The sequence below is a fragment of the Delftia sp. PX-1 genome (genome assembly GCF_055797465.1).
On record NZ_CP184763.1, the window covers coordinates 5,932,859 to 5,989,154 of the forward strand.

At 68.4% G+C, this 56,296-nt stretch carries 49 protein-coding genes (2 of these 49 cut by a window edge); 34 read left to right on the forward strand and 15 right to left on the reverse strand.

The annotated features are described in order from the left end of the window. Positions 1–110, forward strand: the end of a protein-coding gene (locus tag ACN20X_RS27100; RefSeq protein ID WP_016448719.1) for a TetR/AcrR family transcriptional regulator. It extends 493 nt beyond the left edge of the window; only the last 110 of its 603 coding nucleotides appear in the window; its start codon lies off the left edge, out of view; it ends in the stop codon at positions 108–110. A 15-nt stretch (positions 111–125) separates the two neighbouring features. On the opposite strand, the gene ACN20X_RS27105 is transcribed toward ACN20X_RS27100, so the two are convergent. From ACN20X_RS27105 to ACN20X_RS27115, 3 genes are all read right to left on the reverse strand, one after another. Continuing rightward, entirely contained in the window at positions 126–1,352 is a 1,227-nt protein-coding gene (locus tag ACN20X_RS27105) for a M20 aminoacylase family protein (protein ID WP_047472722.1), read from the reverse strand. A 134-nt stretch (positions 1,353–1,486) separates the two neighbouring features. Next, positions 1,487–2,635, reverse strand: coding sequence for a porin (locus ACN20X_RS27110; protein ID WP_016448721.1), 1,149 nt, complete (start codon positions 2,633–2,635; stop codon positions 1,487–1,489). Positions 2,636–2,817: 182 nt separating this feature from the next. Then, positions 2,818–3,873, reverse strand: a complete 1,056-nt coding sequence (locus ACN20X_RS27115; protein WP_016448722.1) for a porin — start codon at positions 3,871–3,873, stop codon at positions 2,818–2,820. A 331-nt stretch (positions 3,874–4,204) separates the two neighbouring features. Between ACN20X_RS27115 and coq7 the strand changes: the two genes are divergently transcribed. Next, the gene (coq7, locus tag ACN20X_RS27120; RefSeq protein WP_473210067.1) at positions 4,205–4,822 is read left to right on the forward strand and encodes a 2-polyprenyl-3-methyl-6-methoxy-1,4-benzoquinone monooxygenase; all 618 of its coding nucleotides are present in this window, start codon (positions 4,205–4,207) and stop codon (positions 4,820–4,822) included. A gap of 118 nt (positions 4,823–4,940) precedes the next feature. Here the strand turns inward: coq7 and ACN20X_RS27125 are convergent, their stop codons facing one another. After that, complete coding sequence (locus ACN20X_RS27125) at positions 4,941–5,393, reverse strand: OsmC family protein (protein ID WP_126310976.1); 453 nt, start codon at positions 5,391–5,393, stop codon at positions 4,941–4,943. A gap of 366 nt (positions 5,394–5,759) precedes the next feature. Between ACN20X_RS27125 and ilvA the strand changes: the two genes are divergently transcribed. From ilvA to ACN20X_RS27140, 3 genes are read left to right on the forward strand one after another with little or no spacing between them, the layout of a single operon-like run. Then, positions 5,760–7,313: a threonine ammonia-lyase, biosynthetic gene (ilvA, locus tag ACN20X_RS27130; protein WP_017404585.1), complete on the forward strand. Its 1,554-nt coding sequence runs from the start codon at positions 5,760–5,762 to the stop codon at positions 7,311–7,313. 22 nt (positions 7,314–7,335) lie between these two features. Beyond that, the gene (locus tag ACN20X_RS27135) at positions 7,336–8,148 is read left to right on the forward strand and encodes an adenosylcobinamide-GDP ribazoletransferase (protein WP_473210068.1); all 813 of its coding nucleotides are present in this window, start codon (positions 7,336–7,338) and stop codon (positions 8,146–8,148) included. Further along, positions 8,145–8,738, forward strand: coding sequence for a histidine phosphatase family protein (locus tag ACN20X_RS27140; protein WP_313279978.1), 594 nt, complete (start codon positions 8,145–8,147; stop codon positions 8,736–8,738). The genes ACN20X_RS27135 and ACN20X_RS27140 overlap by 4 nt, the downstream gene beginning before the upstream one ends. A 6-nt stretch (positions 8,739–8,744) precedes the next feature. On the opposite strand, the gene ACN20X_RS27145 is transcribed toward ACN20X_RS27140, so the two are convergent. Next, a complete protein-coding gene (locus tag ACN20X_RS27145) occupies positions 8,745–9,218 on the reverse strand; it encodes a type II secretion system protein N (protein WP_016448728.1) in 474 nt (157 codons plus the stop codon). 22 nt (positions 9,219–9,240) lie between these two features. On the opposite strand from ACN20X_RS27145, the gene gspG reads away from it, so the two are divergent. The 17 genes from gspG (at position 9,241) to ACN20X_RS27230 (ending at position 24,419) form a co-directional block, all read left to right on the forward strand. Then, positions 9,241–9,717, forward strand: a complete 477-nt coding sequence (gene gspG, locus ACN20X_RS27150; RefSeq protein WP_016448729.1) for a type II secretion system major pseudopilin GspG — start codon at positions 9,241–9,243, stop codon at positions 9,715–9,717. 82 nt (positions 9,718–9,799) lie between these two features. Then, the gene (locus tag ACN20X_RS27155; protein WP_047326421.1) at positions 9,800–10,255 is read left to right on the forward strand and encodes a GspH/FimT family pseudopilin; all 456 of its coding nucleotides are present in this window, start codon (positions 9,800–9,802) and stop codon (positions 10,253–10,255) included. Next, positions 10,252–10,650 (forward strand): type II secretion system minor pseudopilin GspI, encoded by a 399-nt coding sequence (gspI, locus tag ACN20X_RS27160; RefSeq protein ID WP_016448731.1) that lies wholly within the window; start codon positions 10,252–10,254, stop codon positions 10,648–10,650. Before ACN20X_RS27155 ends, gspI begins: the two co-directional genes overlap by 4 nt. Continuing rightward, positions 10,651–11,358: a prepilin-type N-terminal cleavage/methylation domain-containing protein gene (locus ACN20X_RS27165; protein ID WP_047218869.1), complete on the forward strand. Its 708-nt coding sequence runs from the start codon at positions 10,651–10,653 to the stop codon at positions 11,356–11,358. Beyond that, positions 11,355–12,332, forward strand: coding sequence for a type II secretion system minor pseudopilin GspK (gene gspK / locus ACN20X_RS27170; protein ID WP_016450870.1), 978 nt, complete (start codon positions 11,355–11,357; stop codon positions 12,330–12,332). Before ACN20X_RS27165 ends, gspK begins: the two co-directional genes overlap by 4 nt. A gap of 44 nt (positions 12,333–12,376) precedes the next feature. After that, a complete protein-coding gene (gene gspL, locus ACN20X_RS27175) occupies positions 12,377–13,621 on the forward strand; it encodes a type II secretion system protein GspL (protein ID WP_043790034.1) in 1,245 nt (414 codons plus the stop codon). Beyond that, positions 13,618–14,160, forward strand: a complete 543-nt coding sequence (gene gspM, locus ACN20X_RS27180) for a type II secretion system protein GspM (RefSeq protein ID WP_016448735.1) — start codon at positions 13,618–13,620, stop codon at positions 14,158–14,160. Before gspL ends, gspM begins: the two co-directional genes overlap by 4 nt. Before the next feature lie 2 nt (positions 14,161–14,162). Next, positions 14,163–14,966, forward strand: coding sequence for a type II secretion system protein N (gene gspN, locus ACN20X_RS27185; protein ID WP_016450868.1), 804 nt, complete (start codon positions 14,163–14,165; stop codon positions 14,964–14,966). A 3-nt stretch (positions 14,967–14,969) separates the two neighbouring features. Continuing rightward, positions 14,970–17,339: a type II secretion system secretin GspD gene (gene gspD / locus ACN20X_RS27190; protein WP_126310979.1), complete on the forward strand. Its 2,370-nt coding sequence runs from the start codon at positions 14,970–14,972 to the stop codon at positions 17,337–17,339. A 14-nt stretch (positions 17,340–17,353) separates the two neighbouring features. Then, the gene (locus ACN20X_RS27195) at positions 17,354–18,715 is read left to right on the forward strand and encodes a GspE/PulE family protein (protein ID WP_473210069.1); all 1,362 of its coding nucleotides are present in this window, start codon (positions 17,354–17,356) and stop codon (positions 18,713–18,715) included. Between the two features lie 63 nt (positions 18,716–18,778). Further along, positions 18,779–19,063, forward strand: a complete 285-nt coding sequence (locus ACN20X_RS27200; RefSeq protein ID WP_223275171.1) for a hypothetical protein — start codon at positions 18,779–18,781, stop codon at positions 19,061–19,063. An 85-nt stretch (positions 19,064–19,148) separates the two neighbouring features. Continuing rightward, entirely contained in the window at positions 19,149–20,150 is a 1,002-nt protein-coding gene (locus ACN20X_RS27205) for an LLM class flavin-dependent oxidoreductase (protein WP_473210070.1), read from the forward strand. A gap of 4 nt (positions 20,151–20,154) precedes the next feature. Then, the gene (locus ACN20X_RS27210; RefSeq protein ID WP_016448740.1) at positions 20,155–20,844 is read left to right on the forward strand and encodes a helix-turn-helix transcriptional regulator; all 690 of its coding nucleotides are present in this window, start codon (positions 20,155–20,157) and stop codon (positions 20,842–20,844) included. Between the two features lie 88 nt (positions 20,845–20,932). After that, on the forward strand, positions 20,933–21,577 hold the full coding sequence (locus tag ACN20X_RS27215; protein WP_016448741.1) for a glutathione S-transferase family protein: 645 nt from the start codon (positions 20,933–20,935) through the stop codon (positions 21,575–21,577). A gap of 142 nt (positions 21,578–21,719) precedes the next feature. Continuing rightward, positions 21,720–22,946, forward strand: coding sequence for a type II secretion system inner membrane protein GspF (gene gspF / locus ACN20X_RS27220; protein ID WP_016448742.1), 1,227 nt, complete (start codon positions 21,720–21,722; stop codon positions 22,944–22,946). Between the two features lie 16 nt (positions 22,947–22,962). Then, on the forward strand, positions 22,963–23,883 hold the full coding sequence (locus ACN20X_RS27225; protein WP_126310981.1) for a 5'-nucleotidase: 921 nt from the start codon (positions 22,963–22,965) through the stop codon (positions 23,881–23,883). Positions 23,884–23,945: 62 nt separating this feature from the next. Continuing rightward, positions 23,946–24,419, forward strand: a complete 474-nt coding sequence (locus tag ACN20X_RS27230; protein WP_126310982.1) for an EF-hand domain-containing protein — start codon at positions 23,946–23,948, stop codon at positions 24,417–24,419. A 24-nt stretch (positions 24,420–24,443) separates the two neighbouring features. On the opposite strand, the gene ACN20X_RS27235 is transcribed toward ACN20X_RS27230, so the two are convergent. The 3 genes from ACN20X_RS27235 to ACN20X_RS27245 form a co-directional block, all read right to left on the reverse strand. Beyond that, positions 24,444–24,878 carry a hypothetical protein gene (locus ACN20X_RS27235; RefSeq protein WP_016450864.1) on the reverse strand — a complete coding sequence of 145 codons (435 nt, stop codon included), beginning with the start codon at positions 24,876–24,878 and terminating at the stop codon, positions 24,444–24,446. Between the two features lie 155 nt (positions 24,879–25,033). After that, a complete protein-coding gene (locus tag ACN20X_RS27240; protein ID WP_016448746.1) occupies positions 25,034–25,537 on the reverse strand; it encodes a cyanophycin metabolism-associated DUF1854 family protein in 504 nt (167 codons plus the stop codon). Positions 25,538–25,540: 3 nt separating this feature from the next. Next, the gene (locus ACN20X_RS27245) at positions 25,541–27,835 is read right to left on the reverse strand and encodes a cyanophycin metabolism-associated ABC transporter (protein ID WP_473210071.1); all 2,295 of its coding nucleotides are present in this window, start codon (positions 27,833–27,835) and stop codon (positions 25,541–25,543) included. Between the two features lie 218 nt (positions 27,836–28,053). Between ACN20X_RS27245 and ACN20X_RS27250 the strand changes: the two genes are divergently transcribed. The 3 genes from ACN20X_RS27250 (at position 28,054) to ACN20X_RS27260 (ending at position 33,527) form a co-directional block, all read left to right on the forward strand. Then, positions 28,054–30,255, forward strand: coding sequence for a cyanophycin synthetase (locus ACN20X_RS27250; protein WP_016450863.1), 2,202 nt, complete (start codon positions 28,054–28,056; stop codon positions 30,253–30,255). A gap of 66 nt (positions 30,256–30,321) precedes the next feature. After that, positions 30,322–32,901 (forward strand): cyanophycin synthetase, encoded by a 2,580-nt coding sequence (cphA, locus tag ACN20X_RS27255; RefSeq protein WP_017407310.1) that lies wholly within the window; start codon positions 30,322–30,324, stop codon positions 32,899–32,901. A 116-nt stretch (positions 32,902–33,017) separates the two neighbouring features. Next, positions 33,018–33,527 (forward strand): CreA family protein, encoded by a 510-nt coding sequence (locus ACN20X_RS27260; RefSeq protein WP_227469487.1) that lies wholly within the window; start codon positions 33,018–33,020, stop codon positions 33,525–33,527. Between the two features lie 7 nt (positions 33,528–33,534). Here the strand turns inward: ACN20X_RS27260 and ACN20X_RS27265 are convergent, their stop codons facing one another. Beyond that, complete coding sequence (locus ACN20X_RS27265; RefSeq protein ID WP_473210072.1) at positions 33,535–34,440, reverse strand: LysR family transcriptional regulator; 906 nt, start codon at positions 34,438–34,440, stop codon at positions 33,535–33,537. Between the two features lie 132 nt (positions 34,441–34,572). Here ACN20X_RS27265 and ACN20X_RS27270 point away from each other — a divergent pair, with 132 nt between their 5' ends. From ACN20X_RS27270 to ACN20X_RS27285, 4 genes are all read left to right on the forward strand, one after another. Further along, complete coding sequence (locus tag ACN20X_RS27270; RefSeq protein WP_473210073.1) at positions 34,573–35,655, forward strand: YeiH family protein; 1,083 nt, start codon at positions 34,573–34,575, stop codon at positions 35,653–35,655. Between the two features lie 157 nt (positions 35,656–35,812). Further along, on the forward strand, positions 35,813–36,274 hold the full coding sequence (locus ACN20X_RS27275; RefSeq protein WP_046986550.1) for a MarR family winged helix-turn-helix transcriptional regulator: 462 nt from the start codon (positions 35,813–35,815) through the stop codon (positions 36,272–36,274). Then, the gene (locus ACN20X_RS27280) at positions 36,271–38,256 is read left to right on the forward strand and encodes an FUSC family protein (protein WP_267178091.1); all 1,986 of its coding nucleotides are present in this window, start codon (positions 36,271–36,273) and stop codon (positions 38,254–38,256) included. The genes ACN20X_RS27275 and ACN20X_RS27280 overlap by 4 nt, the downstream gene beginning before the upstream one ends. 81 nt (positions 38,257–38,337) lie before the next feature. After that, positions 38,338–38,871: a GNAT family N-acetyltransferase gene (locus ACN20X_RS27285; protein WP_046986552.1), complete on the forward strand. Its 534-nt coding sequence runs from the start codon at positions 38,338–38,340 to the stop codon at positions 38,869–38,871. A 57-nt stretch (positions 38,872–38,928) separates the two neighbouring features. Here ACN20X_RS27285 and ACN20X_RS27290 read toward each other — a convergent pair whose 3' ends face one another. Next, entirely contained in the window at positions 38,929–40,371 is a 1,443-nt protein-coding gene (locus tag ACN20X_RS27290; RefSeq protein WP_016450856.1) for an NAD-dependent succinate-semialdehyde dehydrogenase, read from the reverse strand. Between the two features lie 203 nt (positions 40,372–40,574). On the opposite strand from ACN20X_RS27290, the gene ACN20X_RS27295 reads away from it, so the two are divergent. Then, on the forward strand, positions 40,575–42,488 hold the full coding sequence (locus ACN20X_RS27295) for a trypsin-like peptidase domain-containing protein (protein WP_046986553.1): 1,914 nt from the start codon (positions 40,575–40,577) through the stop codon (positions 42,486–42,488). A gap of 77 nt (positions 42,489–42,565) precedes the next feature. Here the strand turns inward: ACN20X_RS27295 and ACN20X_RS27300 are convergent, their stop codons facing one another. Genes ACN20X_RS27300 through ACN20X_RS27310 form a run of 3 tightly spaced genes read right to left on the reverse strand, consistent with a single transcriptional unit; the run spans position 42,566 to position 48,028 of the window. Next, on the reverse strand, positions 42,566–45,418 hold the full coding sequence (locus tag ACN20X_RS27300) for an Hsp70 family protein (protein WP_473210074.1): 2,853 nt from the start codon (positions 45,416–45,418) through the stop codon (positions 42,566–42,568). Between the two features lie 58 nt (positions 45,419–45,476). Then, positions 45,477–47,342, reverse strand: coding sequence for an Hsp70 family protein (locus ACN20X_RS27305; protein ID WP_473210075.1), 1,866 nt, complete (start codon positions 47,340–47,342; stop codon positions 45,477–45,479). 2 nt (positions 47,343–47,344) lie between these two features. Further along, on the reverse strand, positions 47,345–48,028 hold the full coding sequence (locus ACN20X_RS27310) for a DUF2760 domain-containing protein (RefSeq protein WP_047326411.1): 684 nt from the start codon (positions 48,026–48,028) through the stop codon (positions 47,345–47,347). Positions 48,029–48,224: 196 nt separating this feature from the next. Here ACN20X_RS27310 and ACN20X_RS27315 point away from each other — a divergent pair, with 196 nt between their 5' ends. The 3 genes from ACN20X_RS27315 to ACN20X_RS27325 all read left to right on the forward strand — a co-directional run bounded on the left by ACN20X_RS27315 (position 48,225) and on the right by ACN20X_RS27325 (position 50,210). Further along, positions 48,225–48,374, forward strand: a complete 150-nt coding sequence (locus ACN20X_RS27315; protein WP_164474686.1) for a hypothetical protein — start codon at positions 48,225–48,227, stop codon at positions 48,372–48,374. A gap of 155 nt (positions 48,375–48,529) precedes the next feature. Next, a complete protein-coding gene (locus tag ACN20X_RS27320; protein ID WP_026062924.1) occupies positions 48,530–49,405 on the forward strand; it encodes a hypothetical protein in 876 nt (291 codons plus the stop codon). Positions 49,406–49,505: 100 nt separating this feature from the next. Next, on the forward strand, positions 49,506–50,210 hold the full coding sequence (locus tag ACN20X_RS27325; RefSeq protein ID WP_012207520.1) for a riboflavin synthase: 705 nt from the start codon (positions 49,506–49,508) through the stop codon (positions 50,208–50,210). Between the two features lie 13 nt (positions 50,211–50,223). Here ACN20X_RS27325 and ACN20X_RS27330 read toward each other — a convergent pair whose 3' ends face one another. Next, positions 50,224–52,743, reverse strand: coding sequence for a heavy metal translocating P-type ATPase (locus ACN20X_RS27330; RefSeq protein ID WP_473210076.1), 2,520 nt, complete (start codon positions 52,741–52,743; stop codon positions 50,224–50,226). A 148-nt stretch (positions 52,744–52,891) separates the two neighbouring features. Here ACN20X_RS27330 and ACN20X_RS27335 point away from each other — a divergent pair, with 148 nt between their 5' ends. Continuing rightward, positions 52,892–54,802, forward strand: coding sequence for a bifunctional metallophosphatase/5'-nucleotidase (locus ACN20X_RS27335; RefSeq protein WP_473210077.1), 1,911 nt, complete (start codon positions 52,892–52,894; stop codon positions 54,800–54,802). 760 nt (positions 54,803–55,562) lie between these two features. On the opposite strand, the gene ACN20X_RS27340 is transcribed toward ACN20X_RS27335, so the two are convergent. After that, positions 55,563–56,296 carry the 3' portion of an acetyl/propionyl/methylcrotonyl-CoA carboxylase subunit alpha gene (locus tag ACN20X_RS27340; RefSeq protein ID WP_013800623.1) on the reverse strand. 994 nt of this gene lie beyond the right edge of the window, so the window shows 734 of its 1,728 coding nt (coding positions 995–1,728); its start codon lies beyond the right edge, outside the window; it ends in the stop codon at positions 55,563–55,565.

Genomic DNA, 56,296 nt, shown 5'->3' on the forward strand with positions numbered 1-56,296 from the left:
GCGCCCTGGTCCTGGCACGTGCCACGGTCGCCGCCAATCCAGCCTTGTCCGACGAGATCCTGGAAACGGTAAAGGCCCACCTTCTTGCGATCGAGGGACAGCCCCGCTGACCGGCTCCGCCTGCGCTATACGTCCTGCGAAGGCAGCGGCATGGCCTGCTCGATCAGGCTGGCGTGCAGGGCAGCGCCCAGCGGCAGCACCTCGTCGTTGAAGTCATACCGGCTGCTGTGCAGCGGCACCCCGGGCTGGGCGCCCGTGGATTGCCCCAGGCGCAGGTAGGCGCCGGGTTTGTGCTGCAGCATGAAGGAAAAATCCTCCGCACCCATGCTGGGCTCCAGCTGCCGGTCCAGGTTCTCCACGCCCACCAGCGCCTGGGCCACGTCGGCCGCAAAGGCGGCCTCCGTGGGGGAGTTGATGGTGGCGGGATAGATGCGCTCGTAGTTGACCTTGGCCGTCGCACCCAGCCCCAGCGCCACCGCGCTGCACAACTCCTGCAGGCGCTGCTCGACACGGTCTTGCACGGCGGGATCGAAGGTCCGCACGGTTCCCACCAGCGTTGCCGTGCCCGGCATCACGCTGAAGGCGCCCAGGTCCCCGGCCTGCACGGCGCACAGGCTGATGACGGCGCTGTCGATGGCGCGCACATTGCGCGAGACGATGCTCTGCACCGCCGTGGTGATGTGCGCGGCCGCCAGCACCACGTCCACCGTCTGGTAGGGATGGGCGCCATGGCCGCCGCGCCCCGTGATCTCGATGGTGATGCGGTCGGCAGCCGCCATCATCGCGCCCATGTTGATACCGACGGTGCCGGCGCGCATGGCGGGCCAGTTGTGCATGGCGTACACGGACTGCATGGGAAAGCGGTCGAAAAGCCCGTCATTGATCATGGCCCGCGCGCCGCCCCGTCCTTCCTCGGCAGGCTGAAAGACCAGCACGGCCGAGCCGTCGAAACGCCGTGTCGCAGCCAGGTAGCGGGCGGCGCCCACCAGCATGGCCGTATGGCCGTCATGCCCGCAGCCGTGCATCAGCCCCTGCTTGCCCGATTTCCAGGGAAATTCGTTGTGCTCGACCATGGGCAGTGCATCCATGTCGGCACGCAGGCCCACCATCGCTCCCGAGCTATGCCCCTGGCCACGGATCACGGCCACCAGGCCCGTGGTGCCCAGGCCTTCGTGGATCTCGTCCACGCCGCATTGCCGCAAGGCCTCCTTGACGCGCGCAGCCGTGAAGCGCTCCTCGAACCCCAGCTCAGGATGCGCATGCAGCTCGCGGCGCAGCGCCGTCAGCTCGGGGTGGTACTGAGCGATCTGGGCAAAGACCCGACCGCCTGCCTTGTATCGAGTGGCTTCCATCGCCTTGGTTCTTTCGCTTCATTGGCCTGCGCATTACCTTAACGCAGGAAATCGCGCCCGCCCACCGTCAGCCCATCGACAGGAAACAAAAAGGCCTCCCGAAGGAGGCCATCCGTTGCGCAAACGCCGCGCGCTCAGAAGCGATGGCGCAGGCCGACGGTGAAGCCCGTGCGCTTGGTGGCGCCATTGGCGTCGAGCATCACGCCCGAGCCGCCACTGGTCTTGGTGTGGTCCAGGGCCACATAGGCATCCGTACGCTTGGAGAAGGCGTAGTCGAGCACCGCCACCAGGAAGTCTGCCTTGCCATTGAAATTGCCCGTGCCCGAGCCCGACTGCTTGGCATGGTAGTAATGCGCGCCCACATTGATCTGGGGCGTGATCTGGTAGCCGAAGCCCATCTTGTACATCTGGCGCTTGTTGGCGTCGCCGGCCACGAAGCCGCCGTTGGACGAACCCGTCCAGAAGGAGTTGAGGATGGCTTGGTCGAATCCACCGCCTGCGGTTGCCGCCGGGAATGCGTCCTTGCGCTTGTTCAGGCCGTAGCCCAGGTTGACGTACCAGGGACCCACGCGGTAGGAGCCGCCCAGAGTATAGGCATCGACCTTGGTGCCGGCCGGCAGCGTCGTGCCCAGGTAGCCGGCGCCTGCGGAAATGCCGCTTTGCGAGTAGCGCAGATAGCCGCCGGCCGTCTTGATGGCGCCACCGGGCACCACGCCAGTGCCGACCTTGTCGAAGGTGTTGTTCTCGTCGAACGAATACTGCAATGCGCCGCGCACGGGGCCGAACTCGGCCAGGTACTTGACCATGTTGCTGGCGCGCGCGCCCATGGACATGCCGATTTCAGGCTTGTAGGCCTCCATGTACGGCGAATACGGGAAGGAGGCATAGGTGGACGTCACCAGGTCGAACAGCATGTTGTACTGGCGACCCAGGGTGATCTGGCCGAAGCTCTTGCTGCGCAGGCCCACCCAGGATTGCTGGAAGTAGCTTGCCGCAGCCTGCTCGCCGGTGTCGGTGAGGAAACGGGCTTCCAGGTTGGCAATGGCTGCCAGACCGCCGCCCAGGTCCTCGGTGATGTTGATGCCCCAGCGGCTTTGCGACATGCCGCCGCCGATCATCTGGGTCTTGCCGCTCTTGGTCGGGCCTTCATTGGTGGTGTGGCGCACGCCGGCATCGACGATGCCGTACAGCTGCACGCTGCTTTGCTGGGCGAATGCTGCCAAGGGTGCCGTTGCTGCCAACACCGCCAGTGCCACGCTCTTTTTCACGAATGAAGAATTCATTGTGTTGTCTCTCTCTTGTTAACGATTGGTTGGTGGAAATTTCATTCTAGAAACGCTTTTCCCGCCTCGTCACCGTTGGCACAAGCACAACACAGGTCTTTCCCTAGCACAAAACAAAAGAGCCAGTCCGAAGACTGGCTCTTTTTTGCTTCAAATGGCAACTGGCTTACGCCAGCCGTTCATTAGAAAGCGTGGCGGATACCGACTTGCACGCCAGTCTGGCTTTCGCCAGCTTGCACGCCACCAGCGTACACGCCCTTGGCTTGCAGGCCCAGGGTCGAAGCATCCTTGTTCTTCAGGAATGCCAGGTTGCCGTACAGAGAGGTGCGCTTGGACAGGTTGTGCACGTAGCCCAGAGTGATCTGGTGAGCCTTGGAGTCGATGGCCTTCTGGTCGTACAGAGCGTACTGCAGCTTGACTTCGCCCACGCCGCCCACGGGAGCCGAAGCGCCCAGCATGTAGGAGTTGGTCTTGATGTCGCCGCCGATGTCGCGCTTGAACTTGGTCTGTTGCAGCAGGCCGCTCAGCTTGGCAACGCCGAAGTTGTACGAAGCACCCAGGGTGATTTCGTCACGGTCGGTAGCCAGGCCGCCAACGGCAGTCTTTTGCTGGGCAACGCCCAGGCTGGCGCTCAGGGGACCGTTGTCGTATGCAACGTAACCGCCGATGTAACGGCCGACGCTGTCAGCAGTACCGATGGTTTGCTTTTCGTCGAAAGCGTAGCCAAAGCCGGCGTTGAAACCGCCGAAGTTGGGGGTGTAGTACGAGATCAGGTTGTTAGCGCGGATGCCGTTGTCGTCGGCGCCTTGGCCAGCAGCCCAGTTACGGAAGCCCATGAACTGGCCGATACCGGTGGCGCTGAACAGGTCGTAGGAGGTCAGCTTTTGGAAGGTCGGAACTTGGTCACGGCCCAGGCGCACTTCACCGAAGTTGCCCGACAGGCTCACGGTGGAACGACGCTTGAAGTTGAAGCCGCTGGCGTTGCCATCGTCACCGAAGATTTCGCCTTCCAGCCAGAAGCCAGCCTTCAGACCACCACCCAGGTCTTCCGTGCCGCGCAGGCCCAGACGGCTCGTGGAAGCGCCGCTGGTGCCCAGACCATAACGGCTGTCGCCAGCTGCGTCCTTGTTCACGTAGGCAACGTTGGTGTCCACGATACCGAACAGGGTCACGGAGGATTGAGCCATTGCGGCGCCGGAAGCAGCCAGCACTGCCAGGGCAATCAGAGATTTTTTCATTACGAGTTACTCCAAGGTTTAGAAGGGCGCCGGTCGTGAGGAAGAGAGGCTTGGCCTGAGGCTCCACCGGTTTCCCGCGCCAACCTCCTGGTGGGGAAGTTAGGGCCTATTGCACCAGACCGCCGCTGCCCATGCAAAGAAATTCACCCACAAACGGGCTTGAACCCCCGTTTTTCGTTGCACTGCCGCAACAAACCTGCAGACCAACACAATCAGGCCCAACCCGAACATCGCGCCGGCCTTGTTGCGCTTGCACAAAGAGAGGGCATGTCGTCCTGGTGTACCGTTCAGACCCTGAATTTGCCAAGATTTTCCGCTCTAGGGACCGCCCATGGACAAGATACTGACTGCCGCCGATGCGGCGCTTCGCACCCTGTTTGCACAGCCTTCCGCGGCCGAGCGCTCGCCCGCCACCGGCATCGCGGAGGGTAAGCTGACCGAGGCACAGCGCCGACTGTCGGGCGCCTTGATGCGCGTCAATCATGTCGGAGAGGTCTGCGCCCAGGCGCTGTACAACGCCCAGGCCATGGTGACGCGCGACATGGTGCTGCGCGAGCATCTGCTGGAGGCGGCCCGCGAGGAAACCGATCACCTGGCATGGACCCGCGACCGGCTCAACGCCCTGGGCGACCGGCCCAGCCTGCTGAACCCGCTGTGGTTCGCCGGGGCATTCGCCATCGGCGTGGTGGCCGCCAAGATCAGTGACGCCGCCAGCCTGGGTTTCGTGGTGGAGACCGAGGAGCAGGTTTCCGCCCACCTGGAATCCCATCTGGGCCGTCTGCCTGAGGAGGACCGCCCTTCGCTGGCCGTGGTGGCCCGCATGAAGGACGATGAGGAGCGCCATGCCGCCGCTGCGCGTGAAGCCGGCGCACTGGAGCTGCCGCCGCCCGCCCGCGCCTTGATGCGCCTGGCCGCCAAGGTCATGACGACGACCGCTCACCGCATCTGAGATCCGAAGCTTCTGAAACGACGGGAGCTGCATCCAGCCAAAAAAGAAGCGGGCCCGGCCCGCTTTCTTCATTCTTGGCGAGTCCCTGCCGAGGCACGGACCCAAGCCCCCAGACACATCAGGCCTCGACGATGTCGAACCCCGTGGTGATCTCGGCCGTCTTGCCCAGCATGATGGTGGCCGAGCAGTATTTGTCGTGGCTCATGGCAATGGCCCGCTCCACCGCGCCCGCTGGCAGGCCGGTGCCGCTGACGGTGAACTGCATGTGGATCTTGGTGAACACCTTGGGGTCGTTGTCCGCGCGCTCCGAAGTGAGCTTGACGCTGCAGCCTTTGACCGCGTGCCTGCCGCGCTTGAGGATCAGCACCACGTCGTAGGCCGTGCAGCCGCCTGCGCCTGCCAGCAGCATTTCCATGGGGCGGGGTGCCTGGTTCTGGCCTCCATTGGCAGGATTGGCCGCATCCGGCGCCCCGTCCATATTGACCACATGGCCGCTGCCCGTTTCCGCCACGAAGCCCATGCCCGAGCGCATGCCGGTCGTGCCGCCTGTCCAACTCACTGTGCATTCCATTGTTGCGTCCTCAAAAAACTGTTGCTATTTTGCATCAACTACACAAAAACCCTGATTTTGTTGCAACGCAGCACCTGCCGTGCATACAATGCACCCAAGCGTTATCTGAAGGGTTAACCCGGACACCCCTCCAGATGGACTGCAGATTGTGAACCAACTTCACCCTGCATCACACCAGTTGTCTCCTCCACCTCCTCTATTGGTGGATTCAGCCCCCGGCTTTACAGCCTGGGGCTTTTTTTTGCCTTTGTCGTCCCTGGCCCAGCCTGGACGCTGCACTGCAGCATGAGTCACAAGCGCCTATGATGGCCGCCTGACACCGACGGGCCGCCTCCCGGCCTGCTGCTCTCCAGCCTTTCGCCGACGATGAACCACCCCCTGACCCCTGCCGACTACCTGACCAAGATCCTTACCGCGCGCGTGTACGACGTGGCCGTGGAGTCGGACCTGGAGCCCGCCAAGGCGCTGAGCCGCCGCCTGCACAACAAGGTGCTGCTCAAGCGCGAGGACCAGCAGCCGGTGTTCAGTTTCAAGCTGCGAGGCGCCTACAACAAGATGGCACACCTGTCCGCCGAGCAGCTGGAAAAGGGCGTGATCTGCGCCTCGGCCGGCAACCATGCGCAAGGCGTGGCGCTGGGCGCACGCAAGCTCGGTTGCCGCGCCGTGATCGTGATGCCCACCACCACGCCGCAGGTCAAGATCGATGCGGTACAGGCGCTGGGCGGCGAGGTGGAACTGGCCGGGGAAAGCTATTCCGACGCCTACAAGCACGCCGTCAGGCTGCAAAAGGAAAAGGGCCTGACCTTTGTGCACCCCTTCGACGATCCCTATGTGATCGCCGGCCAGGGCACGATTGCCATGGAAATGCTGAGCCAGCTGCAAAAGCTGGGCAGCCCGCGCCTGGATGCCGTATTTGTCGCCATTGGCGGCGGCGGCCTGATCTCGGGCGTGGCCAACTACATCAAGGCCGTGCGCCCCGACGTGAAGGTGATCGGCGTGCACACCAAGGATTCGGACGCCATGCTGCAGTCCGTGCGCGCCGGCCACCGCGTGGAGCTGGCCGATGTGGGCCTGTTCGCCGACGGCACGGCCGTCAAGCTGGTGGGCGAGGAGACCTTCCGCATCGCCCAGGGCCTGGTGGACGACTACGTGGTGGTCGATACCGATGCCGTCTGCGCCGCGATCAAGGACATCTTCGTGGACACGCGCTCCATCGTCGAGCCGTCCGGCGCCCTGGCCGTGGCGGCGATCAAGCAGTACGTCGCGAAGAACAAGACCAGGGGCGAGACCTATGCCGCCATCCTGTGCGGCGCCAACATGAACTTCGACCGGCTGCGCTTCGTGGCCGAGCGTGCCGAGGTGGGCGAGGAGCGCGAGGCGCTTTTTGCCGTGACCATCCCCGAGGAACGCGGCAGCTTCAAGCGCTTTTGCGAAGTCGTGGGCAAGCTGCCTGGCGGCCCGCGCAACGTGACCGAGTTCAACTACCGCATCAGCCACGAGAACAAGGCCCATGTCTTCGTGGGCCTGACCACGGCAGCGCGCGGCGAGTCCGAGAAGATCGCCAGGAACTTCGAGAAGCAGGGCTTCGAGGCGCTGGACCTGACCTTCGACGACATGGCCAAGGAGCATCTGCGCCACATGGTCGGCGGCCATTCGCCGCTGGCGCAGGAAGAGCGCCTGCTGCGCTTCGTCTTCCCCGAGCGCCCCGGCGCACTGTTCAAGTTCCTCAGCCTGATGGCGCCGACCTGGAACATCTCGCTGTTCCACTACCGCAACCAGGGTGCGGACTACGGCCGCATCCTGGTCGGCATGCAGGTGCCCGCCAAGGATGGCAAGAAATTCGACGCCTTCCTGAGCAATCTTGGCTACCCCTGGGTCGAGGAAACCGGCAACCCTGCCTACCAGCTCTTCCTGAAGTAAGGCCCGCCTCGGCTGTCCAGACATGCAGCCCATACGCCATTTCCTGCTGGCCCTGCAGTTCTTCAGCCGCATTCCGGTCACCGGGCGGCTTGCGGCCTGGGCCGGCTGGAGTCCGGCAATGCAGCACGCCAGCGTGGCCCATCTGCCGGGCGTGGGCTGGCTGGTCGGCGCCTGGGGCGCGGCGTGGCTGCTGGCCGCAGGCTGGCTGCTGGCACCCAGCCCCTGGATGCCTCTGGTGGCTGCCGTGCTGTCCACCATTGCCACGCTATGGATGACAGGCGGCTTGCACGAGGATGGATTGGCCGACGTGGCCGACGGCCTGGGCGGCTTTGTCCCGCCCGAGCGCGCGCTGGAAATCATGAAGGATTCGCGCCTGGGAGCCTACGGCGCCATGGCGCTGGTGATGGCGCTGATGACCAGGATCTCCCTGGTCGCGCTGCTGATCGGCATTCGCGCGGAATGGGCGGCCTTGCTGCTGTGCAGCATCCATGTGCTGTCGCGCATGGCGCCGCTGGCCCTCATGCAATGCCTGCCCTATCTGGGCCAGGCCGCCCACTCCAAGGCCTTGCATGCGGCTGGCAGGCCGTTGAGCGCCAAAGGCCTGGTCACGGCAATGCTCTGGAGTCTCCCCGCTTTGGCGCTGCCGGCGTGGCTGGCGGGCCTGCCGCTCGTCATCGGCCTGGTCCTGCCCGGCGCCCTGGTCACGGCCGCCATGGTGCGCTGGCTGCGCCGTCGCCTGGGCGGCATGACGGGCGATTGCCTGGGCGCCGCCCAGCAGGTCTGTGAACTGGCCATGCTGCTGGGCGCCGCCGCTGTGCTGATGCGCATGCAATGAACGCTCTCCCAACGCCGCGCCTTTGGCTGGTACGCCATGCCCGCCCCCTGGTGGAGCCCGGCATCTGCTATGGCCGGCTCGACATGGAGGCCGACGCCCAGGCCACGGCCGATGCGGCGCAGGCCCTGCATATCGCGCTGCCTGCGGATTGCCGGATGCTGCATTCGCCGCTGCGCCGATGCAGCCAATTGGCCCGGGCTCTGCAGGCCCTACGGCCCGGCCTGGCATCGCAGGCGGATGGCCGGCTGCTGGAGATGGATTTCGGCCACTGGGAAGGCCAGCCCTGGGATGCGCTGGACCGCAGCGCCATCGATGCCTGGGCGGCAGACCTTGCCGGGCACGCGCCGGGCCGGGGAGAGTCCCTGGCCGCCATGCTGCGCAGGGTGGATGAGGCCTTGCAGCAGGCGAGCAGGGGCTCTGTGGGCGATGGCGCCGCACGCGACATCGTCTGGATCACCCATGCCGGTGTGGCACGCTGCGTGCAATGGCTGATGCGTGAAGGCAACGCCCTGCCTCAGGCGGCCCAGTGGACGCTGCCGGCGCCTGACTTTGGCGGCTGGCTGGTATTGGAACTGCAGCCGCCGCACTGACCGGACTCAGCGCTTGTCGGGCAGGGACAGCTGCAGCGTGATGGAGGCGGGGCCATCGACGCTGGGGCCCAGGCGCGCCTCGCGGCCCGAGACCGACTGCAGCACCACGCCCTCTTCCACGGCACGCCCCACGCGAAACGGCTTGGCCGGCTGGTTGCCCACGGCGATGACCGCCGCGCCGCCGCCGCTGTCGCGACCGGCCAGCACACCCACCAGCGCATAGCGCGAGACCACAGGCGCCGCAACGGGCACAGCAACACCCTGAGCAGCGGCCACGCCCCCCAGGGCCTGCGCCAGCGCGGGCGCATCGACCTGCAGTGCCTCGGGGGGAGCCGGTGGCACGGGCGCCCCCGCGCCGCCATTGCCCAGGCGCATGGCCCAGAAAGCCACGATGCCGGCCGCCAGCAGCCAGAGCACGAATGTGGCCGCCTTGACGTGCCAGGTCCGGGCCTGGCCCCGGTTCAATGAAAGTGTCACCATCGCGCGATTATGATGGAGCGATATGTCCAATTTGCTGCACCGTTCCATGACCAGCCTTCCCCGCCGTCCGCTGCCTGCCCTGCGCACCGCCGTCCAGCGCGGCTTCACGCTGATCGAGCTGATGGTGGTCCTGGTCATCATCGGCGTGCTGGCGGCCCTGATCGTGCCCAACGTGCTGGACCGCGCCGACGATGCCCGCGTCACGGCTGCACGCACCGACATCACCAACATCTCCCAGGCGCTCAAGCTCTACCGCCTCGACAACCAGCGCTATCCCACGGCCGAGCAGGGCCTGCAGGCGCTGATCATCCGTCCCACGAGTGGACCGCTGCCCAACAACTGGAAGCCCTACCTGGAAAAGCTGCCCAACGATCCCTGGGGCCGTCCGTACCAATACCTGAATCCGGGCATCAAGGGCCCCATCGACATCATGTCCTTCGGTGCCGACGGCCAGGCCGGCGGAGAGGGCAAGGATGCCGACATCGGCAGCTGGCAGTAAGTCGATGGCCCGGGCGATGGCCCGCAAGCGCCGCGCTGCACCGCACCACAGGCCCGCACTCCCGGCGGGCCTGCCTGCTCTCATGCCCCGCCAGACGGTTGCGCCCACCCTGACCATTCCTTCGCGCGGCTTCACCCTGCTGGAACTGCTGGTGGTCATCAGCATCATGGCGATTGCCGCTGCCGGCGCAAGCCTGTCTCTGCGCGACAGCGGGCAGGCCCAGCTGGAACGCGAGGCCGAGCGCCTGGCCGCACTGCTGGAATCGGCCCGCGCACAGGCACGAGCCAACGGCGTGCCCGTGCGCTGGCGGCCCATGCCGCAGGGCTTTCGCTTCGAGGGCCTGCCGGCCAGCGCGCAATTGCCTTCGCAATGGCTGCAGTCCGGGGTGCAGGCACAGCCGGCGACGCCGCTGATCCTCGGCCCCGAGCCACTGATTCCTCCCCAGTCCGTCACGCTGACGCTACGCGACTCCAACAGCCCGCCGCTGCGCGTGGCCACGGATGGACTGCGGCCCTTTGCCGTGCAATCCCTGCCATGACAGGCATCCACGGACCACGCCGCAGGCACGGCGCGCCAAGGCGCCTGCCGCACGGCTTCACGCTGATCGAGGTCCTGGTGGCCCTGGGCATCGTGGGCATTGCCCTGATGGCAGGCCTGCAGGCCACATCGGCTCTGACTCGCAATGCCGAGCGCCAGTCCGAGGTGCTGCTGGCCCAGCTGTGCGCGCAAAACGAACTGGTGCGCCTGCGCCTGTCGCGCCAGATGCCGCCCGTGGGCGACAACAGCTTCACTTGCGAGCAGGGCAGCCGGCAGCTGCAGGTCCAGCTCAGCGTGCGCCCCACGCCCAACCCCAGCTTCCGCCGCGTGGATGCCCTGGTCGTCACGGCCGAGCATCCGGTGCTGCGGGTATCGACCATCGTGGGCCGCTTCTAGATGCGTTTGCGCACTTTCTCCCGCACGCAAGGCTTCACCCTGGTGGAGCTGATGGTGGCCATCGCCGTCATGGCCCTGCTGGCCCTGGTGAGCTGGCGCGGACTGGACAGCATGGTGCGCTCGCAGGAGACCATTCGCGCGCGCAACGAGCAGCAGATCGTGCTGCAGACCGTGATCGCCCAGTGGAATGCCGACCTCGAAGCACTGATGCCGCTGGAGCACGCCCAGGTCATCGACTGGGATGGCCAGGTGCTGCGCATGACCCGCAAGAGCAGTGCCGCCGTGGACGATGGCGCCGTGGTCGTGGCCTGGGCCCGCCGCCAGACAGCCGGACGCGACCAGTGGCTGCGCTGGCAGTCGCCACCGCTGCGCACGCGCGCCCAGTGGCGCGAGGCCTGGAACCAGGGGGCGCAATGGGGACGCAATCCTTCGGACGACCAGCGCCGCCGCGAAACCGTGCTGCTGCCCCTGGACCAATGGCGCCTGTACTACTACCGTGACAACGCCTGGAGCAACCCGCAGTCCAGCGGCTCGGACAACGGCACGGGCACGCCCAATCCACCATCCGGCGGCACCAACAGCAGCGCACAGCTGCCCGCGATTCCTGACGGCATACGCGTCGAACTGACCCTGCCGCCCGACAGCGCCGTCCCCGGCCGCGTCACCATGGACTGGGTCAACCCCCTGCGATCCAACAGCCGATCATGATGCGCGCACCCCGCACCCTGCCCGTCCGCCGCCGCCATCGCGGCGTGGCCCTGCTGGCCGCCATGCTCACGGTCACGCTGGTCGCCACCTTTGCTGCCACCGCACTGTGGCAGCAGTGGCGCAGCGTGGAGGTCGAGACCGCCGAGCGCAACCGCATGCAGGCCGCCTGGATTTTGCTGGGTGCGCTGGACTGGTCGCGCGTGGTGCTGGCCGAGGATGCGCGCACCAGCCTGCAGGTGGACCACCTGGCCGAACCCTGGGCCGTGCCGCTGCAGGAGGCGCGCCTGTCCACCTTCCTGGCGGCGCAGAACAACGTCAGCCAGGTCGATGACGGCATGGCAGACATGCAGGACGCCTTTCTCTCGGGCCAGATCATCGACCTGCAGTCGCGCCTGAACCTGCGCAACCTGCTGGGCGCGCCCGACAAGCCCGAAACCCTGCGCCCGCTGGCACGCCTGCTGGAACGCCTGAACCTGCCCCCTGCCTATGCCGCCCAGATCGTCCAGGCCCTGCGCGCAGCGGCCACCGCCGGCGAGGGCGCGCAGTTCCTGATGCCGCGCACGCTGAGCCAGTTCGGCTGGCTGGGATTGCCGCCCGAGGTCGTCTCGCGCCTGGAGCCCTACATCACCCTGCTGCCCGAGAACACGCCCGTCAACCTCAACACCGCCAGCGCCGAAGTCATCTGGGCCAGCGTGGAGGACCTGACCTGGTCCCAGGCCAGCCAGCTGGTGCAGCTGCGCGCATCGCGCCCGCTGCGCAGCCTGGCCGATGCCTCCAACGCGCTGGGCCTGCCTCAGAAATTCGAGGGACAGAACCTGTCGGTCGCCACCAGCTTCTTCGAGGCGCGTGGCCGCATGCGCCTGGGCGAGATCGTGGCCAGCGAACGCTCCATGTTGCGGCGCAACAACATGACAGTCACTACCATCTGGCGCGAGAGGGGGGACTGGGGATTGCCCGAAGCTCCCGCGCCGTGACAGATGCCTGTCACACTCGGCCCCTACAATGCCCGCTTCCGTCCATGAGCACCTTGATTCTTCATCTGCCTGCGGGCCCCGCTGGCGAATACGCCTACGCACTCAGCAGCGACGGCCTGCGCGCCGACCGGCATGGCCACGCCGCAGCAGGCCTGCTGCCCGATCCTGGCCGCACCGGCCAGACGGTTGCCGTGGTGCCGCACCAGGCCTTGTCCTGGCATCTGGTCAGCCTCCCCCATGGCGTGCCTACGGGGAGCCGGCGTGGACATGTGCGCCTGCGTGCCGTGCTCGACGGGCTGCTGGAAGAGCGCCTGCTCGACGACCCCTCCCAACTGCATCTGGCGCTGCAGCCTCAGGCACGCGCGGGCGAGCCCTGCTGGGTTGCCGCCTGCGACAAGGCCTGGCTCCATGCCCATCTGCAGGCCCTGGAGTCCGCAGGCCGGCCCGTGGGCCGCATCGTGCCCGAATGCCCGCCCCAGTCCACGCCCCAGCTGTGGGCCGTGGGCACGCCTGAATCGGCCTGGCTGCTGGCCACCGGCCTGAGCACGGCCCCGCAAGGCATGGACTCGCTGGCCTGCCTGCCGCTGCGCACCGACAGTGCCGACCCCGCCATGCTGGCCGCCCTGCTGCAGGCCCTGCCCCCCGACACCCCGATCCAGGCGGACCCGGCGCTGGCCCGCGCCGCCGAGGCCCTGCAGCGCCCCGTCAGCCTGCTGACGGACGCCCAGCGCGGCCTGGCGGCCCGCGCACAAAACTGGGACCTGGCCCAGTTCGACCTCGACCTGGGCGGCGGCAGCCGCACCCGCCGGCGCATGCTCGACGGTTGGCAGAGCTTTCTGCGCGCGCCGCAATGGAAGGCCGCGCGCTGGGGTGCCGCGCTCGCACTGCTGGCCCAGGTGGTGGGCCTCAATGCCTGGGCCTGGACCGAAAACCGCGCCATCGCGGCCAAGCAGGTCCAGGTGCGCTCCACGCTGGCCACCAGCTTTCCGCGCGTTCCCGTCATCGTCGATGCGCCCGTTCAAATGCAGCGCGAAGTCGCCACGCTGCGCCAGAGCGCCGGCGCGCTGACGCAGGGCGACCTGGAACCCCTGCTGGCCGCCGCATCCCGGGCCCTGCCTGCCGGCCAGTTGCCGCAGGCCATGGACTACCAGGACCGTCAGCTGCGCCTCAAGGGCGTCTCGCTGGAGGCCGAGGCACTGGAGCAGGCACAACAACATCTGGCCGGCAGCGGCCTGCGACTGCAGCGCGACGGTGCCGACCTGCTGCTTGCCCAGGAGGCCCGGCCATGAACATGCGCGCATCCCGCCAAAGCCTGGCCCCACTGCGCGCGCGCTGGAATGCCCTGGCGCCGCGTGAACAGAACATGACGCTGCTGGCCGGTGGCGTGGTGGCACTGGCCCTGCTGTGGTGGCTGGCCCTGGCCCCCGCCCTGCACAGCCTGCGCACCGCGCCCGAACGCCATGCCCAGGCAGACCGCCAGTTGCGCCAGATGCAGCTGCTGCAGGCCGAGGCCGAGCAGCTGCGCAGCAACGCACGCCCCGTGGTCGGCGATGCCAAGGCGCTGCTGCAAAGCTCGCTGTCCGCCGAACTGGGCGCCTCTGCCCAATTGAACTGGATGGGCGACCGCGCACAGATCACGCTCAAGGCCGCGCCCGCCGCCGCGCTGGCGCGCTGGCTGGCCCAGGTCCGCAGCAACACGCACGCCGTTCCCGCCGAGATGAAGCTGGCCCGCAGTGCTTCTGCAAGCGCCGCAGGCGCTGCCGATGCCGTGCGCTGGGATGGCAGCCTGGTGCTGGACCTGCCTGTCGATCCGTCGCGGGCACCTTGAGCATGCGCCGCCAGCCCCGCTCCCAGCCTGTCCTGCGCTCACCGCGCGGGTGGGCGCTGGCAGGCGCCCTGTGCGGCCTGGTGGCCACCACCGTCGTCTGGGCACCCGCCGCCTGGCTGGCACGCGGCGTGGATTCCGCCACACAGGGCCAGGTACTGCTGCTGCAACCGCGCGGCACGCTGTGGAACGGCTCGGCCTCCCTGGCCTTCACCGGAGGCGCCGGCAGCCGCGACCGCACGGCCCTGCCCACGCGGCTGGAATGGACGCTGCGCCCGCGCCTGGACGGCGCCCGCATTCAGCTGCGCAGCGAATGCTGCACACCCACGCCCGTGGTGCTGGACCTGCTGCCGCGCTGGCAGGGCCTGAGCGCCGTGGTGCACGACAGCGACACGCGCTGGCCTGCCTCGCTGCTGTCCGGCCTGGGCACGCCCTGGAACACGGTGGACCTGCAAGGCCAGCTGCGGCTGGCCACGCAGGCCCTGCAACTGCAATTGCTGTGGCAATCGGGGCGCTGGCGCAGCGACGGCAGCACGCGGCTGGAGGCGCTGGCCGTATCCTCGCGGCTGTCCCCTCTGCGCCCGCTGGGCAGCTACCGGCTCGACATCCTCGGGGGCGACAGTCCGCAGCTGCAGCTCAGTACCCTGACCGGCGACCTGCGCCTGAGCGGCCAGGGCCAATGGGTAGGCCAGCGGCTGCACTTCCAGGGCGAGGCCTCGGCCAGCCCCGAGCGCGAAACCGCGCTGTCCAACTTGCTCAACATTCTGGGACGGCGCCAGGGGCCCCGGTCCATCATTTCCTTTGGTTGATCCATGACTCAGCAGCACACGACCCCGTTCTGGCGCAACACCCTGCACACGCTGGCCGTCAGCGCCATGCTGGCCTGCACCGCTGGCACCGCCCAGGCCCAGCAGACCAATGCACCGGCCGGCGCCACGCCCAGCCTGCGTCCGGGCGAGCCTGTGACGCTGAATTTCTCGGGTGCCGACATCGAGGCCGTCTCGCGTGCCATCGGCGCCATCACCAACCGCAACGTGGTGGTCGACCCCCGCGTCAAGGGCCAGATCACGCTGCTGACCGACAAGCCCGTGCCGCCCGCCACCGCCTACCAGCAGTTCCTGGCCGCGTTGCGCCTGCAGGGCTTCACCATCGTCGAATCGGCCGGGCTGTACAAGGTCATCCCCGAGGCCGACGCCAAGCTGCAGGCCAGCGAAGTGGCCGTGGGCGCGAGCCGCAGCAGCGCGGGCAGCCAGATCGTCACCCAGATCTTCAAGCTCAACTACGAGAACGCGGCCAACCTGGTGCCCGTGCTGCGCCCCCTGATCAGCCCCAACAACACCATCAACGTCAACCCGGGCAACAACTCGCTGGTCATCACCGACTACGCTGACAACCTGCAGCGCATCTCGCGCATCGTGGCGACCATGGATGTGTCCAACGCCACCGATGTCGAAATCATCCCGCTGCGCCATGCCGTGGCCACCGACATGGTGGCCCTGGTCTCGCGCCTGATCGAAGGCGGCACGGCCAGCCCCGGCGGCCTCACCGTGACCGCAGGCGGCGCCAATATTCCGGGCCAGAGCGACAACGCCTTCAAGACCTCGCTGATGGCCGAGCCGCGCAGCAACTCCATCGTGCTGCGCGCGGCCAACCCGGCACGCCTGGCCCAGGTGCGCTCGCTGATCGCGCGGCTGGACCAGCCCGCCATGAACGGCGGCGGCGACCAGGGCAACATCCACGTGGTCTATCTCAAGAACGCCGACGCCGTGGCGCTGGCCGCCACCTTGCGCGCCGCCATCGGCGCCCAGGCCACGGCCGCCGGCACGGCCAGCGGCCAGCCCGGTGCGGGCGGCACCCTGCCGCAGGGCGGCGGCATGTCCTCCATCCCCACATCGCAGCCCGTGGTATCGCGCGACTCCAGCGGCACGGCATCCATGGGCATGGGCTCGTCCTCGGGCCTGGGCAGCGGCGGCGGGGGCGGCGCGCTGGGCGTGGCCCAGCAGCCCTCCACGGGCGGCATGATCCAGGCCGATCCTTCGACCAACTCGCTGATCATCACGGCACCGCCGCCCGTCTACCGCCAACTGCGCGCCGTGATCGACAAGCTCGACGGCCGCCGCGCCCAGGTGCTGATCGAAAGCCTGATCGTCGAAATCAAGGACAACCGGCTGGCCCAGTTCGGCATCCAGTGGCAGGCCATGCTCAGCAACAACGGCCGCGTGATCGGCACCCTGGGCACGAACTCCAATGTGGCGGGCGCCAACATCCTGAACCTGCTCGGCCTGGTCAAGGATGGAGGCCTGGACGGCAGCGCCATCACGGGAGACACGTTGTCCAGCCTGAGAGGCACCAACCTCGGCTTCACGCAGCGCGTCAACGGCAAGGACACGCTGGGCTTTCTGGCCAACTTCCTGCAAAACAGCGGTGACGCCAACATCCTGTCCACGCCCAACCTGATGACGCTGGACAACGAGGAGGCGCGCATCATCGTGGGCCAGAACGTGCCCATGGTCACGGGCTCGTACGCCAGCAACTCCACGGGCGGCACGGTCAACCCCTTCACCACCGTGGAGCGCAAGGACGTGGGCCTGATGCTGCGCGTGCGCCCGCAGATCAACGAGAACGGCACGGTGAAGCTGGCCGTGTTCCAGGAAGTCTCCTCGGTGGACGAGTCCACGCGCAAGGACACCAACGGCCTGACCACCAACAAGCGCTCCATCGAGTCCAACGTGCTGGTCGAGGACGGCAACATCGTCGTGCTCGGCGGCCTGATCGACGACAACTACTCCCAGGCCGAGGACCGGGTGCCTCTGCTGGGCGACATTCCCGTCGTGGGCAACCTGTTCCGCAACACCAACCGCAAGCGCAACAAGACCAATTTGATGGTCTTCCTGCGCCCCGTGGTGATGCGCGATGCGACTGCGACCAACCAGGTCTCTTCCGAGCGCTACGAAGCCATCCGCGCGCAGCAACAGAGCCTGCAGCCCGAGCCCAGCGCCCTGCTGCGCTCGGTCAATGCCGCGCCCGTGCTGCCCACGCTGACGCCGCAGCCGGACCCCGGCTCGTTCACCAACCCGGCCGCCATCGTCAACGTGCCGGGCGCCAGGCCCGAGCTGATCGACTTCACCCAGCCGCAGCCCGCCGCGCCCGCCCCCGTGCCGGCCGCTCCCGGCGCGCTCTGAGGCAGGAAGGCCCCATGCGCTATCCCCTGCCCTATGCGTTTGCGCGCACCAGCCAGCTGCTGATCGAGGACGACGGCCACGAGCCCCTGCTCTGGCACGGCCCCTCGCCCGACTGGCAGGCCCTGTCCGAAGTCCAGCGCAGGCATGCGGTGCAGCGCTGGCAGATGCTGGACGCGGGCACGCTGGCCCACCGCATCAGCGCCGCCTATTCGCAGGGCGAGTCCAGCGCGGCCCTGGTGGTCAGCGAGGTCGAGTCCGACGCCGACCTCTCGCGCATGATGCAGGAGCTGCCTGCGGTCGAGGACCTGCTGGAGACGGCCGACGACGCGCCCATCATCCGCATGCTCAACGCCCTGCTCACGCAGGCCGCGCGCGACGGCGCCAGCGACATCCACATCGAGCCCTACGAGCGCCACTCCAGCGTGCGCTTTCGCGTGGACGGCGGCCTGCGCGAAGTCGTGCAGCCCAACCGCGCACTGCATGCAGCGCTGATCTCGCGACTGAAGATCATGGCCGACCTGGACATCGCCGAAAAGCGCCTGCCCCAGGACGGCCGCATCAGCCTGCGCCTGGGCACGCGCGCCATCGACGTGCGCGTCTCCACCCTGCCCAGCGCCCACGGCGAGCGCGCCGTGCTGCGCCTGCTGGACAAGAGCGAGAGCAAGCTCAGCCTGGAGGCCGTGGGCATGCAGGGCGAGACGCTGAGGCGATTCACCCACCTGACGGCCCAGCCGCACGGCATCGTGCTGGTCACCGGCCCCACGGGCTCGGGCAAGACCACCACGCTGTATGCGGCACTGTCGCGCATGGACGCCAGCCACAGCAACATCATGACGGTGGAGGACCCCATCGAGTACGAGCTGGCCGGCGTGGGGCAGACCCAGGTCAACGCCAAGATCGACCTGACCTTCGCCAAGGCCCTGCGCGCCCTCCTGCGCCAGGACCCGGATGTGATCATGATCGGCGAAATCCGCGACTTCGAGACCGCGCAGATCGCCATCCAGGCCTCGCTGACCGGCCACCTGGTGCTGGCCACGCTGCACACCAACGATGCCTCCAGCGCCGTCACGCGCCTGATCGACATGGGGGTGGAACCCTTCCTGCTGTCGTCCTCCCTGCTGGGTGTGCTGGCCCAGCGCCTGGTGCGCAAGATCGACACCACCGAGCCCAGCGGCTACCGGGGGCGCACCGGCATCTTCGAGATGCTGGTGGTGGACGACACCATCCGCGCGCAGATCCACCGCCAGGCCAGCGAGGCCGAGATCCGCGACACCGCGCTGGCCGCGGGCATGCGCCTGATGCGCGACGACGGCGAGCGCCTGGTGCGCGAGGGCATCACCACGCCCGAGGAAGTGCTGCGCGTCACGCGCGACTAGGCGCAGGCGGCCACGCCCGACCCTGCGCAGCACGGGGCATCCCTGTTTGCCACAATGGTCGGCATGTTGGAATCCCTACGCGCCTGGAGCGCTCCCTATGGCGGCGACCTGTTCCTGTGGGTCGCCACGCTGAGCCTGATCAGCTACATCGCCCTGTGGTGGTTCAAGTCACGGCTGTCCACCAGCCAGCTGCGCCGCGTCATCCGCCTGTCGGCGCTGGTGGCGCTGCCGCTGTCCTGGCTGGCCATCCAGCAGGGCGAGAACCATCTGGCGGCAGCCATCCTCCCCCTGGTCTGGTGCGTGGTGCTGGGCATCACCTGCGCGCGGGAAATGTCCAGAAGAAACTGAGTGCGCGAACGCGCACCAGGAATGCCCTGGCGCGGCAAGGCCCGCGCCGCCCCCACCCACCGTGAACTGGAAGTTGGAACCTGCCATGACATCATTCAATGAAGTCCGTCTGTCCATGCTCGACCTCGTGGCCGTGCGCGAAGGCGGCACCGTCGCCGAGGCCCTGGACATCGCGCTGGCCACGGCCCGCAAGGCCGAGGCACTGGGATTCGAGCGCTACTGGCTGGCCGAGCACCACAACATGCCCGGCATCGCCAGCTCGGCCACGGCCGTGCTGATCGGCCACATTGCAGGCGGCACCTCGAAGATCCGCGTGGGCTCGGGCGGCATCATGCTGCCCAACCATGCCCCGCTGGTGGTGGCCGAAGCCTTCGGCACGCTGGCCGAGCTGTACCCAGGCCGCATCGATCTGGGCCTGGGCCGTGCGCCCGGCACCGATGGCGCCACCATGCGCGCCCTGCGCCGCGACCGCGTCGAGACCGAGGAAGACTTCCCGCGCGACGTGATGGAGCTGCAACGCCTGCTGGCCCCGGCCACGCCCCAGCAAAAGCTGGTGGCCACGCCCGGCGCGGGCACCAACGTGCCGATCTGGCTGCTGGGCTCCAGCCTGTTCTCGGCCCAGCTGGCCGCCCACCTTGGCCTGCCCTACGCCTTTGCCTCGCACTTCGCGCCGCGCATGCTCTACCAGGCCGTGCAGCTGTACCGCAGCCTGTTCAAGCCGTCGGCCCAACTGGCCAAGCCCTATGTGATCGTCGGCGCCCCCGTGATCGCCGCGCCCACCGATGACGAGGCCGAGTACCTGGCCAGCAGCACCTACCAGCGCGTGCTGGGCATCATCACGGGCCGGCGCGGACTGCTGCCGCGCCCCATCGAGAACTACGCGGCCCAGCTCGGCGAGCAGGAGCGCCGCGCCATCGGCGACTTCCTGGCCGTGGCCTCCATCGGCGGCCCGGACAAGGTGCGCACGCGCCTGCAGAAGCTGCAGGCCGACACCGAGGCCGACGAGCTGATCCTGGTCAGCGACGTGTATGACCGCGACCTGCGCCTGCGCTCGCTGGAGATCACGGCCGGCGTCATGGGCCGCTGAAGGCATGAGCCGCTCCGCCCGGCTGCTGCAGCTGATCGACCTGCTGCGCCGCGCGCGCCTGCCCCAGGCCGGGCCGGTGCTGGCCCGGCAGCTGGACGTGAGCCTGCGCACCCTCTACCGTGACATCGCCACCCTGCGCGAACAGGGTGCCGCGATTGCGGGCGACCCGGGCGTGGGCTACGAGATGCGGCCCGGCTTTCTGCTGCCGCCGCTGATGTTCACGCCCGATGAGCTGGAAGCCCTGCTGCTGGGCGCGCGCTGGGCCAGCCGCCAGGCCGACCCCGAGCTCGCCCAGGCCGCCACCGCCGCGCTGGACCGCATACGCAGCGCGCTGCCGCTGGAGCTGCGCATCGAGGTGGACACCAGCGGCCTGCTGGTGCCGCCCATCTGCCACGAATCCGTGACCGAGCCCTGGCAGACCGCGCTGCGCCTGGCGATACGGCGCCAGCACCGGGTGCTGCTGCACTACACGGATGAGAAGGGCCAGCCGACCGAGCGCCGGATCTGGCCTTTTGCCATGGCTTTCTTCGATCAGCGGCGCATTCTTGCGGCCTGGTGCGAACTGCGCCAGGACTTCCGCCATTTCCGCGCCGACCGCGTGCGCTCCGTCACCGATCTGCAGGAACGCTATCCCGACCACCGCAGCGGCCTGATCGAACGCTGGTCGCGGCAACTGGGCTACACGGTCCGCTGACACCACTGCTGACAAAAACTGTCAGCATAGCCTCCTACAGTCGCTCCCATGGCCTTCTCGCCATGCATTCAAACCACTGGGAGCCTTCATGAACGACTCGATCAAGCCTCTGCGCTTTTACTTCCACCCCCGCTCGCGCGCCGTCATCGCGCGCTGGATGCTGGAGGAATGCGGCGCCCGCTATGAGCCCGTGCGGCTGGAATTCGGCAGCACCATGAAGGCTGCCGACTACCTGGCCATCAACCCCATGGGCAAGGTCCCCGCCCTGGTGCATGGCGAGACCGTGATCACCGAACAGGCCGCCATCCTTGCCTATCTGGCCGACATCTTCCCCGAACGAAGGCTCGCGCCGGCCGTGGACAGCCCGCTGCGCGGCGTCTACCACCGCTGGATGTTCTTCCTGGCCGGCCCTGTCGACGCGTTGATGACAGCCAAGAGCCAGGGCCACCTGGAGCAGCAGACGGCCGACCAGGCCATGTCCGCCGGCTATGGCCGCTATGACGACGTGGTGCAGACGCTGCGCCAGGCCGTGGCCGGCAGGCGCTACCTGTGCGGCGACCAGTTCACCGCCGCCGACGTGCTCATGGCCAGCTACCTGCGCTGGGGGACGATGATGAAGCTGCTGCCCGCGCTGCCCGAGTTCAGCGACTACGGCCAGCCGCTGATGGAACGCCCGGCCTCGCTGCGCTCCATCCAGCTCAACGAAGCGGACCTGGCCGCCCAGCCGGCATAGGCACCTCCGGGACCTGGGGGCGAGGCCCGAGACGGCCTCGCCATCCAGCCGTCACCGGCAGCGGCTACCATCGGGGGTTGGATCGCCGCCTGGCGTTTCCTGAACGCCATCCTTCCCCAGCCCCACCCGACTCCCGCCGCGCATGCCTGCCTTTTCCTTCGAAGCCCTGGATGCCCAAGGTCAGACCCGCAAGGGCACGATCGAAGCCGACAACGCGCGCGCTGCGCGCAGCCAGCTGCGCGCCCAGGCCCTGGTGCCCATGGCTGTGGAGATCGTGGCCTCGGGGTCCGCGTCCGGCCCGCAGGGCGGCGCCTCGCGCTGGCTGACCCGCCCCGTCCTTGGCTCCACAGGGCTCACCGTGTGGACGCGCCAGATGGCGGGTCTGGTCGGATCAGGTCTGCCCATAGAGCGCGCCCTGGCCGCGCTGTCCGAAGAAGCCGACGACCCGCGCCAGCACCACCTCGTGGCCGCGCTGCGCGCCGAGGTCAACGCAGGCTCCACCTTTGCCCGGGCACTGGCCCAGCATCCGCGCGAGTTCTCCGACATCTACTGCGCCGTGATCGGCGCCGGCGAGGCCAGCGGCAGCCTGGGCCCGGTGCTGGAGCGGCTGGCCGACGACCTGGAATCGCGCCAGGCACTGCAGTCCAAGCTCATTGGCGCAGCCCTGTATCCGGCCATCGTGACCCTGGTGGCCATCGTCATCGTGCTGTTCCTGGTCAGCTACGTGGTGCCCCAGGTGGCCAGCGTGTTCGCGGGCACCAAGCGCGCCCTGCCCTGGCTCACCGTGGCCATGCTGGCGCTCAGCGACTTTGTGCGCAGCTATGGCTGGGCCGCGCTGATCGCCCTGGTGCTGGGCGCCGTGGGATTCCGGCTGTCCATGAAGAACCCCGTGCTGCGCGAGCGCTTCGACGCCTGGTGGCTGCGCCTGCCGCTGATCGGCCGGCTGGCGCGCAACTACAACGCGGCACGCTTTGCCGGCACGCTGGCCATGCTGGCGGGCGCAGGCGTGCCCATTCTCAAGGCCTTGCAGGCCGCCGCCGAAACGCTGGGCAACCGCGCGCTGCGCGCCGATGCCATGGACGCGCTGGCCCTGGTGCGCGAGGGCGCGCCGCTGGCCTCGGCCCTGGCGCAGAAAAAGCGCTTCCCGGGCCTGATCTCCATGTTTGCCCGCCTGGGCGAGCAGACCGGCCAGCTGCCCGTGATGCTGCAGCGCGCGGCCAACCAGCTGTCCACCGAGGTGCAGCGCCGCGCCATGCACCTGGCCACCATCCTGGAGCCGCTGCTGATCGTGGCCATGGGCATGGTCGTGGCCCTGATCGTGCTGGCCGTGCTCATGCCCATCATCCAGCTCAACCAGTTCGTCAAATAGCGACAAGCGCCAAGCCATGCCCGTGACCCTGCAAGACAAGCTGGTCGTTGCCATCTCATCGCGCGCACTGTTCGACTTCGAGGAAGAGAACCGGCTGTTCGATGCGGGCGACGAGCAGGCCTACATGCGCCGCCAGCTGGACCTGGTGCACCAGCCGGCACGCCCGGGCATCGCCTTCCCGCTGGTGCGCAAGCTGCTGGCCTTCAATACGCCCGAAGTGCAGCGCGTGGAGGTGATGATGCTCTCGCGCAACGACCCGGCCAGCGGCATGCGCGTGTTCGCCTCGGCCAAGGCGGCCGACATGCACATAGAGCGCGGCGTGTTCACGCGCGGGCGCGATCCGTTTTCCTACCTGCGGCCGCTGGGCGCCCACCTGTTCCTCTCGGCCAACGAGGTCGATGTGCGCAAGGCCCTGTCCATCGGCTTTCCTGCTGCGCGCGTGATGGTCGACTCCACGCCCGCAGGCGACCGCTACCCGCAGGAAGTGCGCATTGCCTTCGACGGCGATGCCGTGCTGTTCTCCGACGAGGCCGAGCGCATCTACCAGCAAGGCGGGCTGCCGGCCTTTCTGCGCCATGAGGTCTCCCATGCCGCCACGCCCCTGGGAGAAGGGCCGTTCAAACCCCTGCTGCAAGCCCTTCACCAGCTTCAGCAGCAGGCGGACTCGTCCCAGACCATGCGCATTCGCACGGCCCTGGTGACGGCGCGCAGTGCGCCGGCGCACGAGCGCGCCATCCGCACATTGCTCGATTGGGGAATCACCGTGGACGAGGCCATGTTCCTCGGCGGCCTGGAAAAAGGCCCCTTCCTGCGCGAGTTCGAGCCGGATTTCTTCTTCGACGACCAATCGGGCCATGTCAGCTCGGCGGCCCGCCATGTGCCCGCAGGCCATGTGAACAGCGGCATCTCCAATCCGGACGCCGATCCGCTGAAGTAAACAATTGCAAAGGGCGGGCCGGCCGTGCTTGCAAATGCCGGTTCCGTGCCCAAATAAAGCCAATGCATTTTCCCCTCATGAACCGCTCTGCCCTGCTGCGCCGGCCACCTGTGCTGCAGGCCGCCGCTGCCGTCCTGCTGACCAGCGCCTTCATGCTGCCCGTCGCGCGCGCGCAGGCGGCCGAGACGGCCGACAAGGCGTCCACCGGACAAGCCTCGGCCAGCCCGGCGCCATTGACCAAGGGGGAAATCAAGGCCCAGCGCGAATTCAAGATGCTGGACTTCAACAAGGACGGCAAGCTCAGCCGCACCGAAGTGGCGCTGTTCCCGCGCCTGGCGGCGGCCTTCGACGAGGCCGACACTGACAAGGACGGCTACGTCTCCTATGCGGAGGTGCAGGCTTTTGCCGTCAAGTACCGCGCCGAGCGCGACAAGGCGAAGGCCAAGGCGCAGGCCGAAGAGGCAAAGGCCGCCGAGCATGCCGCAGCCGTGTCCGCTGCCAGGGACACGAAGGAAGGCGAAGGCTCAAAGGACTGAGCCTGCGCATTCAGCCACTGACACTCAAAGTCCGCCGGTACGCTTGACCTTGGGTTCCGAATAGGTCAACGGCTCCTCGCGCACCTGCAGCTTGTTGCGGGCCACGTCATCGGCCTTGCTGACCTCCTGGGCCTGCTCCACGGCCATGGCGCTGGCGCGCCACATGGACTGGATGAACTCGATGAGCTGCTTGGAAATCGGCTCCTTGGGCGGCTCCTCGACCTCTTCCTTCTGCTTGATCTCCTCGGCCAGCGTCCAGTCGCGGTTTTCCTGGTCCACCACGGACGGTTTTTCAGGATCGCGAATCACACGGCCTTCTCCGATGCGGTCCGTGGATTCGACAGGATTGGCAGCGTTCACGGGACGCACGGGCACCGCGCCCGACGCGCCGGTGGAGTACAGATCGGCGCTTTGCGGGCGCCACGGTATGGGCGATCGGTCAACAGGTGGAATTGGCATGGCTCGACCCTCTTGCTGGATGTGTGCTGTGGGCGGGAATTTCCCGCCGTCGCCTCATCATCGACAGAACCTGAAAGAACTGAAGCGCTTTTTTTGAAAGACGCCCAGGCCTGCCTCAAACCAAGGGTAAACCCTTAAACCACCCTGACCAGGCGCTAGAGGAAACGCTCCAGCATCTTGCGCGAGGCACGGTCCAGCGCCGTGCTGTCGGGCACGCTGAACTGCACGCCGTCCTGGCTGGTGATCATCAGGTGCGTGCGGCCCGACAGGCGGCGGATATCCTCCTCGGCCTTGAGCACGAGCTGCGCGGGACCGCGGTCGGTCTCCAGGTCCCAGGTGCTGGGCGTGGAATAGCTGGACACCTTGCGGATGCGCTGGATGACGGGCACGAACTCGCGCACGGCCAGATCCTGCTCGATCAGCGTGCGGGCCTGCGCGGGCAGGTGGTCCATGTGGTCCACCCACAGCGCCTCCTTGCCATCGGCACAGACCAGGGACAGGCCTTGCAGCGGCGCGGCAATCGGAAAGGCGCGCACGGGCACCACGGATTCATGGCGCGTGCCGTCGGCCAGGATCAGCACCAGGCGGCCATGGGCGTTGCGCTCCACGCGTACGCGGCTCAGATCGGCGCCGGCGGCGCAATGTTGGGCAGTGGACATGGCTTATTCCTCGATGGTGGTTGCGACCAGGGTCAGGCCTGCGGCCTGGGCATCCTCTTCGGCGCGCCGCGCCTGGGCCTGGTACAGGCGCCAGTAGGCGCCCTGCTTTTCCATCAGTTCGTCGTGCGGCCCCACTTCCACGATCTCGCCCCGGTCCATGACCACGAGGCGGTCTGCCTTGCGCAGCGTGGACAGACGGTGGGCGATGGCAATCGTCGTGCGGCCCTGCACCAGATTGTCCAGCGCCTTCTGGATTTCCTTCTCGGTCTCGGTGTCCACGGCAGAAGTGGCCTCGTCCAGGATCAGGATGCGGGGATCGATCAGCAGCGCGCGCGCGATGGAGATGCGCTGGCGCTCGCCGCCGGACAGGCCCTGGCCACGTTCGCCGACCAGGGAGTCATAGCCGTGCGGCAGGCGCAGGATGAATTCATGGGCATGGGCCGCACGCGCGGCCGCCACGATTTCCTCGCGCGTGGCGTCGGGCTTGCCGTAGGCGATGTTCTCGGCAATGGTGCCGAAGAACAGGAAGGGCTCCTGCAGCACCAGGCCGATGTTGCTGCGGAAGTCCGACACCTTGAGCCGGCGGATATCCACGCCGTCGAGCTGGATGGAGCCTTCGCTCACGTCGTAGAAGCGGCTGATCAGGTTGACCAGGGTGCTCTTGCCCGAGCCGCTGTGGCCGACCAGGCCGATCATTTCACCCGGGCGAATCTGCAGATCCAGGTTCTTGATGACGGCGCGGCTGCCGTAGCGGAAGGTCAGGTTGTCCAGCGTGATGGCACCCTGCACGCGCGGCAGCTTGACCGGGTTGACCGGGTCGGGCACGTTGCTCACGTGGTCCAGGATGTCGAAGATGCGCTTGGCGCCGGCTGCCGCCTTCTGTGTGACCGAGACGATGCGGCTCATCGAATCCAGGCGGCTGTAGAAGCGGCCGATGTAGGCGATGAAGGCCGTCAGGATACCGACCGTGATCTGGCCGCCCGCCACCAGCCAGATGCCGAAGCCCCAGACCACCAGCAGGCCGATCTCGGTCAGCAGCGTCACCGTGGGCGTGAACAGCGACCAGGTCTTGTTGACCTTGTCGTTGGCCTGCAGGTTGACCAGATTGGCCTGGGCGAAGCGGTCGGCCTCGCGCTTTTCCTGGGCGAAGGCCTTGACCACGCGGATGCCGGGAATGGTGTCGGCCAGCACATTGGTCACCTCGGACCAGACGCGGTCGATCTTCTCGAAGCCCGTGCGCAGGCGGTCACGCACCAGGTGGATCATCCAGGCGATGAAGGGCAGCGGCACCAGGGTGACCAGGGCCAGCCACGGATTGATGGAGAACAGGATGACCGAGGTCATCACGATCATCAGCACATCGGTGGCGAAATCCAGCGCGTTCAAGGATAGAAACAAATTGATGCGATCTGTTTCCGCCCCGATGCGCGCCATCAGGTCGCCCGTGCGTTTGCTGCCGTAGTAGTCCAGCGACAGCGTCAGCAGGTGGTTGTAGGTGGTCGTGCGCAGGTCCGAGCCAATGCGCTCGGAGACCTTGGCCAGCACGAAGGTGCGCGCCCAGCCCAGGCCCCAGGCCACCAGGGCCGCAGCCAGCAGGCCGCTCAGGTAGAAGACCACCAGGCTGCTGTCGATCTGCTGGCCGTTCTGGAACGGGATCAGGATCTTGTCCACGATGGGAATGGTCAGATAGGGCGCCACCAGGGTGGCGCCCGTGGAGGCCAGGGTCAGCAAAAAGCCCAGCAGCAGCTGGTGCCGGTAGGGATGGGCAAAGCGCCACAGGCGCAGCAGCACCCAGGTGGAGATCTGCGGACCCTGCTGGCGTGCGCAGGCCGGGCATTCGTCGGCCTCGGGCGGCAGCTCGGTCTGGCAGGCCGGGCAGCGGGGCACATCGTCCTCGGGCCCGTCGAAGTCCTCGCCACGCGCCATGCGCTCACGCTGGTGATCGAACTGTTGCAGCAGGCGCAATACGCCCGCCTGGTGGCGCAAGGTGAAGCGCCACAGCGCCAGCCGAGCCGCAGGACCATGCAATTCGAGGTTGCCCACGCCGCCGTGGTCCAGCGTACGCAAATTCTGATCGACAGAGAGTATCCACTCACTCCATCGCTGATCTTCAGGATCACAGGCGATGAGGCGCTGGTTGGTCAGGACAACCCAGCCTTCGCCGAAGCGCATATCCAGGGTCAGGTCAACCGTGGCGAGGGCCAGCACGTTTTCATTGGAAGCGAGCCTGGCTCGCAGCTCAGCCCCGCGGGGGCTGGCAAGGAAGGCCGAAACGTCCACAGAATGGTGTTCTTGCATGTTGAGTTGTTTTTCCCGCCCCTGGCGGCTCCTGGTGTCATGCGGGCAACCGCAGCTCCCCGGTGGATATCCCGCGCGTTGCACGGCATACCCTGCTCAACGCGCCAACCCTGGTTTAGGCTGACAACACTGCGCATGGGTTTTCTGGGCGCACAATCCTCTCCCATTCTCCGGCGATCCGAATCCGGGTCGTCGTTCACGCTTACCCGTTGACCGACATGGCGAAATTCAAAGACATCCAACTCTTGCGCACCACCTACCTGCGTGGACCCAGCGTCTGGACCTACCGTCCCGTGCTGGAGGTCTGGCTGGATCTGGGCGAGCTGGAGGACTATCCCTCGAACAAGCTTCCCGGTTTCAACGAGCGCCTGACGGCCTGGCTGCCCGACCTGGTCGAGCACCACTGCGGCGTGGGCGAGCGCGGCGGCTTCATCCAGCGCCTGGAAGGCGGCACCTGGTGCGGCCACGTGCTGGAGCACATCATCATCGAGCTGCTGAACCTGGCGGGCATGCCTGCCGAGTTCGGCCAGACCCGCGAGATCTCGCAGCGCGGCGTGTACCGCATGGTCTTCCGCTGCCCCGAGGAAACCGTGGCGCGCACGGCCCTGGCCCATGGCCACAGGCTGATCATGGCCGCCATCAATGACGAGCCCTTCGACCTGAAGGCCGCCATCAAGGCCATCAAGACCGAGATCAACGACCGCTACCTGGGCCCGAGCACGGGCTGCATCGTCGATGCGGCCGGCGAGCGCCGCATCCCCCACATCCGCCTCAATGACGGCAACCTCGTGCAACTGGGCTATGGCGCCGCGCAGCGCCGCATCTGGACCGCCGAGAGCGACCAGACCAGTGCCATCGCCGAGGGCATTGCCCAGGACAAGGACTTCACCAAGCGCCTGCTGGCCGCCTGCGGCGTGCCCGTGCCCGAAGGCCAGATCGTCCACAGCCCCGAGGAAGCCTGGGAAGTCGCGCAGGACATCGGCTTTCCCGTCACCGTCAAGCCCTCGGACGGCAACCACGCACGCGGCGTGACGCTGGACCTGCGCGACGAGGCCGACATCAAGGCCGCCTTCGCGCTGGCCCAGCCCGAAGGCTCGGACGTCATCGTCGAACGCTTCATCGACGGCACCGAGCACCGCATCCTGGTGGTGGGCGGCAAGGTGGTTGCCGCCTGCCGTGGCGAGACCGTGAGCGTGGCCGGCAATGGCAAGTCCACGGTTCGCGAACTGGTCGCCGTGGTCAACCAGGACCCGCGTCGCGGCCCCGAGCAGGAATACCCGCTGGACTGGATCAACCTCGAAGCCCCGGCCGTGAAGCTGGAACTCAAGCGCCAGAACGTCACGCCCGACACCATTCCTGCCCAGGGCACCAGCGTGCTGCTGCAGCGCAACGGCAACATGGCCATCGACTGCACCGACGAAGTCCATCCCGAAGTGGCCTACATGGCCACGCTGGCCGCCAAGATCGTGGGCCTGGACATCGCGGGCATGGACATGATCCTGCAGGACGTCTCGCGCCCCATGAAGGAGCAGGGCGGCGCCATCCTCGAAGTCAACGCCGGCCCCGGCCTGCTGATGCATCTGAAGCCCACCAGCGGCGCGCCGCGCCCCGTGGGCATGGCCATCGCCGACCACCTGTTCCCGCGCACCGAAGAGGGCACGGGCGCCGGCCGCATCCCCCTGGTCGGCATTGCCGGCACGCGCAACAACGGTTTCACGGCCCGCCTGGTGGGCTGGCTGCTGCAGCTGTCGGGCAAGCTCACGGGCGTGGCCAGCAGCGAAGGCATGTTCCTGTCCAACCGCCAGACGCAGAAGACCAATACCGCCAACTGGGCCGGCGCCCACCGGCTGCTGACCAACCGCCTGGCCCAGGCCGCCGTCATCCAGACCACGGCCCGTTCCATCCTGGAGGAAGGCCTGGCCTACGACCGCTGCCTGGTCGGCGTGGTCACCGACATGGACGGCTTCGAGCAGTTGCCCGACCATGACGTGCACGAGCAGTCACAGATGACGCGCGTGATGCGCACCCAGATCGACGTGGTGCTGGACGAAGGCGCGGGCGTGCTCAATGCCGACATCGAACAGGTGGCCGACCTGGCCCGCCTGTGCGACGGCGAGGTGCTGTTCTATTCCATGCAGGCAGACAGCCCCGTGGTAGCGGCCCACCGTTGCGAGAGCGAAGGCCGTGCCGTCTTCGTGCGCGGCAACCAGGTGATCCTGGCCACGGGCGCCGCCGAGCGCGTGCTGGGCACGCTGGACGCGCTGAGCCTGCCCGGTGGCCTGCGCCCGGACACGCCGGCCCTGCTCGCTGCCATTGCCGCGGCGTGGTCCATGGACATTGCCCCCGACCTCATCGTCGCCGGCATCAAGACCTTCGACTACACGCCGGCCGCCGCTGCGGTTTCCACCGCCGCCGCCTGAGCCCGACCACACGATGACATGCAGGCAGGCCCGGCGACGCGGGCCTGCCCTCCGAAAGAAGACACTATGCAGATCACCCGCATCCGAGCCCTGCGCGGCCCCAATCTCTGGACCCGCAGCACCGCCATCGAAGCCATCGTGCAATGCGAGCCCGGCGACTGTGACTACTCGGCCCTGGCAGGGTTCGAGGACCGGCTGCGCGCACGCTTTCCCAAGATCGGCACGCTGCAGCCGCACGGTGCCGACCAGCGCCTGTCGCTGGCCCATGTGCTGGAAGTGGCGGCCCTGTCGCTGCAGGCCCAGGCCGGCTGCCCCGTGACCTTCAGCCGCACGCACGAGACCGTGGAAGCCGGCACCTACCAGGTGGTGGTGGAGTACACCGAGGAATCCGTGGGCCGCCTGGCAATGGAACAGGCCGGTGCGCTGCTGCAGTCGGCACTGGCCGACACGCCCTTCGACGCCGACAAGGTGGTGGCCGAGCTGCGTGAACTCGACGAGGACGAGCGCATCGGCCCCTCCACAGGCTCCATCGTCGATGCGGCCGTGGCGCGCGGCATTCCCATCCGCCGCCTGACCTCGGGCTCGCTGGTGCAACTGGGTTGGGGCTCCAAGGCCCGCCGCATCCAGGCCGCCGAGCTGGACCAGACCAGCGCCGTGGCCGAGTCCATCGCCCAGGACAAGGACCTGACCAAGCGCCTGCTGCACGCCGCCGGCGTGCCCGTGCCGCTGGGCCGCCCCGTCAAGGACGTGGAAGAAGCCTGGCTCGTGGCCCAGGAAGTGGGCCTGCCCGTGGTGGTCAAGCCCCAGGACGGCAACCAGGGCAAGGGCGTGGTGGTCAACATCACCACGCACGAGCAGCTCAAGGCCGCCTTCGCCACCGCCTCGGAATTCGGCGACGACATCATGGTCGAACGCTTCCTGCCGGGCCACGACTTCCGCCTGCTGGTGGTCGGCGGCCAGCTGGTGGCCGCTGCGCGCCGCGAGCCGCCCCAGGTGCTGGGCGACGGCCAGCACACCATCCGCGAACTGGTCGAGCTGGTCAACCAGGACCCGCGCCGCGGCTCGGGCCACGGCACGGCGCTGACCAAGATCCGCCTGGACGACATCGCCATCGCGCGCATCGCCACCGAAGGGCTCACGCCCGAATCCGTGCCGGCCCAGGGCCAGCGCGTGGTGCTGCGCAACAACGCCAACCTGTCCACCGGCGGCAGCGCCACCGATGTGACGGACGACGTGCACCCCGACATCGCTGCGCGCGCCGTGGAGGCCGCCCAGACCATCGGCCTGCACATCTGCGGCGTGGACGTGGTCTGCGAGACCATGCTGCGCCCGCTGGAGGAGCAAAACGGCGGCATCGTCGAAGTCAACGCCGCGCCGGGCCTGCGCATGCACCTGGCGCCGTCCTTCGGCAAGCCGCGCAACGTGGGCGTGCCCATGGTCGATGAGCTGTTCGCACCCGGCCAGGATGGCCGCATCCCGCTGGTGGCCGTCACCGGCACCAATGGCAAGACCACGACCACGCGCCTGATCGCCCACCTGTTCACCTCGCATGGCTGGCGCACGGCCATGACCAATACCGACGGCGTCTACGTCAACGGCCGCCAGATCGACAGCGGCGACTGCTCGGGCCCGCGCAGCGCGCGCAACGCCCTGGCCCACCCCGAGACCGATGCGGCCGTGCTCGAATGCGCGCGCGGCGGCATCCTGCGCGAAGGGCTGGGCTTCGACCGCTGCCAGGTGGCCGTGGTCACCAACGTGGGCGCGGGCGACCACCTGGGCCTGAACTACATCACCACGGTGGAAGACGTGGCCGTGCTCAAGCGCGTCATCGTGCAGAACGTGGCCGCCGACGGCTATGCCGTGCTCAACGCCGCCGACCCGTTGGTCGCCGCCATGGCCTCCACCTCGCCGGGCAAGGTCATCTATTTCGCGGCCGACCGCCACCACCCCGTGATGGCCACGCACCGCGCCCAGGGCAACCGCGTGGTCTACGTGGACGGCGACAGCATCGTTGCGGCCGAAAGTTCGTGGCGCGAGACCATCGCCCTGCGCGAGATCCCCATCACGCGCAACGGCACCATCACCTTCCAGGTGGAGAACGTCATGGCCGCCATCGCCGCCGCCTGGGGCGTGGGCCTGCCGTGGCAGACCATCCGCCGCGGGCTGGCCGGCTTCGTCAACGACAGCGACAACGCCCCCGGACGCTTCAACGTCATGGACTACCGTGGCGCCACGCTGATCGCCGACTACGGCCACAACCCCGACGCCATCCGCGCCCTGGTGCAGGCCGTGGATGCCATGCCGGCCCAGCGCCGCAGCGTGGTCATCAGCGGCGCGGGCGACCGCCGCGACCAGGACATCACCGAGCAGACACAGATCCTGGGCCGCGCCTTCGACGACGTCATCCTCTACCAGGATGCCTGCCAGCGCGGCCGCGCCGACGGTGAAGTCCTGGCCCTGCTGCAGCAAGGCCTGCAAGGCGCACCGCGCACCGGCTACGTGACCCAGATCCAGGGCGAGTTCAACGCCATCGACCACGCGCTGGCGCGGCTGACGCCCGGCGACCTGTGCCTGGTGCTGGTGGATCAGGTCGAGGAAGCCCTGGAGCATCTTCGCCGCCATGTGGCGGGTGAAAACACCCCCTGAGGCGCTTTGCGCCTTCCCCCTCTCTCGCTTCGCGGGAGGGGGACGACACCCTCGGGGCGGGGCGGCCCTTCCTCGGTGTCCCTGAGTTGGGCCGCGCCACTCTCATACGCAACGCCATGATCAAACCCAGTGCGAAGTATTTCCCGCGAGGCCGGGCCTTGCTCACGGCCGCTCTGGCCACGCTGCTGCTGGGCGCCTGCGGTGCGCGCGCCGAGCAGGTGGGCGCGGTGGACACGGTGTTCAAGTTCATAGGCCCGGACCACAAGATCGTGGTCGATGCCTATGACGATCCCAAGGTGGCGGGCGTGACCTGCTATGTCTCGCGCGCCAAGACCGGCGGCATCAAGGGCGGGCTGGGCCTGGCCGAGGACCGCGCCGAAGCCTCGATCAGCTGCGTGCAGACCGGACCCATCCAGATCCCTGCGCCGCTCAAGCAGCAGGACGAGGTGTTTACCGAACGCATCTCGCTGCTGTTCAAGCGCCTGCGCGTGGTGCGCATGGTCGATGCGCAGCGCAACACCCTGGTCTACATGACCTACTCGGACCGCGTGATCGAAGGCTCGCCGCAGAACAGCGTCACGGCCGTGCCCGTGCCGCGCAACACGCCGATACCGCTGCAAAAGTAGCCTGGGCTCATTCCTGCGCCTGGGACCTGCAGGCCTGCACGAAGGCCGCCAGCGCCGGCGAGCGGCGCTTGCCTGCCCGCTGCACCAGCGAGAAATCGCGCCACATGCGCGGCAGCGTGGTCGGCAGCACGGCCAGCTCTCCCGAGGCGACCAGGGCCTGCACCAGCACGCGCGACAGGCAGCTGACGCCCAGGCCCTGCGCCACGCAGCGCGCAATCGCCTCCGAACTGCCCAGCGTGGCCGCGGCCGGCAACTGGTGCAGATGCGGCAGCAAGGCATGCTCCACCATCTCGCGCGTGCCCGAGCCCGGCTCGCGCAGCAGCCAGCGCGCACCGCGCAAGGCGGCCACGCCCAGCGGGCGCTGGCCGGCAGCCTGCACCAGCGGGTCCTGTGCTGCGGCCACGATGACGAGTTCGTCACGCATCCAGGGCTCGACCTCCAGCCCGGGCCAGTGGCTGGTGCCCTCGATCAGGCCCAGGTCCACGTCCAGCGATTCCACGGCCTGGCCCACCTCGCGCGTGTTGGCGATCTGCAGGTCCACGCTCAGGTGCGGTTGGCTGCGCGCCAGGTGCGCGAGCACAGCCGGCAGCGCATAGGTGCCTATGGTGGTGCTGGCTGCCACGCGCAGACGCACGGGCAGGCTGGCGGCCCGCACCGAAAACGCCTGCTCTATGCCCCTGGCCTGCTCCAGCAGCGCCAGCGCCTCGGGCAGCAGGGCGCGCCCCGCGTCGTTGAGCGCCAGCCGCCGGCCCACGCGCTCGAACAGCTGGGCGCCCATGGCCTGCTCCAGCTGCTGCAGCGCGGCGCTGGTGGCCGACTGCGACAGGGCCACGGCATCGGCCGCCGCCACGGTGGAGCCGGCCTGGGCAACGGCGCAGAAGATTTCAAGTTGGCGCAGGGTGAGATGCAGCATGGCGTGCAGTCTGGACGAGGCATCAACCTGTTTCCCCGGTTGATGCTACAAAAACTATTCGTTATACGAATATAGCCAAGAAATCTAAAGTGCCTCCCATGCACCGCGCTCCTGACGCGGCGCGCAGGCACCATGAACACCACTTCCCTCCCACGCTCCTCCCTCCCTGGCTGGCTTCGCCATTTGACCGAGCTTGCGCCCGGCCTGCTGCTGGCAGGCGCCATTGCCGCAGCCGCCACCTGGGGCGCACGCCAGCCCCTGCTGGCCGGCTCGGGCCTGAGCGCGCTCACGCTGGCCATCTGCATCGGCCTGGTCATCGGCAACACCGTCTATCCGCGCCTGGCGCCCAGCTGCCATGCCGGCGTGGGCCTGGCCAAGCAGCGCCTGCTGCGCGCGGGCATCGTGCTCTACGGCCTGCGGCTGACCTTCCAGGACATAGGCCATGTGGGCATGGCCGGCGTGGTGGTCGATGCCCTGGTGCTGGGCAGCACCTTCTTGCTGGCGCAGTGGCTGGGCCGCCGCGTCTTCGGGCTGGATGCGCGCACCACGGTGCTGATCGGCGCGGGCAGCTCCATCTGCGGCGCCGCTGCCGTGCTGGCCACCGAACCCGTGATCAAGGGACGTGCCGAGGACGTGGCCGTGGCCGTGGCCACCGTGGTGGTCTTCGGCACCGTCGGCACCTTTCTCTACCCCGCGCTGTTCCACTGGAACGCTTCCCACGGCTGGCTGGACATGTTGCCCGCGCAGTACGGCCTGTACGTGGGCTCCACCGTGCACGAGGTGGCCCAGGTCGTGGCCGCCGGCGAAGCCATTGCGCCCGAAGCTGCGGACGTGGCCGTGATCTCCAAGATGGTGCGCGTGATGATGCTGGCCCCCTTCCTGCTGCTGCTGTCCATGGCGGTGGCGCGCGGCAACCGCAGCAGCCAGGTGAGCGACGGCCAGCCGCGCCGCATCACCATTCCCTGGTTCGCGCTGGGCTTCGTCGCCATGGCCGGCGTGAACTCGCTGGGCGTGCTGCCCGCTGCCGTGGTGCAGGTGGGCGTGCAGCTGGACAACGCGCTGCTGGCCGTGGCCATGGCGGCCCTGGGCCTGACCACCCATGTCCGCGCCGTGCGTGCCGCAGGCACGAAGCCCCTGCTGCTGGCCGCCTTGCTTTTCGCATGGCTGCTGGTAGCGGGCCTGCTCTTCAACCGCTGGGTGCCCGGCCTGCTCTGAAGCTGCCAGCATCCCTCGACCGGCCCTGCGAGGCATCGTCTCGCAGGGCCTTTTTCATGGACGGCCTGCCTTCCAGAACAAGGGAATACCCTTAAATCAAATGCAGGCACAATTAATTTGCAATGCAAATTAATTGAACTACAAAGATAATCGAGGCATGTCCTTTGCCTCTGCCCCTCCCCGCGCCCGTCTCGGCTTTCTCATGGTCACCCTGGTACGCCAGTGGCGCCGCCAGGTCGAGGAGCAATTGCTGGCCGACGGCCTGACCGATGCCACCTGGGCGCCGCTGATCCACCTGCGCGCCTGGGGCGACGGCGTCACGCAAAAGGAACTGGCCGAGCGCGTGGGGCTGGACGGCTCCAGCCTGGTGCGCCTGCTCGATATTCTGGAAGGCCACGGCTGGGTGGAACGCCGCGCCGACCCCGGCGACCGGCGCAGCAAGCGCATCTTCCTAACCGATGAAGGCAACGGCGCCGTGGACCGCGTGCGCGCCACCATGCTGCAGGCCGAGCTGGCCATGCTGAAGGACCTGGACGATGCCGAGGTCGAGGCCATGCTGGCCGGCATGGCCAAGATCCAGGCGCGCATGGCCGCGCTGCGCACGGAAGGCGCGCCATGAGCGCCCTCCACGATGCCTATGGCCGCCTGCTGCAGGCCTCGGTCCGCTGGGGCTTCGACCCCGTGCGCCTGCGCCAGCATCTGCGCACGGCCTTTGCAGCCTGCCTGGCGCTGCTGGCCGCCTGGCAACTGGGGCTGGAGCATCCGCAGTGGGCTGCCATGGCCACCTGGGCCGCATCCCAGCCGCTGCGCGGGCAACTGCTCGAAAAAAGCTTTTTCCGGGTCGCAGGCACCGTGGCCGGCACGGCCGTGGGCGTGGGCCTGGTGCTGCTGGCCCAGGGAAACCTGCTGTGGCTGGTGCTGGGCCTGGCCGTGTGGCTGGGCCTGTGCGCGGGCGTGGGCAATCTGCAGCGCAGCTTCGTGGCCTACGGCACCATGCTGTCCGGCTATTCGGCGGCCATGGTCGCGCTGCTGGACTTCGCCCATCCCGACCAGGTCTTCGCCCTGGGCTGGGACCGGCTGTTCACGGCGCTGACCGGCGTATTCGCAGCCTTGCTCGTGGGCTGGCTGTTCACGCCCAAGGGCAGCGGCATTCCCGGCAATGCCGAGGTGCGCCAGCTGTTCGCGCAACTGCTGCGTGATCTGGCCGACAGCCTGCAGGCGCGCGGCCGTTCGTCCCTGGGCTCGCAGGAGATCGCTGCCCGCCTGCTGGCCATGGCGGTGATCGAGGAAGGGCTGGACCCGCACGCCGCCGGTTCGCAGCGCTCGCGCGAGGCCGTGCACGCGCTGCGCCGGCTCATGAATGCCCAGATCTCGGCCCTGCTGTGGCTGCGCGATGCACCATCACAGGAGCCGCCTGCGGCCTTTGGCGAGGCGCAGGCCCTGGCCGCCGCGCAGGCACTGCGTGAAGCCGCCCTGGCGCTGGAGACGCGCGTGCAGTTGCACGAGGCCGCGGCGGCCCTGGTGCGCGCACGCGAGGCCGCCGTGGCCTGGCCCGGCGCAGCCGACATGCTGGCCCCGATGGGCTTTGCAATGCAGGCCCACCTGGCCGCCACCCATGACGTGGCCCTGCCGCCCGGCCACCGCGCCCGCCAATGGCCGGTGGTGCTGCACAGCGACTGGCTGGGCGCGCGCCGCGCCATGCTGCGTGCCAGTGCGGCCATCGCCATCGTGGGCCTGCTGTGGGTGGTGACGGGCTGGAGTGGCGGTGCCTACATGCTGCTGGGCATGTCCATCATGCTGACCGTGTTCTCGGGCTTCGAGAACCCGTCGGCCACCATGCGCCATGTGACCCTGGGCCAGGCCATGGGCGTGCTGGTGGCCCTGGCCTGCCAGTGGCTGGCCTGGCCGTTCGCCAGCAGCCAGGCGGGCCTGGTGTGGCTGATGCTGCCCTTTGTCTACGTGGGCGCACTGCTGTTCTCGCACCAGCGCACCGCGCTCTCGGGCTATGACTGCAACATGGTGCTGCTGCTCCTGCTGCAGCCCCACTACCCGCAGACGGCCAGCTTCGGCCATGCGCTGGCCCTGGGGCTGGCCGTGGTGTCCGGGCCGCTGGCCGGCTGGGCGGCCTACCGCTTCATCCTGCCGGTCACGCTGCAGGGCCGGCTGCAAAGCCTGCGCTCCATGATGGTGCACGAGCTGCAGGACATGGCCGCCACGCCCGGCCATGCGCGCGATGGCCGCATCTGGCGCGCCCGCCTGTACCACCGGCTGCTGCGCCTGGTGCGCATGTCGGAGCAGGCCGGAGGGCAGTTGGGTGCGCAGGCAGCGGAGTGCGGCCTGGCCGCACTGCATGTGGGCCGCGCCATCCAGGCGCTGCACCAGCTGTCCGGGGAAGCGGCCCTGGGCGACGGCACCGCCCGCGCCGTGCGCGCCGCGCTGCTGCGCCTGCAGCGGCTGCAGCAGGCGCCCGGCCAGTGCCCGCCGCTTTTGCGCGCGCTGGCGCAGCGCGTGGCCGAACGCCATCCCGACCAGGCGCGCCAGCTGCGCCATGCCGCGCATGAGATCGCGCAGCATGAAGCCTTCTTCCGCAACGCCGGCTGAAGCACGGACCCATGCCAGAATGGCCTGCCCAGGCCGGCAGCGCCCCACGCTCCCTGTCCCCCTGTTGCAAGGAAAGCATCCATGTCGTGGAGCGACACCACCATCACCTCACAGCGCCTGGCGCTGCGCCCCTTCACCGCCGCCGATGCCGATGAGGCCTTTGCCTGCATCACGCCCACGCTGACGCGCTACCTGTCGTTCGAGCCGCCATTGACGCCTGCCGAGTTCGAGGCGGTCTGGCGCGGATGGCTGCAGGAGATCGCAGCCGGCACGGATTTCAACTTCACGCTGCGCGAGCGCACGTCAGGCCGATTCACCGGCCTGCTGGGCCTGCACCGCGCGCGCGACGCCGAGCCCGAAATCGGCATCTGGATACGCGAGGACGTGCATGGCCAGGGCTACGGCCGCGAAGCCGTGGCCGCGCTGGCAGCATGGGCCCGAGCGACCTTTGCGCCACAGTCCTTGCGCTATCCGGTGGCCGAGCCCAATACAGCCAGCCGGCGCATTGCCCAGGGGCTGGGTGGCGTGGAGGTTGAGCGCCAGAGCCTTTCAAAGTACGTGCTTGTCGTCTACCGCATACCAGGGGTCGCCACGTCGGGCGTTGCCGCCCCATGAAAACAAAGGCCGTCCCACGCGAGTGGGACGGCCTAGTCCATGGGGCAGATGCCTGTCTTACACCGCCGCGATCGACACGGCCTTGGCGACCAGATAGGCCTCCAGCGCCTCGGGGCCGCCCTCGGAGCCATAGCCCGAATCCTTGACGCCGCCGAACGGCATCTCGGCCGAAGCCACGGCCGGCTGGTTGATCCACAGCATGCCGGTCTCGACCTGCTGGGCCAGCTGGTGGGCCGTCTTGATGGAGCGCGTGAACGCATAGGCCGCCAGGCCGTAGGACAGGCGGTTGGCCTCGGCAATGGCCTCGCCCAGATCGTCAAAGCCGCGGATGGCGGCCACGGGGCCGAAGGGCTCCTGGTTGAAGATCTCGGCGCTCAGCGGCACGTCGCCCAGCACCGTGGGAGCGAAGAAGTTGCCCGCGCCGCCCAGCGAGGCACCGCCCGTGAGCAGCTTGGCGCCCTGCTTTTGCGCATCCTCGATCAGATGGGACAAGGCCGTGACGCGGCGCGGATTGGCCAGCGGGCCCATCTGCGTGCCCTGGACCAGGCCATCGCCGACCTTGAGGCCTTCGGCATGCGCGACCATGGCGCGCGTGAATTCCTCGCGCACGCTGTTGTGGACCAGAAAGCGCGTGGGCGAGATGCAGACCTGGCCCGCATTGCGGAACTTGGACGCGCCTGCGGCCTTGACGGCCAGCGCCACATCGGCATCCTCGGCCACGATGACCGGCGCGTGGCCGCCCAGCTCCATGGTCGAGCGCTTCATGTGCTGGCCGGCCAGCGCCGCCAGCTGCTTGCCCACGGGCGTGGAACCCGTGAACGTGACCTTGCGGATCACGGGATGGGCGATCAGGTAGGAGGAAATCTGGGCCGGATCGCCGAACACCAGGCCCACCACCCCGGCGGGCACGCCGGCATCGACAAAGCACTTGAACAGGGCGGCAGGCGCGGCCGGCGTTTCCTCGGGCGCCTTGCACAGGAAGGAGCAGCCTGTGGCCAGCGCCGCGCCGATCTTGCGCACGATCTGGTTGACGGGGAAGTTCCAGGGCGTGAAGGCGGCCACGGGACCCACGGGCTCCTTGATCACCAGCTGCTGCACCTCGGGACGGCGCGAGGGCACGATGCGGCCATACACGCGCAGCGCCTCGTCGGCAAACCATTCGATGATGCCCACGCCGGCCAGGATCTCGCCCTTGGCCTCGGCCAGCGGCTTGCCCTGCTCCTGCGTCAGCAGGGCGGCGATCTCGTCGGCCCGGTCCTTGAGCAGGGCTGCGGCACGGCGCATGGCGGCTCCGCGCTCATGGGCGGAGACCTTGCGCCAGGTCTCGAAGCCGCGCTGAGCGGCGGCCAGCGCACGGTCCAGGTCGGCCACGTCGGCATGGGCCACATGGCCGATGACCTCGCCGCTGGCCGGATTGCGCACGGGAATCTTCCTGCCGCTGGCGGCGTCCTGCCATTGGCCGTCGATCAGGAGTTGGGTGTCGGAGTAGGAGTGGCTCATGCTGGATCAGATCCTTGGTAGATGACAGGGGGCAGATGTGTGGGGCAGGCACGGCGCTCGCAGTGTCCGCACCCGGCTGCCGCTGCAGCGCAGCGACCATTCTAGGAAGCGCCGGACGGCCCTGCCGTCACCGGGCTGTCACGCACACAACACCTAAAATGCCCGGGTTTCGCAATATCCACCAATCCGTTGAGAGGGAGCTCATGACCGATCTTTTCGACACCACTGCGCGCAGGGGCTTGCGCAGCGTCGCGCTGGCGCTCGCCTTCGCAGGCAGCCTGGGGCTGGCATGGGGGCAGGAATCTGCCTACCCCGCCATGAGCGTGGACCACCATGTCCAGCCTCTGAACTCCCCTCGGGAATTTCTGGCATCTCGCAGCTTGGCCGCCCCTTCCGAGGTCACACCACTGCGCGTGGAACTGGGCGCATGGAAGGAGTACCACGCCGCATCGGCCCCGCAGGACGGCGCCATGCAGGTGGGCGCGCAGCGACTGAGCACACAGACGGCCACGACCGACGCGCTGGCCTCGCAGTTGCAATGGCACTCGACGGCCTCGGGCGGCCTGGTGGCCGCTGTCAGCCTGCGTTCGGAAGGCGCCTACGGCATCCGCATGGGCGTCGAGATGCAGCAACTGCCAGGCAGTGCGCTGCTGCGCGTCTATGCGCGTGACCATCGTGCGGGCGCCTACGAGATCGCCGGCCAGCGCGTGCTGCAGGGTCTGCAGGCCAATCTGGAGGCGGGAGACAAAACCACCGATGGTCGCACCTGGTGGACGCCGGACACCGGCGGTGACGAGGTGACGCTGGAGATCGAACTGCCACCCGGCATTCCCGCCGACGCGCTGCGCATCGCCATCCCGCGCGTGATGCATATCCACGAGAACCTTTCGCTTCCGCTGGAAAGCGAAATGCAGTTCTCGGCCCAGCTCAACGAGTCCCTGTCCTGCAATCTGGACTCCACCTGCTACGACAACTACAGCACACAACGCAATGCCGTAGCACGCATGCTCTATGTGAAGAACGGTGCGGGCTATTTGTGCACGGGTACGCTGCTCAATGACAAGGCCGCTTCCGGCACGCCTTACTTCATTACGGCCAACCATTGCATCAGCAGCCAGACAGTGGCTTCCACCCTGGAAACCTCCTGGTTCTATCGCACGCCCTCCTGCAACAGTCGCACGTTGTCATCCGCAAACAGGGTGCTGCGAAACGGTGCCACCTTGCTCTATGCGACGGCGGACTACGATTCCACATTGCTGCGCCTCAACGATGCGCCCCCAGCCGGTGCGGTGTTTGCAGGCTGGACCAGCCAGACAGTGGCTGGTGGCACCAGCATGGTGGGCATCCACCATCCCCGAGGCGATCTGCAGAAAATCAGTTTCGGCACAGTCTCCAGATCAGTCTCATGCGAGCCTTCCAGCGAAGGGATGATGAAATGCGCCAATGTCAGCGGTGGCTTCAACCTGGTGAACTGGGATCAAGGGCTGACGCAAGGAGGCAGCAGCGGCTCGGGCATGTTCGTGGAAGGACGTTTGGCCGGGGTCCTCTATGGCGGCGACGACCAGACTTGCCCTGCCTCTGGCGGCATGTCCATCTATGGACGCTTCGATCTGCTGTTTCCCAATGTTCAGAAATGGCTTGCAGCAGACCCGATTACCGGCACCTCCCAGACACGGACCCCCGTCTATCGCTTCTTCAATCGAGTCACCGGTGCGCATTTCTACACAGCCAATGCACAAGAGCGCGATCAGGTGATTGCAACCTATCCGGCCTTCCAGTATGAAAACGTGGCCTTCTATGCATCCACCCAAATGCAACAAGGGCTGGATCCCGTATTCCGCTTCTTCAATAGAAATACAAGCGCGCATTTCTTCACCATCGACGCCTTCGAGCGCAACCAGGTGAAGATCTACTATCCCGGCTTCATCGATGAAGGCATCGCCTGGTATGCCGCCAAAACTGCAGTCAATGGAACAGTCCCCATATTCCGCTTCTTCAACGAGCAGACTGGTGCGCACTTCTACACCATCAACATTGCAGAGCGGGATCAGGTGATCACCAAGTATCCCTTCTTCAAATATGAGGGTGTGGGCTACTACGTCTGGAAAACCCAGTGAGCACGCGCACTGCACCGCAGTGCGTCCCCAAGAAGAAGGCCCCGCACTGCGGGGCCTTCTTCTTGGGACAACAGCCCTCACCCCACCAGCACCAGCCCAGGCGGCAGGCTATCCCCAAAGCTGCGCTTCGCATCCTGGGCGTCCATCTGCTGGACCTGTTCCACCAGGTCGATCCAGCGCTGCGGTGCACCGGCGCCGCGCAACCGCTCCAGCACCAGGGCGCGCTGGGCATCGGACAGGTCCAGCGCACGGTCGCCCGTCATGCGGGCCATCTGCACGGCGGCGAACATGGCAGTTTCATTGCGGCGCCAGTCCTGGGCCAGGGTGGCGTCCAGGAACTCCTGCGCAGCCTCGGGCGGCATCACGCGGTGGGCGTTGGCCGCCAGCGGCAAGCGCGCGGCCAGCCGGCCTATGGCCCACCAGGTCTGCACGGATTCACCAGGGTGTTTCAGCCGTTGCAGCATCCACTGGCCCATTTCCTGGCGGTACTGCCAGGGCACGGCTTCCATAGCGGCGAACAGGCGCAGCATGTCGTCGTAGCTGCCATGGGCGGACTTGCCCTGGCTGCGCTGCGTGGACTGCTGCACGGCTTTTTGCATGTGGCCGGCAACCTCTTCCAGCAGCTCCATCTGCCGGGCCTCGTCCAGGCCCGCGGCCACGCGGCGCCAGAAGACCCACCATTCGGTGCGGTTGGCCGCCTCACCGCCATGGCCCAGGCCCTGGCCATGCAGTTGCCAGACCTGCTGCATGCGCCAGCCGTCCAGCTCGGCGCCCACGCCGGGGCGCAGGCACCAGCCTGCCAGGTTCAGCCAGACGCGCTCGTGCTCGGCCGTGCGGCGGCGGCGCCTGGCGCGGGCCAGCAAGGCGTCGAACAGTGCGCGCAGCAGCGGCAGGTCCCAGTCCTCGCGCGGGCCCAGCCGTCGCTCCAGCGACTGGCGCAGCTGGCGGACCTCCTTGGCCGTCACCTCCTGGGCCTGGCTGCCGAAGATGCGCTCGATCAGGGCCACGGCGTCCGCCAGCCGGCCCTGCCGGGCAGAAAGATCGCCGGTGTCCTGCGCATCTGCGGCCAGCGCACCGCGCACGCTGAACGGCAGCAACCACTGGCGCTGCGCATCGTCGGCGGCCACGCAGCGCACCTCCAGCGTGCCGACCTCGGTCATGCAGGCCTGCAGTTGCACTTCGACCTGGGCCTTGTCCCGGCCCTCGGGCGCAGGCAGCACGGTGGACAGGGCGGGCAGCTCGACCCAGCCCTCGCCGTCGAGCGCCGCGATACGGCCGGCCTGCGCAGGCGCCGCCGCCAGGCTGTTGGCCACCAGCGAAAAGCGCACGGCCTGGCCCAGGCGCAACGCAAAGCGCCGGCCGGAGAGCACGATGCGCACGCCCTCCTCCGTGCCGCGCGGCAGCAGGCAGATGCCCTGTGGTGCGGCACCCGCCTTCTCGGGCAGGACCAGCCAGTAGCTGCGCGGCGAGCCACCGCCGATGCGCGGTACCGGGGCGGGCACAGTCCGGGCATCTTCCGATTCCGGCAGATCCTCAGACGGACGGCTCTGGACATGCATGGCCAGGCCATGCGCCGCTGCGCCGCGTGCAACGGCCCAGTCGGGATGCGGGTTGTGCAGCAGGCGCAGCGGCTGGCCGCGCCAGGCCTGCAGCTGCGCCACCAGCCGCTGGGCCAGCGCATGGGCGTGGAAGACGCCGCCATTGAGCAGAACCGCATCGGGCAACTCCCCAGCCGCGTGCTGCGCGAGAAACTGCGCCAGGTGCCGTGTGATCGCCGCATCGGCAGGATAGGGCAGCCCCAGGCCGCGCAAAGCGCCCTGGCGCCGGGTGGGCAGATCCTGCAGGCCGGCCAGCGGCATGAAGCCTTCGACCACGGCCTCGCGCACCTCGTCGCGGCGCAGCGTGGCCGTGCGCGTCTGCGCCAGCAGCTTCGATCCGCCGCCCAGCAGGGTCACGGCCACGGACTCGGGCGCATCGTCGGCCAGCAACTGTTCCTTGGCCATGCGGCAGCGCTGCACCAGTTGGGCGAAGCGTGCGGCGGGCAGGCGCTCGCCGGGCGGGGCGAACTGCGGCTCCAGCCGATGGGCCAGCGCCAGGTCCATGTTGTCGCCGCCCAGCATCAGGTGCTCGCCCACGGCCGTGCGTGTCAGCACGGGCAGGCCTCCAGCTTCAGCAGGCTGCACGCGGATCAGGGTCAGGTCGGTGGTGCCGCCGCCCACATCCACCACCAGCACCAGGCGGCAGTGCGCCAGCTCGGCCGCCAGGCGTTCGCCCTGCAGCACCAGCCAGTCGTGGAAGGCGGCCTTGGGTTCTTCCAGCAATTGCACCGCAGGCAGACCGGCCAGCCGCGCGGCCTCCAGCGTCAGTGCGCGCGCGCCTTCGTCGAATGAGGCCGGCACGGTCAGCACGACCAGCTGGTCCCTCAGCGGCGCGCCGGGGTGCGTGCGGTCCCAGGCCTGCCGGACATGGTCCAGGTAACTGGCCGAGGCCTGCAGCGGCGACAGCCGGGCCACCTCTTCGGGCGCGCCCCAGGGCAGGATGGCCGCCGTGCGGTCCACGCCCGCGTGCGACAGCCAGCTCTTGGCACTGGCCACCAGGCGCGACGGCACGGCCGCGCCCAGATCACGCGCCCAGCGGCCATTGACGGCGGGCGCTTGCGCATCGGCGCCCAGTGCCGCCCAGGGCTGCTGCCAGGCATCGCCCAGTTCGCCGGGCGCCGCCTGGTAGCGCGCAGAAGGCAGCAGCACCTGGGCAGCGACCTCGCCAGCCGAGACACGCTGCGCCACGGGCAGCAAGGCGATGTCGGCCGCCGTGCCGCCCACGGGCACATGCGCCACCACGGTGTGGCTGGTGCCCAGGTCGATGCCCACGATGTGGGCGGCGTCGGGAGCGAAGGGGGTGGCGGAGGCGGGGGCGGCAGTATCAGGCATATCGGCAGTCATACAGGGCACGGTGCGCGGCCCGGACCGGGCCTGCCGCCGGGGCGGGCTACGCTACATCGGCCCGCACGTCGAACTCCACCTTCCAGCGTTCGTCACCACCCACGGGCACGGCGTTGAGTTCCAGCGTGCCGATGTCGGTCACGCGCGCATGCAGGGTGACGGGCACGATCTCGCCGGGCGCACGGCCTTCGGCGGGCAGGTGGGCCTCGATCTCCTGCAGCTCGACCAGTTCCTCTGGGCCCCAGAAGTCCAGCACGGTGCCGACCTGGTCGGCGCGGCGCACGGAGGAGCCGAAAAAGCGCAGGCGCACGGGCTCGCCCACGACCAGGCCGAATTCCTGCGTGTCCAGCGCCACCTCGGTGCCCTCTTCCATGCCGAAGGGCGCCAGGCACAGGGCCGAGATGGGCGGCTCCATGCCGGGGATGGCGGGCATGTTGCTTTCCACGCCCACGTAATAGCTCTGCGCCGTGCCGCCACGGATGCGCACGCCACGGCCCGCAGCCGCCACATGGCCGAAGTAGGCGGCGCCGCGCGCCACGGCCAGGTCCAGGTTGGCGCCATCCAGCAGGCGCGCGGGTTGCGCGCCTTCGCCGGCCAGCCAGCCGTTGACGACTTCCAGGATGCGCTGCTCGATCTGCGGCGCCTTGAGCACGCCGCCGTTGAACAGGATGGCCGAGGGATGCAGGAAGGACGCGCCCTCGGGCTGCGTGCCCTTGAGGCCTTCGATCTGCTCGGTGGCGCCGGCCTGGCGTGAGAGGAAGGCCGCCAGGTGGCGCGTGACGGCCGCGTCCTGCGCATACGGCAGGCCCAGCTGGGTCAGCGCGGCGCGCGCGCGGGTCTGGGGCTTGTCGGAGACGGCTGCGCGCGGGAAGAAGCCTTCCACCAGCATCTGCAGCACCTCGTCACGCGTGACCTCGGTGCGGATGCTGCCGCCGATGAGCTTGCTGCCCCGGCTGGGCACGACCACGGGCACGGACTGCAGCGAGGCGTCGGCCAGCAGTTGCTCCTTGGCCTGGCGGCAGCCATGGGCCAGGGCACGGGTCTGCCAGGCGTCGAGCTGCTTGCCCTCCTGGGCCAGCTTGCGGGCCACGCCGTAGGCCAGGGCCAGGTCCATGTTGTCGCCGCCCAGCAGGATGTGCTCGCCCACGGCCACGCGCTGCAGTTCCAGGCCGCCGTCCTTTTCCAGCACGGCGATCAGCGACAGGTCGGTGGTGCCGCCGCCCACGTCCACGACGAGGATGATCTCGCCGCTTTGCACCTGCTTGCGCCACTGGCCGCCGCTGGCCTGGATCCAGCTGTACAGCGCAGCCTGGGGTTCCTCCAGCAGCGTGAGCTTCTGGAAGCCCGCGGCGCGGCAGGCCTCGGCCGTCAGCTCGCGCGCGGCCGGGTCGAACGAGGCGGGAATGGTCACCGTCACGTCCTGGGCGTCGAACGGCGCCTCGGGATGGGCCTGCTCCCAGGCCCAGCGCAGGTGCGACAGGTAGCGGATGGAGGCGGTCAGGGGCGAGACGCGGTGCACCTCCTCGGGCGCATCGGCCGGCAGCAGGGGCGAGCGGCGGTCCACGCCCGGATGGCACAGCCAGCTCTTGGCGCTGGAGACCAGCCGGATCGGCGTGGCCGCGCCGCGCGATCGCGCGAACTCGCCCACCACGAAGTCCTGGCTGGCGCCCCAGGGCAGGGCCATGTCGGCCGCAGTCAGCTCGCTTTCATGCGGCAGGTAGAGGAAGGACGGCAGCAGCGGGCGTGCCTCCACGCTGGAGGGGCCGGTGAGCTGGGGAATGTCCAGCACGCCCTGCTCCACCTTCTCGCCATCGCTGGCCTGGCGGTCCACATAGGAGAGCGCGCAATGCGTGGTGCCCAGGTCGATGCCGATGCTGTAGCGCGCCTGGGAGGATTGAAGGGACTGGTCCATGCTCACAGCTCCACCTCGGCCTGGGCCACGATGGCGGCAGCCTTGTGATCGGTGAGCTGGGGCAGGCGGACATCGTCCACGCGCCAGCCACGGTGGCCCAGCGTGCCCGTGAAGGGTGCCTGGCCGACCACGTTGCCCGTCAGGCGCACGGCGGCGGCATCAAAGCCTGCGGCCAGCGTGACGCGGCTGCCTTCGGCCTCCGTCCGCACGGGGGCGATGCTGAAATGCTCGCGCAGCACCTTGCGGCAGCCTTCGTGCACCACGCGGGCGGCGGCGCCGATCTCGGCGTCGGCGTAGCCGGCCACGTCTTCCTGCACGAAGTCCACGAAGCGCGCCTCGCGCTGCAGCAGGCCCAGCAGCTGCAGGGCGGCGGTGCCAGCGGGTGCGGCCGGCTCCACGACGGTCTTTTCGACGATCTTCTCGACCGGCACCTCGACACGCTTTTCAACCACTTTCTCGACCACCTTTTCGACAGGCACCTCGACGCGGACCTCGACGATCCGGTCCACGGGCACCTCCACGCGCACCTCCTTGGGTGCGGGCGGCGGCACGTCAGCGGCCAGCGGCTCGCCGTCGCGCAGCCGGGACACATCGGCGGCCAGGCGGCCGTTGCCGAGGATGGCGAAGAAACTGCCGATCGCGATGGCGATGCGGCTCAGGAACGAGGGGGGAGTCTTGGAATTCATGGGCTTCTCTTGGCGAGAGGACCCTGCCGGGCCGATCGCCGCGCAGCAGGGCAACCGGGCGCCGATGGTCCTCCACCGGGCGCCCGCAGGGTCCGTGATGTTACCCAAAGCAACGAAGCCCCGTCCTGTACACGGCCCCATGCCCCCGTGCGCAAATGGCCTCGCGGCATAATCGCGGCTGCTCCTGCCCCTGTCCATGGCCCCTACACGCCTTTTCCGCCACGCCCCGACCCGCTGCACCGCCTTGCGCGCGCAGCGGCCGCAGCGCGTGCACGGCGTGCCCACGGCCTTCATCAGCCTGTGCGGCTTCACGGCCCTGCTTTCCGCCGCCGTGCGGAAAGCCTGAGGTCCACCCCCAGCTTCCCGCACGGCCCCCGCAGCGAATCCCGCATGCGAAGCGCATGCCAGGAGCTGCCGGCCCACGCCCCGCACCTCCCTGGCCTGCACGCCCTTTCGGCCGCGCCGCCGCATGGCGCAGCCGCCTTGACCCCGGAGCCGATGATGGACATGGAACTCTCCCAAAACTTTCTGCGTGCCAAAAGCCCCTGCGCGGCGGGCTTTCGCTGGTTCGTGCGCAACCGCCATGACGGCAACGACTACCAGCGCGTGCTCGACGCCCTGGTGGGCGATGGCCGCGTCGAGGACGCGCGCTGGCTCATGAACCAGTTCGGCCCCACCGATGCCGTGCTGGAGGTCGATCACCTGGAGGCCGATGCCCTGGTGTTCTCGGGCAGCGTCGTCGTGCATGGCGAGCTGCGCGTGCCCGGCCTGCTGGCCGTGGGCCGCACGCTGCAGGCCGGCGCCGGCATCCACGCGGGCCGCATCGAGGCCGGCCAGGACCTGCACAGCGGCGGCGCCATCTTCTGCAGCGGCCCGCTGCAGGCCGGCGGCCTGGTCAAGGCCGCCTGGAGCGTGGACGTGCACGAGGAACTGCGCGCCGAAGACGTGCGCGCCGGCTGGGAGCTGCGCTGCGGCGCCGACCTGCGCCTGGGCGGAGGGGCCCAGGCCGGCCAGGACATCGAGGTGCAGGGCGCCATCCGCTGCGGCAAGGGCCTGCGCGCGGGCGGCAGCATCCGCGCCAGCGGCCTGATCGAGCTGGGCCACGGCCTGTACGCTGGCGCCGACGTGGAAGGCGGCAGCCATATCGAGGTGGACTGGGGCATGCGCGCGCTGGGCGACATCCGTGCGGCCTGCAGCATCCGCGCGGGCGAGACCCTGCATGCCGAAGGCGAGATCGCGGCCGGCCCCGGCTACGGCATCTATGCGGGCATGAACGTGCAGCAGGATGCCTGGCCGTCCTGTGCCTGGGTGCATGCGGCGCAGCGCCCTCCCGCCCTCCTCAGCGGCTGGTGGGAAGAGGCCGCGGCACCGGCCTGATGCCCGCAGGGACACGCCGGCCTGCGCCCCCGCAGCGCAGCGCCGCGATGCAAAATACCCGCTTCGCCGCCGACCGGGCGGCTCCAAGGAATCCCACATCGTGTTCACCGGCATCATCCAGGCCGTGGCAAGCATTGCCGCGCTGCGCGACCAGAACGGCCTGCGCACCTTCACCCTCGACTTTCCCGAAGGCTTCTGCCAGGACCTGGCCATCGGCGCCAGCGTCTCCACCGACGGCGTGTGCCTGACGGTGACGGAGATCCTCTCGCCCACGCGCGCCACCTTCGACGTGATGCTGCAAAGCCTGAACATCACCACGCTGGGCGGCTATGCCGTGGGCGGGCGCGTCAATGTGGAGCGCGCGGCAAAGGACGGCGCCGAGATCGGCGGCCATCCGCTGTCGGGCCATGTGGATTTCACCTCGCCCGTGCTGGAAGTGGCCTCCAGCGACACCAACCACCGCATCCGCTTCGGCATTCCCGAGGGCTTTCGCCACTATGTGTTCGCCAAGGGCTACATCGCCATCAATGGCGCCAGCCTCACGGTGTCCGAGGTGGACCGCCAGGCGGGCTGGTTCGAGGTGTGGCTGATCCCCGAGACGCGCCGCATGACCGTGTTCGAGTCCAAGGGCGTGGGCGACCTGCTCAATGTGGAGATAGACCGCAGCACCCAGGTCGTGGTGGACACGGTGCGCGAGACCGTGCAGCAAAGCCTGGGCCGCCTGCAGCCCGTGCTAGAAGCCTTGCTCAAGGAAAAAGGCCTGAGCCTGGACGACTTCATAGACGTCCCCAAGCTGCCCGGCTGACTGCCTTCGTCGTTCAACGCCCCGCCGCCAGCGGCGGACTGAAACGCCGCAGGCGCAGCGCGTTGCTGAGCACGAAGACGCTGGACAGCGCCATGGCCCCGGCCGCGAACACGGGCGACAGCAGCGTGCCGTTGACGGGGTACAGCAGCCCCGCGGCCACGGGGATCAGGGCCACGTTGTAGGCAAAGGCCCAGAACAGGTTCTGGCGGATATTGGCCATGGTGGCCTTGGACAGCGCGATCGCATTGGGCACGCCGCCCAGGTCGCCCGACATCAGCACCACGTCGGCCGCCTCGATGGCGATGTCCGTGCCCGTGCCGATGGCCAGGCCCACATCGGCCTCGGCCAGGGCCGGCGCGTCGTTGATGCCGTCGCCCACATAGGCCAGCGTGCCGTGCTCGGCCTTCAGGCGCTTGACGGCATCGACCTTGCCGCCGGGCAGCACCTCGGCCACCACCTCGTCGATGCCCAGCTGCCGCGCAATGGCCTCGGCCGTGCGGCGGTTGTCGCCGGTGATCATGGCCACCTTCAGGCCCAAGGCGTGCAGCGCGGCAATGGCGGCCGGCGTGCTGTCCTTGATGGGATCGGCCACGGCGATCATCGCAGCCAGGCGTCCGTCCACCGCGGCATACAGCGGCGTCTTGCCTTCGTCGCCCAGGCGCGCGGCCTCGTCTGCCAGCGTGTCCACCTGCAGGCCCAATTCGCGCATGAAGCGGTCGGCACCGATCTCCACGCGCACGCCGTCCACCTGGGCGCGCACGCCAAAGCCTGTCACCGATTCAAAGCGATCCACGGCACCCAGCGGCAGATCCTCGGCCTTGGCAGCATCCACGATGGCGCGTGCAATCGGGTGCTCGGAGCGGTCCTCCACGGCCGCCACCAGCGCCAGCACGCGGCTGCGCTCGCCCTCGAAGCCCGGGGCCAGCACCAGGTCGGTCAGCTCGGGGCGGCCTCGCGTCAGCGTGCCGGTCTTGTCCACGGCCACCACGCGGGCGTCTTTCAAGGTCTGCAGGGCCTCGCCCTTGCGCAGCAGCACGCCCATCTGCGCGGCCCGGCCCGTGCCCACCATGATGGAGGTGGGCGTGGCCAGGCCCATGGCGCAGGGGCAGGCGATGATGAGCACGGCCACGGCATTGACCAGCGCAAAGCTCAGTGCGGGCGACGGCCCCCAGGCCAGCCAGGCGCCGAAGGTCAGCAGGGCCACGGCCATCACGGCCGGCACGAACCACATGGTGACCTGGTCCACCAGCGCCTGTATGGGCAGCTTGGAGCCCTGGGCCTGCTCGACCATGCGGATGATCTGCGCCAGCAGCGTGTCAGCGCCCACCTTGGTGGCGCGAAAGGCCAGCGCTCCGTTCTGGTTCACCGTGCCGCCGACCAGTTCGGCACCCGGGGTTTTCTCGACCGGCACGGGCTCGCCGCTGATCATGGATTCATCGACGAAGCTGCTGCCCTCGATGACCTCGCCATCGACGGGAATGCGCTCGCCGGGCCGCACCTCGATGGTGTCGCCCGCACGCACGGCGGCAATGTCCACTTCCTGCACGGCGCCGTCCTTGCGCACGCGCGCCGTCTTGGCCTGCAGTCGCACCAGGCGGCGGATGGCCTCCGAGGTATTGCCCTTGGCGCGCGCCTCCATGAAGCGGCCCAGCAGGATCAGCGCCACGATCACGGCCGCCGCCTCGTAATACACATTCACCGTGCCGGCCGGCAGCCACTGCGGCACGAAGGTGGCCACCAGCGAATAGGCAAACGCCGCCGAGGTGCCCACGGCCACCAGCGAATTCATGTCTGGCGCGCCGCGCAGCAGCGCGGGAATGCCTTTCTGGAAAAAGCGCAGGCCCGGCCCGAACAGCACGATGGCCGACAGCAGGCACTGCAGGTACCAGCTGTTCTGCGTGCCGATGGCCTGCCCCACCCAATGGTGGAAGGCCGGCACCATGTGGCCGCCCATCTCCAGCACGAACACCGGCAGCGCGAACACCGTGGCCACGATCAGCGAGCGCTTGAGCGAGGCCCGCTCGCGCGCCTGGCGCTGCTCCGTGCCGTCTTCGGCCGGCGACTGCGCTGCGCCGCCTTCACTGGCCGGGTTCGCGCTGGCGCCCAGCGGACGCGCTTCGTACCCGGCCTTGTGCACAGCTGCCACAAGGGCCGCCACATCTGCACTGCCAGCCAGCGTCACCACTGCACGGTCGGTGGCCAGGTTCACGCTGGCCGATTGCACGCCTTCCACCTTTTTCAGCGCACGCTCCACGCGGCCCACGCAGGAGGCGCAGGTCATGCCCTCCACTTCCAGTTCCACGCTGGACTGGGGCACTTCGTAGCCGGCCTTCTCGATGGCTGCAATGGCGGCGGGCAGATCGGCCGCGCCCTCGAAGCGGATGCTGGCCTTTTCGGTGGCCAGGTTGACCACGGCTTCCTGCACGCCCGGCAGCTTCTTGAGCGCGCGCTCCACACGCCCCACGCAGGAGGCGCAGGTCATGCCCTGAACGGGCAGGTCTATGGCCATGCCGGCCTTGGTCGATGCATTCATTGCCTGACTCCTTTGTTCTCGCATGCAGGCACTTTAGAGATTGCCACCATGTCAAGGTCAAGCCCCCTGCAGGGCGCTTTCATCGCCATGTCATCTGCCTTGCCCAGCATCGGCGGCCGTGACAAACCGATACAGAGAGAACCCGTTCATGTCCTTGACCTCCCATCGCCCCGCCCTGCGCCCGCTGGCCGTGGCCCTGGCTGCCTCCGCCCTGATCGCCGGTTGCGGCGGCTCCGGCAACGACACGCCCGCAGGCCAGCCGCTGGAGCTGCGCATTCTGCACATCAACGATCACCACTCCACGCTGGAGTCCAAGAGCAAGACCCTGCAGCTGGACGCCGGCACGGGCAAGGCCGAAGCCGTGGCCGTGGACGCCGCAGGCTTTGCGCGCGTGACCCAGGCCATCGAGGAGCTGGCCGCGCAGTCGCCCAACGTGCTCAAGCTGCACGCCGGCGACGCACTCACCGGCACGCTGTACTTCAACCGCGCAGGCGCCGACGGCGAGGCCGATGCCGCCCTCATGAACACCGTCTGCTTTGACGCCTTCACGCTGGGCAACCACGAGTTCGACAAGGGCGACAGCGGCCTCAAGTCCTTCCTGGACCGCCTGCGCACAGGCACATGCAAGACGCCCGTGCTCAGCGCCAACGTGCGCTTTGGCGCCAACTCGGCCCTGAACGCGGCCAAGGCGCCCGGCTATGTGAACCCCTCCACCGTGGTGGAGCGCGGCGGCCAGAAGATCGGCATCGTCGGCCTGACCATTGCGGGCAAGACCAAGGCATCGTCCAGCCCTGATGCCGACACCACCTTCGAGGACGAGGCCACGGCGGCCCAGCGCGAAATCGACGCGCTGCGCGCCAAGGGCATCAACAAGATCATCGTCATGAGCCACGTGGGCTATGAGTACGACCGCCAGATCGTGCCCAAGCTCAGCGGAGTGGACGTAGTCGTGGGCGGCGACTCGCACACCCTGCTCGGCCCCGACGTGCTCAACACCACCGGCGTGGGCACACCGGGCGGCGCCTACCCCACGCGCCTGGCCGACAGGGACGGCAGCCCCGTCTGCGTGGTCCAGGCCTGGGAGTACGCCCAGGTCGTCGGCGACCTCAAGGTCCAGTTCGACGCCGACGGCCGCGTCACCCAGTGCACGGGCACGCCCCATGTGCTGATCGGCGACAGCTTCACCATCGCCGGCAAGGCCGCCACCGATGCGCAAAAGACCGCGCTCAAGGCCAGCGCCGCCGCCACCGGCGTGCTGCGCGTGACCACGCCCTCGGCCAAGGCCACCGCCGCGCTGCAGCCCTTCAAGGACAAGGTTGCCCAGTTCAACCTCAAGCAGGTCGCCACCGTGCCCCAGGAACTGTGCTCGCGCCGCGTGCCCGGCGGCGTCGGCACCATGAACTACAGCCAGTCCAGCGCCGCCTGCAATGCCGAAGGCAGCGTCAGCGTGCGCGGCGGCGACATCCAGCAGCTCGTGGCCCAGGCCTACCTGGAAGAAGCCAACCGCCACTACGGCGGCGCCGACATCACCCTGCAAAGCGGCGGCGGCGTGCGCATCCCGCTGCTGGGCCAGACCACGGCCGCCCAGGTCATCCAGGTCCTGCCCTTCGGCAACAAGCTGTTCCGCCTGGACATCACCGGCACGGAAGTCAAGGGCATGCTCGAGGACGGCCTGCAGGCCGTCTACGGCCCCAGCGGCACGACCGGCCCCTACCCCTACACGGGCGGCCTGCGCTTTGACGTGAATGCGGCAGCGGCGGCCGGCCAGCGCGTGTCGGGCATCGAGGTGTATGACAACGCGAGCAAGACGTGGAAGCCGCTGGATACGGCGCGCACGTACAAGCTGTTCGTGCTGAGCTTCAATGCCACGGGTGGCGATGGCTACAAGACGCTGGCGGCCGTGCCTGATGCGCGCCGTCTGGACATTGGCGTGCTCGATTCCGATGTGTTCTTCAACTACATCGAGAGGCAGCCGGTGGATGCGGTGTCTGGTCTGCCGCTGCTGTCGCGGCTGCCGGCGGATCTGTACAGCACGCGTAGTTTTCAGGGTGGGCGCTGAGTCTTCCTGATGGGTCCAGGGATCTGTTTTGTTCCCTGCCGGGGGGTTGTTTTTCGAGGCCGGGTCTCGGCCCGGCGGCCGACCTACCTTCTTTTGCTTCGCCAAAAGAAGGTAGGCCAAGAAAAGGCGACCCGGATGTCCGCGACCCCTTCGCTTCGCTGCGGGGCAACCTGCGTCGTGGCGGTTGCGGGGTTCGCTGCGGAACTCGCTGCGTTCACTGCGTGAACTCCGCTCAGACAACCGCAGCGAGTCAGATCACGAAGCAGTCCTGTCCTTCGGCAGGACTGCAACCCCGCAACCACCACGCCGCAGGCGCGGACATACGGGGAGTTTGCCCGGGCCGTCGCTTCGCTCGGCCTCTATGAGAAAACAGCCGAGCGCAGCGGTGGCGCGTCGGCTGTTTGCATTTCTGGCCTTTGGCATTTTGCTGTTGGCTGTTCCCCAGCCTCCCCCCTTCTGCCCACGCCTGCGTTGGGCGGGATGCGGGGTGGCAGCCCTGCCGAAGGACAGGGCTGCTTCGTTGTCTAGCTCGCCGTGATGTTTGAGTGAAGCGCGCAGCGCGCAACGAGTTTCACGGCGCACCCCGCATCCCGCCCAACGCAGGTCGCCCCGTAGCGAAGCGAAGGGGTCGTGGGCAGTTTGGGGCGCGCTTCTTTGCCTACTTTCTTATCGCGCGATAAGAAAGTAGGTCGGCCGCCGGGCCGAAACCCGGCTCCTGCCGCCAGAGGCACAACACAATCAAAAACAGGTCAACCAGAAATCAGCCAATCCGAGCAATCACAGCCCCCAGCACCTGCGCCTTCCCCGCCTCAGCCACCAAAGCCACCACCCCGCTGCGATGCGCAGTCACCTGCATCTCCATCTTCATGGCCTCCATGACGGCAATCACATCGCCTTCCTGGACGGTGTCGCCATCGGCCACCTTCCACGCATGCAGATTCCCTGCAATGGGTGAGGTGACGGCAGCGGGGTCCACGGCAGATTCGGCAGCCGGCGCGGCAGCCACACCGCCGCCAGCCGATGCCAGCCCCTGCAGCAGCACCGCAGGCAGGCCCAGCGACACCCGTCGCCCGTCGATCTCGACCGCGCAGCGCACCAGGCTGGCGTCGGGCAGCGGCTCGGCGCGCACGGCGGCGGCCAGGGGTTCGGCGAAGTCGGATTCGATCCAGCGCGTGTGGACCTTGAAGCCGTCGTTGCCCACGAAGTCGGCATGGCCGATGACGGCGCGGTGGAAGGGCAGGACGGAGGACAGGCCTTCGATGCGGAACTCGGCCAGGGCGCGGCGTGCGCGGGCCAGGGCCTGTTCACGGGTGGCGCCGCTGACGATGAGCTTGGCCATCAGCGAGTCGAAGCTGCCGGGCACGACCGAGCCGGTCTGCACGCCCGTGTCCAGGCGCACGCCGGGGCCCGAGGGCGGGTCGAACCGCACCACGGGGCCGGGCGTGGGCAGGAAGCCCCGGCCCACGTCTTCGGCGTTGATGCGGAATTCGATGG

What these genes read in the sequence shown, in the direction of transcription:
- gspF (WP_016448742.1), top strand. Translation starts at nt 21,720, where the DNA reads ATGCCTGCCTTTTCCTTCGAAGCCCTGGATGCCCAAGGTCAGACCCGC.
- cphA (WP_017407310.1), top strand. Translation starts at nt 30,322, where the DNA reads ATGCAGATCACCCGCATCCGAGCCCTGCGCGGCCCCAATCTCTGGACC.
- ACN20X_RS27215 (WP_016448741.1), top strand. Translation starts at nt 20,933, where the DNA reads ATGAACGACTCGATCAAGCCTCTGCGCTTTTACTTCCACCCCCGCTCG.
- ACN20X_RS27320 (WP_026062924.1), top strand. Translation starts at nt 48,530, where the DNA reads ATGGACATGGAACTCTCCCAAAACTTTCTGCGTGCCAAAAGCCCCTGC.
- ACN20X_RS27235 (WP_016450864.1), bottom strand. Translation starts at nt 24,878, where the DNA reads ATGCCAATTCCACCTGTTGACCGATCGCCCATACCGTGGCGCCCGCAA.
- ACN20X_RS27330 (WP_473210076.1), bottom strand. Translation starts at nt 52,743, where the DNA reads ATGAATGCATCGACCAAGGCCGGCATGGCCATAGACCTGCCCGTTCAG.
- gspD (WP_126310979.1), top strand. Translation starts at nt 14,970, where the DNA reads ATGACTCAGCAGCACACGACCCCGTTCTGGCGCAACACCCTGCACACG.
- ACN20X_RS27285 (WP_046986552.1), top strand. Translation starts at nt 38,338, where the DNA reads ATGTCGTGGAGCGACACCACCATCACCTCACAGCGCCTGGCGCTGCGC.
- ACN20X_RS27280 (WP_267178091.1), top strand. Translation starts at nt 36,271, where the DNA reads ATGAGCGCCCTCCACGATGCCTATGGCCGCCTGCTGCAGGCCTCGGTC.
- ACN20X_RS27335 (WP_473210077.1), top strand. Translation starts at nt 52,892, where the DNA reads ATGTCCTTGACCTCCCATCGCCCCGCCCTGCGCCCGCTGGCCGTGGCC.
- ACN20X_RS27300 (WP_473210074.1), bottom strand. Translation starts at nt 45,418, where the DNA reads ATGCCTGATACTGCCGCCCCCGCCTCCGCCACCCCCTTCGCTCCCGAC.
- ACN20X_RS27275 (WP_046986550.1), top strand. Translation starts at nt 35,813, where the DNA reads ATGTCCTTTGCCTCTGCCCCTCCCCGCGCCCGTCTCGGCTTTCTCATG.
- ACN20X_RS27240 (WP_016448746.1), bottom strand. Translation starts at nt 25,537, where the DNA reads ATGTCCACTGCCCAACATTGCGCCGCCGGCGCCGATCTGAGCCGCGTA.
- ACN20X_RS27245 (WP_473210071.1), bottom strand. Translation starts at nt 27,835, where the DNA reads ATGCAAGAACACCATTCTGTGGACGTTTCGGCCTTCCTTGCCAGCCCC.
- gspG (WP_016448729.1), top strand. Translation starts at nt 9,241, where the DNA reads ATGTCCAATTTGCTGCACCGTTCCATGACCAGCCTTCCCCGCCGTCCG.
- ACN20X_RS27110 (WP_016448721.1), bottom strand. Translation starts at nt 2,635, where the DNA reads ATGAATTCTTCATTCGTGAAAAAGAGCGTGGCACTGGCGGTGTTGGCA.
- ACN20X_RS27105 (WP_047472722.1), bottom strand. Translation starts at nt 1,352, where the DNA reads ATGGAAGCCACTCGATACAAGGCAGGCGGTCGGGTCTTTGCCCAGATC.
- ACN20X_RS27310 (WP_047326411.1), bottom strand. Translation starts at nt 48,028, where the DNA reads ATGAATTCCAAGACTCCCCCCTCGTTCCTGAGCCGCATCGCCATCGCG.
- ACN20X_RS27225 (WP_126310981.1), top strand. Translation starts at nt 22,963, where the DNA reads ATGCCCGTGACCCTGCAAGACAAGCTGGTCGTTGCCATCTCATCGCGC.
- ilvA (WP_017404585.1), top strand. Translation starts at nt 5,760, where the DNA reads ATGAACCACCCCCTGACCCCTGCCGACTACCTGACCAAGATCCTTACC.
- gspN (WP_016450868.1), top strand. Translation starts at nt 14,163, where the DNA reads ATGCGCCGCCAGCCCCGCTCCCAGCCTGTCCTGCGCTCACCGCGCGGG.
- ACN20X_RS27315 (WP_164474686.1), top strand. Translation starts at nt 48,225, where the DNA reads ATGGCCCCTACACGCCTTTTCCGCCACGCCCCGACCCGCTGCACCGCC.
- ACN20X_RS27205 (WP_473210070.1), top strand. Translation starts at nt 19,149, where the DNA reads ATGACATCATTCAATGAAGTCCGTCTGTCCATGCTCGACCTCGTGGCC.
- ACN20X_RS27195 (WP_473210069.1), top strand. Translation starts at nt 17,354, where the DNA reads ATGCGCTATCCCCTGCCCTATGCGTTTGCGCGCACCAGCCAGCTGCTG.
- ACN20X_RS27230 (WP_126310982.1), top strand. Translation starts at nt 23,946, where the DNA reads ATGCATTTTCCCCTCATGAACCGCTCTGCCCTGCTGCGCCGGCCACCT.
- ACN20X_RS27155 (WP_047326421.1), top strand. Translation starts at nt 9,800, where the DNA reads ATGCCCCGCCAGACGGTTGCGCCCACCCTGACCATTCCTTCGCGCGGC.
- ACN20X_RS27165 (WP_047218869.1), top strand. Translation starts at nt 10,651, where the DNA reads ATGCGTTTGCGCACTTTCTCCCGCACGCAAGGCTTCACCCTGGTGGAG.
- gspM (WP_016448735.1), top strand. Translation starts at nt 13,618, where the DNA reads ATGAACATGCGCGCATCCCGCCAAAGCCTGGCCCCACTGCGCGCGCGC.
- coq7 (WP_473210067.1), top strand. Translation starts at nt 4,205, where the DNA reads ATGGACAAGATACTGACTGCCGCCGATGCGGCGCTTCGCACCCTGTTT.
- ACN20X_RS27290 (WP_016450856.1), bottom strand. Translation starts at nt 40,371, where the DNA reads ATGAGCCACTCCTACTCCGACACCCAACTCCTGATCGACGGCCAATGG.
- ACN20X_RS27250 (WP_016450863.1), top strand. Translation starts at nt 28,054, where the DNA reads ATGGCGAAATTCAAAGACATCCAACTCTTGCGCACCACCTACCTGCGT.
- ACN20X_RS27135 (WP_473210068.1), top strand. Translation starts at nt 7,336, where the DNA reads ATGCAGCCCATACGCCATTTCCTGCTGGCCCTGCAGTTCTTCAGCCGC.
- ACN20X_RS27140 (WP_313279978.1), top strand. Translation starts at nt 8,145, where the DNA reads ATGAACGCTCTCCCAACGCCGCGCCTTTGGCTGGTACGCCATGCCCGC.
- ACN20X_RS27210 (WP_016448740.1), top strand. Translation starts at nt 20,155, where the DNA reads ATGAGCCGCTCCGCCCGGCTGCTGCAGCTGATCGACCTGCTGCGCCGC.
- ACN20X_RS27145 (WP_016448728.1), bottom strand. Translation starts at nt 9,218, where the DNA reads ATGGTGACACTTTCATTGAACCGGGGCCAGGCCCGGACCTGGCACGTC.
- gspI (WP_016448731.1), top strand. Translation starts at nt 10,252, where the DNA reads ATGACAGGCATCCACGGACCACGCCGCAGGCACGGCGCGCCAAGGCGC.
- ACN20X_RS27260 (WP_227469487.1), top strand. Translation starts at nt 33,018, where the DNA reads ATGATCAAACCCAGTGCGAAGTATTTCCCGCGAGGCCGGGCCTTGCTC.
- gspK (WP_016450870.1), top strand. Translation starts at nt 11,355, where the DNA reads ATGATGCGCGCACCCCGCACCCTGCCCGTCCGCCGCCGCCATCGCGGC.
- ACN20X_RS27295 (WP_046986553.1), top strand. Translation starts at nt 40,575, where the DNA reads ATGACCGATCTTTTCGACACCACTGCGCGCAGGGGCTTGCGCAGCGTC.
- ACN20X_RS27125 (WP_126310976.1), bottom strand. Translation starts at nt 5,393, where the DNA reads ATGGAATGCACAGTGAGTTGGACAGGCGGCACGACCGGCATGCGCTCG.
- ACN20X_RS27270 (WP_473210073.1), top strand. Translation starts at nt 34,573, where the DNA reads ATGAACACCACTTCCCTCCCACGCTCCTCCCTCCCTGGCTGGCTTCGC.
- gspL (WP_043790034.1), top strand. Translation starts at nt 12,377, where the DNA reads ATGAGCACCTTGATTCTTCATCTGCCTGCGGGCCCCGCTGGCGAATAC.
- ACN20X_RS27115 (WP_016448722.1), bottom strand. Translation starts at nt 3,873, where the DNA reads ATGAAAAAATCTCTGATTGCCCTGGCAGTGCTGGCTGCTTCCGGCGCC.
- ACN20X_RS27305 (WP_473210075.1), bottom strand. Translation starts at nt 47,342, where the DNA reads ATGGACCAGTCCCTTCAATCCTCCCAGGCGCGCTACAGCATCGGCATC.
- ACN20X_RS27265 (WP_473210072.1), bottom strand. Translation starts at nt 34,440, where the DNA reads ATGCTGCATCTCACCCTGCGCCAACTTGAAATCTTCTGCGCCGTTGCC.
- ACN20X_RS27200 (WP_223275171.1), top strand. Translation starts at nt 18,779, where the DNA reads ATGTTGGAATCCCTACGCGCCTGGAGCGCTCCCTATGGCGGCGACCTG.